This window comes from Erysipelatoclostridium sp. MSK.7.34, assembly GCF_019041935.1.
Taxonomy (GTDB): Bacteria; Bacillota_I; Bacilli_A; order Erysipelotrichales; family Coprobacillaceae; genus Thomasclavelia; species Thomasclavelia ramosa.
In genome coordinates, this window is record NZ_JAHPYJ010000018.1 from 1 (window position 1) to 57671 (window position 57671).

Annotated in this window: 56 protein-coding genes, 1 tRNA gene, 1 pseudogene and 1 other annotated feature; of the genes and pseudogenes, 7 read left to right on the forward strand and 51 right to left on the reverse strand. The window is 30.8% G+C overall.

Annotated elements, in window-relative coordinates:
* Positions 1-247, reverse strand: a pseudogene (locus KTF99_RS11805) (3-deoxy-7-phosphoheptulonate synthase); the annotation flags it as partial.
* Between the two features lie 36 nt (positions 248-283).
* Positions 284-529, reverse strand: a binding site (T-box leader).
* Positions 530-578: 49 nt separating this feature from the next.
* Positions 579-1133 carry a Sir2 family NAD-dependent protein deacetylase gene (locus tag KTF99_RS11810; RefSeq protein WP_008792789.1) on the reverse strand — a complete coding sequence of 185 codons (555 nt, stop codon included), beginning with the start codon at positions 1131-1133 and terminating at the stop codon, positions 579-581.
* A 412-nt stretch (positions 1134-1545) separates the two neighbouring features.
* On the opposite strand from KTF99_RS11810, the gene KTF99_RS11815 reads away from it, so the two are divergent.
* From KTF99_RS11815 to KTF99_RS11830, 4 genes are all read left to right on the forward strand, one after another.
* Positions 1546-2094, forward strand: a complete 549-nt coding sequence (locus KTF99_RS11815; protein WP_029482405.1) for a WHG domain-containing protein — start codon at positions 1546-1548, stop codon at positions 2092-2094.
* Complete coding sequence (locus tag KTF99_RS11820) at positions 2091-3716, forward strand: ABC transporter ATP-binding protein (protein WP_029482403.1); 1626 nt, start codon at positions 2091-2093, stop codon at positions 3714-3716. The genes KTF99_RS11815 and KTF99_RS11820 overlap by 4 nt, the downstream gene beginning before the upstream one ends.
* Before the next feature lie 114 nt (positions 3717-3830).
* The gene (locus KTF99_RS11825; RefSeq protein WP_003534581.1) at positions 3831-5189 is read left to right on the forward strand and encodes a Cof-type HAD-IIB family hydrolase; all 1359 of its coding nucleotides are present in this window, start codon (positions 3831-3833) and stop codon (positions 5187-5189) included.
* A 238-nt stretch (positions 5190-5427) separates the two neighbouring features.
* A complete protein-coding gene (locus KTF99_RS11830) occupies positions 5428-6609 on the forward strand; it encodes an MFS transporter (RefSeq protein ID WP_008792793.1) in 1182 nt (393 codons plus the stop codon).
* A 132-nt stretch (positions 6610-6741) separates the two neighbouring features.
* On the opposite strand, the gene KTF99_RS11835 is transcribed toward KTF99_RS11830, so the two are convergent.
* The gene (locus KTF99_RS11835; RefSeq protein WP_009009401.1) at positions 6742-7860 is read right to left on the reverse strand and encodes an aldo/keto reductase; all 1119 of its coding nucleotides are present in this window, start codon (positions 7858-7860) and stop codon (positions 6742-6744) included.
* Positions 7861-7992: 132 nt separating this feature from the next.
* Between KTF99_RS11835 and KTF99_RS11840 the strand changes: the two genes are divergently transcribed.
* The 3 genes from KTF99_RS11840 (at position 7993) to KTF99_RS11850 (ending at position 9372) form a co-directional block, all read left to right on the forward strand.
* Positions 7993-8760 carry a YdcF family protein gene (locus KTF99_RS11840; RefSeq protein WP_008792795.1) on the forward strand — a complete coding sequence of 256 codons (768 nt, stop codon included), beginning with the start codon at positions 7993-7995 and terminating at the stop codon, positions 8758-8760.
* A gap of 66 nt (positions 8761-8826) precedes the next feature.
* Positions 8827-9171 carry a hypothetical protein gene (locus KTF99_RS11845; protein WP_003534589.1) on the forward strand — a complete coding sequence of 115 codons (345 nt, stop codon included), beginning with the start codon at positions 8827-8829 and terminating at the stop codon, positions 9169-9171.
* A 125-nt stretch (positions 9172-9296) separates the two neighbouring features.
* A tRNA-His gene (locus KTF99_RS11850) sits at positions 9297-9372 on the forward strand.
* A 417-nt stretch (positions 9373-9789) separates the two neighbouring features.
* Here KTF99_RS11850 and KTF99_RS11855 read toward each other — a convergent pair.
* The 48 genes from KTF99_RS11855 to KTF99_RS12080 all read right to left on the reverse strand — a co-directional run bounded on the left by KTF99_RS11855 (position 9790) and on the right by KTF99_RS12080 (position 57449).
* On the reverse strand, positions 9790-9966 hold the full coding sequence (locus tag KTF99_RS11855) for a CopG family transcriptional regulator (RefSeq protein ID WP_008792796.1): 177 nt from the start codon (positions 9964-9966) through the stop codon (positions 9790-9792).
* Between the two features lie 93 nt (positions 9967-10059).
* On the reverse strand, positions 10060-10698 hold the full coding sequence (locus KTF99_RS11860) for a zinc ribbon domain-containing protein (protein ID WP_008792797.1): 639 nt from the start codon (positions 10696-10698) through the stop codon (positions 10060-10062).
* 19 nt (positions 10699-10717) lie between these two features.
* The gene (locus KTF99_RS11865; RefSeq protein WP_008792798.1) at positions 10718-11356 is read right to left on the reverse strand and encodes a recombinase family protein; all 639 of its coding nucleotides are present in this window, start codon (positions 11354-11356) and stop codon (positions 10718-10720) included.
* A gap of 258 nt (positions 11357-11614) precedes the next feature.
* Positions 11615-12217, reverse strand: a complete 603-nt coding sequence (locus KTF99_RS11870; protein WP_008792799.1) for a hypothetical protein — start codon at positions 12215-12217, stop codon at positions 11615-11617.
* 70 nt (positions 12218-12287) lie between these two features.
* Positions 12288-13244 (reverse strand): topoisomerase DNA-binding C4 zinc finger domain-containing protein, encoded by a 957-nt coding sequence (locus KTF99_RS11875; protein WP_117791994.1) that lies wholly within the window; start codon positions 13242-13244, stop codon positions 12288-12290.
* A gap of 98 nt (positions 13245-13342) precedes the next feature.
* Positions 13343-13465, reverse strand: coding sequence for a hypothetical protein (locus tag KTF99_RS17425; RefSeq protein ID WP_256443937.1), 123 nt, complete (start codon positions 13463-13465; stop codon positions 13343-13345).
* Between the two features lie 53 nt (positions 13466-13518).
* Positions 13519-13968: a HEPN domain-containing protein gene (locus KTF99_RS11880; protein ID WP_029482401.1), complete on the reverse strand. Its 450-nt coding sequence runs from the start codon at positions 13966-13968 to the stop codon at positions 13519-13521.
* Positions 13955-14287 carry a nucleotidyltransferase family protein gene (locus KTF99_RS11885; RefSeq protein ID WP_009299817.1) on the reverse strand — a complete coding sequence of 111 codons (333 nt, stop codon included), beginning with the start codon at positions 14285-14287 and terminating at the stop codon, positions 13955-13957. The genes KTF99_RS11880 and KTF99_RS11885 overlap by 14 nt, the downstream gene beginning before the upstream one ends.
* Before the next feature lie 70 nt (positions 14288-14357).
* The gene (locus KTF99_RS11890) at positions 14358-14777 is read right to left on the reverse strand and encodes a hypothetical protein (protein WP_029482399.1); all 420 of its coding nucleotides are present in this window, start codon (positions 14775-14777) and stop codon (positions 14358-14360) included.
* Between the two features lie 37 nt (positions 14778-14814).
* The gene (locus KTF99_RS11895) at positions 14815-15303 is read right to left on the reverse strand and encodes a hypothetical protein (RefSeq protein WP_226814548.1); all 489 of its coding nucleotides are present in this window, start codon (positions 15301-15303) and stop codon (positions 14815-14817) included.
* A gap of 13 nt (positions 15304-15316) precedes the next feature.
* On the reverse strand, positions 15317-15922 hold the full coding sequence (locus KTF99_RS11900; protein ID WP_117562338.1) for an HNH endonuclease: 606 nt from the start codon (positions 15920-15922) through the stop codon (positions 15317-15319).
* Positions 15882-16124 (reverse strand): hypothetical protein, encoded by a 243-nt coding sequence (locus KTF99_RS11905; protein ID WP_009299813.1) that lies wholly within the window; start codon positions 16122-16124, stop codon positions 15882-15884. Before KTF99_RS11905 ends, KTF99_RS11900 begins: the two co-directional genes overlap by 41 nt.
* Positions 16125-16186: 62 nt before the next feature.
* Positions 16187-17491: a relaxase MobL gene (gene mobL, locus KTF99_RS11910; protein ID WP_117562335.1), complete on the reverse strand. Its 1305-nt coding sequence runs from the start codon at positions 17489-17491 to the stop codon at positions 16187-16189.
* Positions 17484-19475, reverse strand: a complete 1992-nt coding sequence (locus tag KTF99_RS11915) for a VirD4-like conjugal transfer protein, CD1115 family (RefSeq protein WP_254210151.1) — start codon at positions 19473-19475, stop codon at positions 17484-17486. Before KTF99_RS11915 ends, mobL begins: the two co-directional genes overlap by 8 nt.
* A 747-nt stretch (positions 19476-20222) precedes the next feature.
* On the reverse strand, positions 20223-20711 hold the full coding sequence (locus KTF99_RS11920) for a hypothetical protein (RefSeq protein WP_008792810.1): 489 nt from the start codon (positions 20709-20711) through the stop codon (positions 20223-20225).
* Positions 20712-20721: 10 nt separating this feature from the next.
* Positions 20722-21285, reverse strand: a complete 564-nt coding sequence (locus tag KTF99_RS11925) for a helix-turn-helix domain-containing protein (protein WP_008792811.1) — start codon at positions 21283-21285, stop codon at positions 20722-20724.
* A gap of 35 nt (positions 21286-21320) precedes the next feature.
* Positions 21321-21533 carry a hypothetical protein gene (locus KTF99_RS11930; protein ID WP_008792812.1) on the reverse strand — a complete coding sequence of 71 codons (213 nt, stop codon included), beginning with the start codon at positions 21531-21533 and terminating at the stop codon, positions 21321-21323.
* Positions 21534-21546: 13 nt separating this feature from the next.
* Entirely contained in the window at positions 21547-22089 is a 543-nt protein-coding gene (locus KTF99_RS11935) for a hypothetical protein (RefSeq protein ID WP_118144078.1), read from the reverse strand.
* A gap of 18 nt (positions 22090-22107) precedes the next feature.
* On the reverse strand, positions 22108-23373 hold the full coding sequence (locus KTF99_RS11940) for a CHAP domain-containing protein (protein WP_118144077.1): 1266 nt from the start codon (positions 23371-23373) through the stop codon (positions 22108-22110).
* A gap of 16 nt (positions 23374-23389) precedes the next feature.
* A complete protein-coding gene (locus KTF99_RS17555; RefSeq protein ID WP_217215578.1) occupies positions 23390-25912 on the reverse strand; it encodes a VirB4 family type IV secretion system protein in 2523 nt (840 codons plus the stop codon).
* Complete coding sequence (locus tag KTF99_RS11950; protein WP_029482389.1) at positions 25839-26252, reverse strand: hypothetical protein; 414 nt, start codon at positions 26250-26252, stop codon at positions 25839-25841. Before KTF99_RS11950 ends, KTF99_RS17555 begins: the two co-directional genes overlap by 74 nt.
* Before the next feature lie 219 nt (positions 26253-26471).
* Positions 26472-26774, reverse strand: a complete 303-nt coding sequence (locus KTF99_RS11955; protein ID WP_029482387.1) for a hypothetical protein — start codon at positions 26772-26774, stop codon at positions 26472-26474.
* A gap of 130 nt (positions 26775-26904) precedes the next feature.
* Positions 26905-28893 carry a conjugal transfer protein TrbL family protein gene (locus KTF99_RS11960; RefSeq protein ID WP_029482385.1) on the reverse strand — a complete coding sequence of 663 codons (1989 nt, stop codon included), beginning with the start codon at positions 28891-28893 and terminating at the stop codon, positions 26905-26907.
* Entirely contained in the window at positions 28890-29672 is a 783-nt protein-coding gene (locus tag KTF99_RS11965; RefSeq protein ID WP_029482383.1) for a hypothetical protein, read from the reverse strand. The genes KTF99_RS11960 and KTF99_RS11965 overlap by 4 nt, the downstream gene beginning before the upstream one ends.
* Positions 29673-29719: 47 nt before the next feature.
* Positions 29720-30007 (reverse strand): hypothetical protein, encoded by a 288-nt coding sequence (locus KTF99_RS11970; RefSeq protein WP_029482381.1) that lies wholly within the window; start codon positions 30005-30007, stop codon positions 29720-29722.
* A 31-nt stretch (positions 30008-30038) separates the two neighbouring features.
* Positions 30039-30812: a hypothetical protein gene (locus tag KTF99_RS11975; RefSeq protein ID WP_029482380.1), complete on the reverse strand. Its 774-nt coding sequence runs from the start codon at positions 30810-30812 to the stop codon at positions 30039-30041.
* Between the two features lie 12 nt (positions 30813-30824).
* Entirely contained in the window at positions 30825-30995 is a 171-nt protein-coding gene (locus KTF99_RS11980) for a hypothetical protein (RefSeq protein ID WP_009299799.1), read from the reverse strand.
* 67 nt (positions 30996-31062) lie between these two features.
* Positions 31063-32127 carry an Ig-like domain-containing protein gene (locus KTF99_RS11985; protein WP_217215580.1) on the reverse strand — a complete coding sequence of 355 codons (1065 nt, stop codon included), beginning with the start codon at positions 32125-32127 and terminating at the stop codon, positions 31063-31065.
* 91 nt (positions 32128-32218) lie between these two features.
* The gene (locus KTF99_RS11990) at positions 32219-34870 is read right to left on the reverse strand and encodes a SpaA isopeptide-forming pilin-related protein (protein ID WP_029482378.1); all 2652 of its coding nucleotides are present in this window, start codon (positions 34868-34870) and stop codon (positions 32219-32221) included.
* Between the two features lie 70 nt (positions 34871-34940).
* Positions 34941-35543: a hypothetical protein gene (locus tag KTF99_RS11995; protein WP_217215582.1), complete on the reverse strand. Its 603-nt coding sequence runs from the start codon at positions 35541-35543 to the stop codon at positions 34941-34943.
* The gene (locus KTF99_RS12000) at positions 35536-36345 is read right to left on the reverse strand and encodes a class C sortase (protein ID WP_217215584.1); all 810 of its coding nucleotides are present in this window, start codon (positions 36343-36345) and stop codon (positions 35536-35538) included. The genes KTF99_RS11995 and KTF99_RS12000 overlap by 8 nt, the downstream gene beginning before the upstream one ends.
* On the reverse strand, positions 36314-38152 hold the full coding sequence (locus tag KTF99_RS12005; RefSeq protein WP_217215586.1) for an isopeptide-forming domain-containing fimbrial protein: 1839 nt from the start codon (positions 38150-38152) through the stop codon (positions 36314-36316). Before KTF99_RS12005 ends, KTF99_RS12000 begins: the two co-directional genes overlap by 32 nt.
* The gene (locus KTF99_RS17245; protein WP_254210155.1) at positions 38142-39719 is read right to left on the reverse strand and encodes an MSCRAMM family protein; all 1578 of its coding nucleotides are present in this window, start codon (positions 39717-39719) and stop codon (positions 38142-38144) included. The genes KTF99_RS12005 and KTF99_RS17245 overlap by 11 nt, the downstream gene beginning before the upstream one ends.
* A 63-nt stretch (positions 39720-39782) precedes the next feature.
* Entirely contained in the window at positions 39783-40742 is a 960-nt protein-coding gene (locus KTF99_RS17250) for a thioester domain-containing protein (RefSeq protein WP_254210153.1), read from the reverse strand.
* A 110-nt stretch (positions 40743-40852) separates the two neighbouring features.
* Positions 40853-42013, reverse strand: coding sequence for a hypothetical protein (locus KTF99_RS12015; RefSeq protein WP_034559984.1), 1161 nt, complete (start codon positions 42011-42013; stop codon positions 40853-40855).
* 51 nt (positions 42014-42064) lie between these two features.
* Entirely contained in the window at positions 42065-43492 is a 1428-nt protein-coding gene (locus tag KTF99_RS12020; protein ID WP_217215588.1) for a L,D-transpeptidase family protein, read from the reverse strand.
* On the reverse strand, positions 43489-43737 hold the full coding sequence (locus tag KTF99_RS12025) for a helix-turn-helix domain-containing protein (protein ID WP_008791071.1): 249 nt from the start codon (positions 43735-43737) through the stop codon (positions 43489-43491). The genes KTF99_RS12020 and KTF99_RS12025 overlap by 4 nt, the downstream gene beginning before the upstream one ends.
* Positions 43738-44878: 1141 nt before the next feature.
* Entirely contained in the window at positions 44879-45106 is a 228-nt protein-coding gene (locus tag KTF99_RS12030) for a hypothetical protein (RefSeq protein WP_029482369.1), read from the reverse strand.
* A gap of 22 nt (positions 45107-45128) precedes the next feature.
* The gene (locus tag KTF99_RS12035; protein WP_029482367.1) at positions 45129-45575 is read right to left on the reverse strand and encodes a hypothetical protein; all 447 of its coding nucleotides are present in this window, start codon (positions 45573-45575) and stop codon (positions 45129-45131) included.
* 67 nt (positions 45576-45642) lie between these two features.
* Complete coding sequence (locus KTF99_RS12040) at positions 45643-46170, reverse strand: hypothetical protein (protein WP_217215589.1); 528 nt, start codon at positions 46168-46170, stop codon at positions 45643-45645.
* 46 nt (positions 46171-46216) lie between these two features.
* Positions 46217-46768, reverse strand: coding sequence for a JAB domain-containing protein (locus KTF99_RS12045; protein ID WP_009299783.1), 552 nt, complete (start codon positions 46766-46768; stop codon positions 46217-46219).
* Complete coding sequence (locus tag KTF99_RS12050) at positions 46755-46922, reverse strand: hypothetical protein (RefSeq protein WP_199414354.1); 168 nt, start codon at positions 46920-46922, stop codon at positions 46755-46757. Before KTF99_RS12050 ends, KTF99_RS12045 begins: the two co-directional genes overlap by 14 nt.
* A 138-nt stretch (positions 46923-47060) precedes the next feature.
* Positions 47061-47849 carry a Fic family protein gene (locus KTF99_RS12055; RefSeq protein WP_054322737.1) on the reverse strand — a complete coding sequence of 263 codons (789 nt, stop codon included), beginning with the start codon at positions 47847-47849 and terminating at the stop codon, positions 47061-47063.
* Between the two features lie 98 nt (positions 47850-47947).
* Entirely contained in the window at positions 47948-49045 is a 1098-nt protein-coding gene (locus tag KTF99_RS12060) for a DUF3991 and TOPRIM domain-containing protein (RefSeq protein ID WP_118143990.1), read from the reverse strand.
* 98 nt (positions 49046-49143) lie between these two features.
* On the reverse strand, positions 49144-50133 hold the full coding sequence (locus KTF99_RS12065; protein WP_217215590.1) for a hypothetical protein: 990 nt from the start codon (positions 50131-50133) through the stop codon (positions 49144-49146).
* 263 nt (positions 50134-50396) lie between these two features.
* The gene (locus tag KTF99_RS12070; protein ID WP_118143988.1) at positions 50397-55661 is read right to left on the reverse strand and encodes an SNF2-related protein; all 5265 of its coding nucleotides are present in this window, start codon (positions 55659-55661) and stop codon (positions 50397-50399) included.
* Between the two features lie 54 nt (positions 55662-55715).
* Positions 55716-56726 (reverse strand): zincin-like metallopeptidase domain-containing protein, encoded by a 1011-nt coding sequence (locus KTF99_RS12075; RefSeq protein ID WP_009299770.1) that lies wholly within the window; start codon positions 56724-56726, stop codon positions 55716-55718.
* Between the two features lie 114 nt (positions 56727-56840).
* Positions 56841-57449, reverse strand: coding sequence for a hypothetical protein (locus tag KTF99_RS12080; RefSeq protein WP_147333314.1), 609 nt, complete (start codon positions 57447-57449; stop codon positions 56841-56843).
* Positions 57450-57671 lie beyond the last annotated feature (222 nt).

Here is a 57671-nt window from a genome sequence, read left to right on the forward strand (position 1 = left end):
CGATCGTATCATCAGGATGAAAAGCCCGGTTAGCAAGTTTATATGGCTCAGATACTTTCATGACCTTCTCAACACATGGTTCTACTTCGATTGCTTTAGGATCAATTTGAGTTGTATCTCCAACCATTCCAATAATTGTTTGGATTTCTCCTTTAGAAACATGTGGTTCAGCCCCCCTAGCTCTAATCACATCTTCAATTTTTTTAATACTTTCATCACTAGTATGTGGTTTCAAGACAATAATCATTTTAATTTCCTCCTATAAATAAAAAACTCATCCTAATCAAAGGACGAGATATCTTCGTGGTACCACCTTTATTCACTAATAGATCACTCTATCAGCCTCATCAAGTACGCTATACAACTATAGTTCATACTCTTACACATTAACGGGTGTCACCGGAGATGCCTACTTACTTCAACATTCTACTCCTTGATGTATTCAACTATTTATTTGGATATCGTCACACCAACCCGATACTCTCTTTGCCTAAACGCCTAGTTTACTCTTTCAATTCATCGTATTTATTATATGAACTTATAATACCGATAAATAATCAAAATGTCAATTAATATAATTATTTTAATAGTCCTTTTAACACTTTTCTAACATTATGAGCAGCATCTTCTTGTATTTCAATAATCTTAGCCCCTCTTGATTTCGCCACTTCTCTTAAATCACAAGCTATCGCCGTATGATACGAACAGCCAATAACAATAAATATATCATTCTTTTTTAATGCCCCTACCATCTCATAGGCCTTTTGATAATTAGGTGCCGGATCACCATATAATACTGGTTTATTAAATAATGACCAGGCTATACTCAATTCATCTTCTTCCGGCAATCCGCCATGCAATTCTAAGGCATCGCTCCCAGCCTGTTTATGTAGACCATCGATATTCATTGTAATAATAGGAATATCATATTCAGCTAATGCAATATGGGCATCGTTAGGCTCAGCCCCATTCATGTTAGCTTTTAATTGTTTGATTACTTCATTATATTCTTCATGATGGTTATTAGCATAATTTCTAAATAACTTTTCTCTAACATCTGGTCTTTCCATAAAGGTTGGAATATTACTTTGTTTACTTATCCCTGCACCAGTAAATGCTACTATTTTCATCATTATCACTCTCCAATTCTTGCACATATTATATCACAAACCATTTGTTTATAAAAATATCACCTTTTTCTCAAGTAATTTACAATCTAACATTCTATCTATATTATTAGCGTATCTATTGTAACCATATTCACCACTTATCATGCCTTTTTTTAAATATATACAACTATTATATAATATATAATTCTATTAATAAGGCTGCTTGTATTATTTTAAAACAATTAAAAAATAATTAATAAAAACACTTGACCTAAAGTAACTCAAATAAATTATAGTATGATTAGATAAAAAAGAGCAGTATATGTAAAATATGTTTATTAAATATTTATCCCTTGTATATTGACAAAGTACATGTTCTTATATAAAATAACAATTGTTATATAACATGTGTTATTTTATATGAAAGGAGTCAATTATGCCACCAAAAACAAGAATAACAAAAGAGTTAATTATTGAAAAATCATTTGAAATTACTAAATGCGAGGGGATTGAAAATCTAAATGCACGCTATCTCGCTAAACAACTAAACTGTTCAACAATGCCCATCTTTAAGGTTTTTAATGATATGAATGAATTAAAATTTGAATTAAAGAAAAAAATTGATGCATATTACAACGATTTCATCTTAGCACATCTTGATAAAAATAATTATCTTTACACGATGTCTTTTGCTTATATTGATTTTGCCATCAAAGACAAGAATCTATTTGGAGCATTGTTTGTCAATGAATTTATCAAAACTCGTTCCATTGAAGAAGTCGTCCATTCCGCTTGGAATCGTGAAACGATTGAATATTCAGCACAACAATTTGGTATTACAATTAAAGAAAGTGAGATACTTTATCGTGATATTCGTTTTTATACCCATGGAATTGCAACTCAAATATATGGTGGTAACATGGCTTTAAAAGAGGAAGAGATCCAAACTCTTTTAAAAAATGCTATAAATAAATTTCTAAAATGAAAAATCTAAGAATTATTAAAAAATATTTTCAAGTTACTAAAGCTAATAAAAAAATAACCTTTATACTGGTCTTAGCTTCTTTATTAGCAAATGGTCCTTATATGTTTACAAGTTTATTGTTTAGCTTAACGATTAATTATTTAACTAAACAAAATAGTAAAATGGTCATAATTACCATGATCTTGTATTTTGTTCTTAAAATAGCATCAAAGTTATTTAAAATTATCAGCTATAATATTGAAAAAAAGCTATATAATGATGTCTACCTAAAATTACAAAATGATATGATTAAAAAATTAGATATTATTAATATGAAATACTTTACTAATCACAGCAAAGGAGAAATTCTTAATATCGTTAATGGTGATATTAAATTACTCGCAGAGTTTGGTACTTGGCTATCTCAAGCTATCTTGCTATTTCTATCTTTTATTATTTCAATTATTATTCTTAGTCAAATTAGTATCAGCTTAATGATCTTAGGATGTATCATCAATAATATCGTTATCTATATTTTAAACATATATAATGATAAATTTGAAATTCTAACCAAAGAAGGAAAATTGAAAGCTGATGATGAAATGCAATTTTACAGTCAACTGCTTAACGGTTTACGAGATATCAAAATTTTCAGTATTCTTGATCAATTACATGCCAAATATCAATTGTTGAACAAAGCTTATCTAAACATTCACGATAAACAAATTAACAATAAAATAATCAGTAACATAATTAGTCCTAGTATCACAATGTGTACAGAAATTATTCTAATGTTCTATGCCTGCTATAATTGTCTAAATGGCAAGTTTGAAATTGACACAGTACTCATTATCCAGTCTTATTTTGGAACTTTATTCAGCTCTTTAAGTGACTTTATTTCTACCTTAGGTGAACTCAGAATAAAAAATGTATCAATTGATCGTTATGATAATTTTATTAATTCATCGTGTAATGAATATTTTCTTAATGATGATATGGTCAAACCAAATGAATTTTGTATTACATTTAAAAAAGTTACTTTTTCTTATCGTGAAAAAACAGTCTTTCAAAACTTCAATTTAAGCCTAAAGTCAAATTCATTAATTGCAATAATCGGTCCCAGTGGTTGTGGAAAAAGTACTTTATTCAATTTACTTTTGCGCTTTGAAAAACCAACTAGTGGTAAGATATTGATTGGTACACATCCAATAGACAAGTATTCTAGGATAAAATATTCACAGATTTTAACTTGTGTTGCCCAACATCCGTATTTGTTCAATATGTCAATTTATGAAAACCTTGCACTTATTGATCCTGATATCAATAATATCAAAAAAGCTTGTCAACAGGCAGAAATCGACGAATATATTATGTCACTACCAAAACAATACGATACTATTTTAAGTGACGGTGCTTTAAATTTTTCTGGAGGACAACAACAAAGGCTAGCAATTGCTCGAGCACTTCTAAAAAATTCTAAAATTTTATTATTTGATGAAATAACTAGTGCTCTTGATGAAAAGACTTCATATGAAATTTTTCAAACATTAATTAAATTAAAGAAGACACACACAATTTTAATGATTTCCCATAAACCAAGCGAATACCAACAGTGTGATCAAATTATAAATTTATCGTTCTAGTGTTATTGCATCTAAAAACATTTTATTTGAACTCACATTAATTTTTTCACGTATTAAAAATAGAATTCATCATTTACTGATTTATGTTAGACTATTTTCAAGGAGTGTGAAATTATGATTAAACTAGTTGCAGTTGATATGGATGGTACTTTTTTAGATGACCAAATGCATTATAACCGCACAATTTTTAGAAAAATTTATAATTATTTTAAAGAAAATGATATTTATTTTGTAGTTGCCAGTGGCAATCAATATTATCAATTAAAATCTTTTTTTGATGATTATCAAGATGAAATTACTTACATTAGTGAAAATGGTGCATATATCATTGAAAATAAAAAAGAAATTTTTCACTGTGAAATCAATAAACAAGATATTTATACAATAACTAAAAAATTACAAGAGGATTCTCGTATTCAAATATGTTTATGCGGAATTAAATCAGCTTATTTATTGAATGCGTCAAATGAATTTTATAATGTATATTCTAAATACTATCACCGACTTGAAATGATTGAATCGTTAGATGAAATTAATGACACGATTGTAAAATTTGCTTTATTTGTTCCAGCTGAAGATTCTAAAAATATTTTAAATAGGCTAACTGATGATATCGGAAATATCATTAAACCAGTTTCCAGTGGTCATCAAAGTATTGACTTAATTGATCCACGATATAATAAAGGTACTGCACTTGAGCTATTATGTAAGCGCTATAACCTATCATTAGAGGAATGTGCTGTATTTGGGGATAGTCCAAATGACCTAGAAATGCTAAAAAAAGCAAAATATAGTTTTGTAATGGAAAATGCCAATCAAAGTATTAAAAATATTGCCTATAAGATTATCCCTTCAAATAATCATTATGGCGTTTTAAAAACATTATTAGACCTTTTTAATGTTTCTAACATTACCGAAAGAGAAAAAGCTTTATTAGGGATGTGGTATGATGCTAATAACGATCAAAAAGTTTTAACAGATCGTCTGAATACCCATCACCTTTGTTTTAAATATAATCATACCGACCCACTAGACCAGGATATTCGACAAAAAATTTTAAATGAACTATTCCAAAATGAGAATAGCAATCTTGAAATCATCTCACCTTTCTTTTGTGATTGTGGTAATTTAATCACCTTTGGTCATAATGTATTTATTAATTCCAATGCTTATTTTATGGATGGAGCCAAGATCAATATTGGTAGTAACGTATATATCGGACCTTCTGTTGGCCTGTATACAGCTATTCATCCGCTTGATTATAAACGTCGAAACCAAGGTTTAGAAAAAGCAATGCCAATTGAAATTGGTGATAACACATGGCTTGGAGGTAATGTCGTTGTTTTACCAGGGGTAAAAATAGGGCATGGTTCAGTAATTGGCGCTGGTAGTGTCGTTACCAAAGATATACCACCAAATGTATTAGCTTTTGGTAATCCCTGTCGTGTTGTTAAAGCCATTGATCAATCATAATTCACACTATCAAAATATAAGTATTACTAATTTTATAATAAAGATATTGGTTCTTAAAAAATCAATATCTTTATTTATTTTTTCAATCTTTGAAAAACCTCTATTTTTCTTGCTCGAAGAAATAAAAATTGCTATATTAATCTTAAAATATGATGGATTTACAACTAAATAACGAATAGCTTTGAGTATCATCTCGAGAGCTATTTTGTTTTTCATGGAGAGTATGAGGACAAGAAAAATGAAAAAACTACAAATGAAATATAATTTATTGCATATTTTATATTGGATGGCAACTTGTTGCATTTACGGATATGTTGCCGTATTTCTTCAATATAAAGGAATGAGCAACACTGAAATCGGCATTGTTTCTGGAAGCGGGTGTATTTTAACGATTTTTTTATCTCCGTTTGTCACATCTTTAATTTCAAAAATAAAAGGCCTAACAATTAAGCAGCTATTATCTATTATTTATTTGATTATTGCTGGAGCTTTTTTAACTTTAGCTTTAGTTGATTTATCAGTTATTCTAATCATGCTTTTATATGTTTCAATGATGTCATTAATTGTTTCAACAGTTCCTTTTTTATCAATGATTGCAATGAACTATATTCAAGACGGAAAAGAAATAAATTTTGGCTTAGCAAGAGGAATGGGTTCTATATCTTATGCTGTTAGTGCTGTGCTCTTGGGTCAGTTCATTGAATTTTTTAACCCGACTATTTTAGCATATGTCTTCGTCATTTCTGCAATTTTAGATTTAGTAATTTTATATTCTTTGCCAAATACCAATGTTAAACAGGCAACCCATAAAAAAGAGGGGAATATTTTTACAATTATTAAAAATTATAAAGTCTTCTTTTTCATTCTCTTAGGCTTCTCCTTTATGTTTGCTGCTGCAACTTCGCTATCAACTTATTTAATCAATGTCGTTAAAAATCTTGGCGGTAATACTTCATTGTACGGTGTTGCAATCTTCTTCATGGCAGCTAGCGAAATGCCTGTTATGGCAATTACTCCAAGGTTAATTAGAAGATATGACAGTATCACTTTAATTATGGTTGCAGCTTTTTTCTATATTATTCGAAATTTTACTATTTGTCTAGCACCTAGTCTCCCTGTTTTATTCATTGGAATGATGATGCAAAGTTTATCGTATGGATTACTAACAGCAGTGATAACTTACTATGTAACATATAACCTCAAAAGTCATGATCAAATGATGGGTCAAACAATGATAGGGATTATGACTTCTGGGGTAGGATCTACTATAGGAAATCTTTTTGGCGGTATTTTACAAGATCAATATGGTTTAAATATGATGTTTATATTTGCATGTTTAATTACAATAATTGGAGTAATAATTATTTTTTCAACTGGTTACTTTCAAAAGAAACAATTGAATACACCCACTAAACAATAAAAAAGAGATTTTACTCTAATTAAGTTAAAATCTCCTTTTTTATTGTTCAACCTACAAATTAAAATAATTAACATCTAAGTAGTATTTATATTTACTTTTAGTCTAAATAATCAGGTTCACTTAATACCATAATTATTTTTTCATATATTCACATACCCGTTTTAAATCTTCTCGTATCGGCAGTTGTTGTGGACACATCTTTTCACATGCTCCACATTGTTTACAATTTTCAGCTTTAGCTTCTGAAACCATTTTTTCTAACTTTGCTTTAAATTGATCATGACTATCATATACAAAAGCATTATTCCAATATTTAAAATTATTTGGAATATCCACTCCAAATGGACACGGCATGCAATATGCACATCCTGTACAACCATTTTGAGTTCTTGCTTTTAATGTATCACGAACATCTTGAATCAAAGCAACTTCTTCAGCTTTCAAATACTCAAAATTTTTAAAAGTAGCTAAATTATCTAGTACCTGTCCATAAGTTGACATCCCGCTAAGCACTACTTTCACATTGGGCAAACTGGCAACATAGCGAAGTGCCCATGATGAAATACTTAAATCAGGATTATATGCTTTAAATTTATTTTCGATATCTTCTGGTAAATTTGCTAACGAACCACCTTTGATCGGTTCCATAACTATAATTGGTATATTATATTTTTCTGCCAATAAATAGCCCTTCATCCCTGCTTGAATATCCATATCCATATAATTTAATTGTAATTGACAAAAATCCCAATCATGATATTCAAGAATTTCTTTAAAAACCGGATATTCATCATGGAAACTAAATCCAATATTACGGATTTTCCCTTCTTCTCTAAATTCTTCACACATTCCAATCAAGTCATATTCTAATACTTTTCTCCATTTATCAGCATCTAAAGCATGTAATAAATAAAAATCAACATATTCAACATCTAATCTTTTTAATTGATCTTCAAAAACTTTTTTTGCCTCTTCTTTACTCGAAACATTCCAAATTGGTAATTTTGTCGCTAAAAAGAAATCTTCACGTTTATACTTTTTTAACACTTTACCAACAAACGGTTCGCTATCGCCATTATGATAAGGAAAAGCAGTATCAATGTATGTAACCCCTGATTCAATTGCCTTATCAATCATTTTTTCTGCTTCTTTTTCATTAATTTTCCCATCCTCATCTAATGGAAAACGCATACAGCCAAACCCCAATAATGATGGTTCAATCCCTAAATTGTCAAACTTTTTTGTTTTCATTTAAAGTCCTCCTAATATCCTACAACATACTTTCATTATACTATTTCACCATTTTTTTTACCATATTTAAATATTTTTAAGAAAAATATTTCTTCTTGTATGTTATGATATAAAAAAGGAGTTTATTTTATAATGGAAAAGAATTGTAAATTATTTGACTATATACTACTATTTCTTGCCTTGCTATCATTATTCTACTTCATTATAGTTGTCACTAATTCTCGGTTTATCAATGCCTATATACTTTATCCGATTTTTACAGCATTATTAATGTGTTATGCTGTATATGAGTTACATTTTAGAAAAAGTATTCTATCCTCATTACCTAAAATTCTTAATTATTCAATTAAAGGAATTATTATTATTAGTGTAATTGTATTTATAATTATCGAGGGTTTAATTATACATGAGGTTAATAATAAGTATAACAAACGCAGTGATTTCCTCATTGTTCTTGGTGCTCGTTTATACGGCGACAAACCTGCACCACTATTACGTTATCGATTAGATGCAGCTGTTGAATATCATCAAAAATTTCCTGATGTCCCAATTATTGTAAGCGGAGGACAAGGCCACGGCGAGAACATCACAGAAGCAAAAGCTATGAAAGACTATTTAATCAACAAAGGAATAGATGAATCATTGATTATCGAAGAAAATAAAAGTACTAATACAAATGAAAATATTATCTATAGTAAAAAAATTATTGAAACATCGACTACTGAAGACTATGAAGTAGTTATAATAACTAATGGTTTTCATTGCTACCGAAGTAAACTATTAGCAAATAAACACGGTTTAGAAGCTCATACATATGCAGCTAGAGAAAATTTAGATACTGCTCCACACTATTATTTAAGAGAATTTTTTGGATGTTTGAAAGATATGATATTATCTTAAATATTCCACATAGTTCACACATTTATTGATAATTAATTTAGTATACTATTGAATGGAGGGGTGATTATGTTTAGTAAATTATATATTACCATTAAGGCAAGTGACAAATTTGACGATTCAATTATTGATCCTATTTCTTTTATTCTAATAGATTGGGGAGTTGATGGAAATCTAATCGACTGGGATATTTATCCAAGTCGTGCTAAATTAGAAATTAATACTGAAAATGATAATTATCAGACTTATAGTATAACTTATCAAGGGATGCAAACAATCATGGAATTGTGCTATGAGTGTGAATTTGTTATGACAATTATTGATAATGATGAAAAAAGCGAGAGTTATACAACATATTTCAGTCGTGAAAATTCCAATAACTTTGAAACAGATATCTCAGAATTATTAGAATAAAAACTCAAAGAATTTAAACTTTGAGTTTTTTTATTTTTTTTACATTTTCTCTTTACATTTATCAAATTTTTATATATAATCATTATTGCGTTGAGAGTTAATAACCTCTTAACAAAGTAAATATGGCGGTCGTGGTGAAGTGGTTAACACACCAGATTGTGGCTCTGGCATTCGTGGGTTCGATTCCCATCGACCGCCCCATTTATATTTTTAGTCGAAACATTTCGCACTTTGCAAAATATAGTAAAAACGCACAACGCACTTTGACAAATAAAGTAAAACTGCACTTTGTAAACTTTTGCAAACTATAGTAAAACAAAAACCAAACGGATACCTTTCCATTTGGCTTATCTTAATATTCGACTATTGATTAAACAAATTAATATGTTATAATATTAGCAAATAAATTAAGTAATTTATTTATTAATATATATAATGTTATAAAAATAACATACTAATCTGATTTCTATTTGAAATCAACATTTAGTTTCCAATTCGACTGAAAATTATCGTATTAAGAATGCCTAGGTGGACAAATAAGGTATTCTTTTTTATTTTGTTTTGTTTTTTTCTTTGCCATTATTCTATCACAATCATAATAAGAATAATACAAATTGTTTATTTTTTTTCGTCTTTTTTTTCAGAATTTTTTACTCGTTCATATTCATCACTGATCCAGAAAGATATCAAAGAGCTTTTATTAACTCCTTTTTTTTCAGCCAGAAATTCAAGCTGTTCCAAAATATTTAGATCCAATGTAATAAATACTCTTTTTTTATTTCCTGCAACACTCATTTCCGTCACCTCTTTTTATTACAATATAATTATATCATATATGTTACACTTTTGCAACACATATATTAACAAAACACGATTTTTCGTGTTTTGTTAATTTCCTATATCTTTATACACTATATTTTTTACAGCTTTATTCACTGTATCAACTGTAATCTTTCTAATTCGACTATGAATATATGATTTCTTTTCTCTAACAGAAAGACTTAAAAAATCTATATCATTATCCATTTTTATTAACACTTTGCGTTTCAGGTTAAGACAATCCAACTCATCCTCTAAAGGTATTATTAATGAACAGAACTCACGTTCAGTAATCTTTTTATACAGGTATCTTTCTCTTAAATTTTTTATCCTTCTGTTTAATGAATATCTTTTTTTATCAATCTCTTTAATCTCAGCTTTTTGACCGTCTTTAATCATCCTATATTTTTTTGTACTGATTACTTCGTTAATTTGCTCCTGAGAAATTTTGCCATTACATTCTTTACACTGGTAATAATAATATATTTTATTTCTGCCTTTACCGCTTGTTCCTGTCATTACTTTATTACAATTTGCACAGTATATAATATTATCGTATATGTATCGATAATTCTTTCTCGAACGTCCTACCTTTAAACTGTCTATAGCTTTATTTTGTATACTTTTTGTAACTATTGGTGGCACTATGTTTGTATATTTCTTTCCTTTATACAAGAGAACACCCGAATATCGTTCATCTTTAATCATCTGTTTAACAGATTCTGTACTAAACTGTTTTTTTTTGAGACTTATTTAAATAATCTCTAACATCTGATGTTTCCCATTCTTCAATCACGTAGTTGAAAGCGTTTCTGATTATATTATATACTTTTTTATCAAGTTGAATGTTTTTATCTTCGTCCCTGTACCATCCAAATGTCATTTTACCGCCACATGGATATCTACCGCTTTCCACTATGCTGATCAACCCGTCATTTGTTCGCTCTATTGTCCTCTCTCTTTCAAACTGATTGTTTGACAGTTTTATATTTGTACTAAATCTGTCGCTTGCAGTATTTATTTTTGCATCATCATATAGACAAATAAGTTTAATACCATGATTTAATATCAACTTTAAAAATAAATTACTGTCCTGCACATCTCTGGATATTCTTGCAAGATCGTATGCTAAAATCATTTCAACATTCCCATTTTTTATTTCTTTTAATAGTTCATTCATTTTCGGCCTGCAAAGGTCACCACCTGAAAAACCATCATCGATAAAGAAACTTAACTCGTCAGTACTTTTTATAAGATTTGTTGCTAAAGCATGTTCGGCAATCATTCTTTTTTGTGTATCAATCCCAATACCGTCACGCGCTTGTTTCATAGTCGATACTCTACAGTAGGCAATTTTTAATTTCATTTCTTTCTCCCTCTTTTCTTCATTATGCCAAGAGGATAGTTAATGAAAAAATCCTTAACTATCCAGTAAATAAATTTACACTAGTTAATCAAAAAATTCTATATACCTTTTATTATTTTCTACTTAATAATAATCCAAAATAAAAGAGATTAAATAATAAAGTTTAATCTCTTTTTTCTGGGTCTAATTCTATTTTTTTACTATGATTTTCCTTATCTGTACTTCCAATTTTTCATCAGTACTTTCATTATCAAAAGTTTATTTTGGGTGTTTTCTAACTAATTCTATATACCTTTTTGCTTCATCAACATCACATCCCATGACACTGCTCATCCAAGACGATCTCTTTTCTCTTGGAGTTTTATTATCCATAAGAATGTAATAGATTTTCAAAAGTTCACTTGCAACTTTTATTTTCTCTTCCTCACTAAGTTCGTTATCTCGACACTTTACAGTTAGTGCATATAATCTGTTTTTTATACTTTTTTTCCTGGGTTTCTTTTTAGGTACTCTTTTTTTATATTTTATAGGATCTGATGCGATTATCTCATCTATTTTTTTTATTTGTCTTTTTCGCATTTCTGCAACTTTATCACATCTGGCCAAAAAATCTTTTACAGGAAATCCTGAAACAACAAACGAAAAAGGCATATACAGCTCTGTATTTTCAGGAGTATTATCATGTTCTTCAATTATTAGCCCCACTTGAAATATATTTATTTTATCAGTACCATCACATTCCAAAAGAACATAATCTCCTATACCCACATTTTTTATAGGACACATAAAATAATAAATTTTTGCAGTATCTTTAATCGGTTTATGAATTCCTTTTTTTAATCTTACCCCTACAATCTTCATTCTTTTCTCTCCAATCTAATTATAATAATCACTATAGCATATTTTGTTTTAATAAAAGGCACAATTTATTTTACATATCCTTCTTAACATACTTGCATTTTGGATAGCTGCTGCATGCAATAAACTTGCCGTATCTTCCGTTTCTCTCTATTAACTTACTGCCACATTGCGGACATAGTTCCCCAGTTCCCCTACTTTCATCTTTTTTGTCTTTCTGAATATATTTGCATTTAGGATAATTGCCACAAGCAGTAAATTTACCATATTTACCCGTTCTTTCCACTAGTTTCCCACCACACTTAGGACACTTTTTAGTTACGTCTGTAATGTTAGATTCAGATGTCTTTTTAAAAGGTATATTATTTTCTTTACTTTCATCGACCAAATTAAAAATCAGTTCACATCCAGATCTTGTAATAAACGTTGCATTCTTACATGTATTCAGAATTTCAGTTTTTGATTTTTCAATATCATTTATATTAATTTTTTTCATCCAGGACTTAATATAAAAGTTGTAAACATAGTTCTTTTCTTTTAGGTACGCATATGCTTCAAAACAGTTTTTAACTATTAGCCAGTTTTTTTCTTTTTCATAATCCAGCTGTTCCGTTACACAGTATCCTTTTTCTACTAAACGTTTTAATTTATTAGAATTACACGCATTATCCTTTAAGTTAATAAATTCATTATAGCTTACTGTTCCCATTTTAAATAACGTCATAATAAGCTCAATATGAACATTGTAAAAATCTTTACTATGATCAGATGTACCTCTGTTCATATAATCAATATGATGACTTAGTTCATGTATTAGCGTTATTATACAGGAAACGTTGTTTCTACTTTTAACATTAAATAAGTGTATAGCTTTTTTTGAAAATATGTAGTGTCCTAATGTGCTTTTTAATTCCTTATCAGTTAATTTTAAATAAAATTTATGGTATTTTGCCAACATATCTGGTTCGACTGTTCCTTTGTAGCAAAAATCGATTAAATCATCTAAAAAAGCTTTTATTATTATATACATCTGCATTCTCCTTCTAATACGCATTTATTATAATTTTGTTCTTTCTTTTATTACTAAACATTTTCTACTATCAAAATAAAAGCAGTTAATTCTAAAGACTACTCAGTTTCTCCAACAAAAAAATAAAAAGCACAGTTTATTTGCCTATCCCTCTTAATATACTTGATACTTGCATTTTGGACAGTTGCTACTGACGGCTTTTCAGCAATTACTAATTTCATAGTATTTTACTCCTCATATAAATTTAAAAATAAAAAGAGGCAAATTGCCTCTTTTAAAGTTCGTTTTCATCTTCCAAGCTTTCCTCGCTGTAACTTTTATCAAGATGAAGGTTGTATTCTTCACAAATACATGAAATAAATCTATAAGTTTCTGTTAACGCTCTTTCAACTTTTTTTTCTTCCAGACGGTAATTCAGAATATATCTAGTCCTTGATTCCCAGAGAGAAAACATTTCACTATGATCATCAATATATTCTGTCAGTGGAATATCTACTTCACTTTTATTGATTAAAGCAATCAGCTGAGTGATATCATGGGTCTTAGGATATTCTACTCCATTGATTTCTAAACAGAATTTAAGCGAAAGTTCTACAGACTGCTGTAAATGATAGCCAACATAATTTAAATATGCCTCATCATCGTATCTATACGTTTCATATAATGTATTTGCAATATTTAGATTTTGATTTGCCTTATCTAAAAGTGTTTCATTCTCTTTCATAGACAACAACTCCTTTCTTAAATATTTCTTTTTTCATATTCTCATCAACAGTGTAATTAGTCCACAAATCATAAAGAAAGTCTAAATAATCTGTAATAATTCTTTTATCTTCCTTAACTTCAACATAAAAATCAACATCACTGCCTGCATGGCACTTTGAAGTCACACTAGATCCGAAAACAATAATTTTAATCACATTGTCATTGTTTTTTAAATGATTTATCATTTTTTCAACCTTTTTTTGTTGAATCGGATAAATATACCTGCAATTTTTAAAAGGAGTTTTTAAAAAAGATTTCCATTCATTTTGTCTTTCCATGATATCGCCTCCTATTACAATTATAACAAATTATTGAGTAAATACAATTATGCTATCGATACAGTTCTTTTTAGTATCCTTTCATCATAAGGTTAAGCAGCTGCTGTGTCATAGGTATTTCACGTTTATATCTAGGTGACAGCCCCAAACTCCACCGTCCCCCATCTTCAACATACAAAATTCCAATCCCTTTTTCTTTACACGCTCCTATATATTTATCACTTATCACACTTTTACGATCAGCAGGAATAACAATCCAACTCTTGTTAACAAGTTTTGCATTTTCTTCAGCCTGTCTAATTACTTTTCTTATATCGGTCAATTTAAACTCAAATGCGTTTATCTGGAAGTTCTCCTGATATTTTTCAACTGTTACAAGATCAGCATTGCCTTCTCTAATACTGCACTCAAACTGATATATCAACGCTCGATTATTTCCATTGTATGATTTCCAAAATTTATCTTTTAATTCATTCTCAGTTAAAAACATTTTATTCCTCCATTTTATAATCCAGGTCTTTGCTAACTTATCTGTTATCTATAATAAATTCATTTAGACTTTTATAACTCCTAAAAACCACTGAATTATTTAACATTTTTCTCATTATATTTTTTTTATTTTCTAATTCATCATTTATTTTCAAAATACAATACAGAGTCTCATTGGTAATTAGCGATTCTCCAATTAATAAACATTCAAATTCATCGTATTCGCTAATTGCTTTTTTTAAAAGTGATTCATCTTGAAAGAGATCGCACAAATCACTTAAAAACATATCTACCGTATAAAAATCTTTTACATCATCATCTGTAACGAAACAATTATTTTTATAAAGTTTACTCTCCTTAAATTTTACCATGCTTTCATAGAGTAATTTTTTATCAAAAGAACAATAATCACTATAACTGCTTTTCTGTTTATAACATCCTAAAAATTTTCCATCAAATATTACATCGCATTGATAGAGATTATTATCACTTTTAAAATTCACTATTGTGACACCATTTATTTTCATGATTTTTACCCCACTACTTAATAAAACAATTAAAAGCATATATTAAATAATATCCTATAAAATATAGAAGTAATGTATAAAATAATACCCATAAGATAAAAAATCTTCCAAGATAGCCTCTCACAAGCCAAATTCCACCTTTTGATCCTTTTGACGAGTTACAACTCTTGCAGGCACATACGAGGTTTCTTTTATCATTAATATCTTCGATTCCAAATTTTTTTAGTAGTCTTATGTTAATACTGGAATACGAACTGTTTTTAACTTTATTGATAGGAAAAAAGTGATCTACTGTAACTTTATCTTTTTTTAAGATTTTTCCACAATATACACAATGATAATATCTTCCATCACCAAAAATTCCTTTATTGTTCTCAAAATATACTTCTCTGTAGTTATGAGCCCTTGTGTACGCCAGATCTGTTATATTTACTCTCAGTTTATTTTTTATACAGTACTCTTTGATTGCATTTGCTTTATCTTCATCTGCCTTGCCGACCCACTTACCAGAATATTTTCCTGTTTTTTTAAAAGATAACCCAAATGCATTTAAATCGCACCTGCAGTAATATGTTTTATTAATACCGTTGTAGACTTCTATCAGTTTCTTCATTGTCATTAGTCACTTCTTTTTTTTGGATAGTATTTTCAAGTTCATTTTGAATTGCTGTCAACTTTTCTTTAACTCTGTTTAATGGTGTTAATTCCTCTTTTGCTTCTTTCTTTATTTTCTCCATCTTATCTATTTGATTTTGTGCATCATTAATTTTTTTCTCCAACGCTGCTATTTTTTTATTTAATTCTCTAATTTGTTTGTCCATAACTTATCCATCCTTTCTTAAAATATAAAAGAGGCAAACTGCCTCTTTTATATGATTTATTTTTATAATGAGCGCTCAAATGAATTAGTCCTAATTTCTTTCTGTGCTTTTTTTACCATATCGTCTAATTCTTTTTCAATTATTCTTGAAGCATTACTGCTTTCCATTATTGCTTTTGACAATTCATCTAAAATACCTGCCTGCAACAGAGAACTTCGACAACTCATAGAATGCTTCGATGCGTTAACAGCACTAAATTTATTTATATACGAATGTTTCTTAGCACTCGTTTTGATTGTTTCCTTTTTGATTTTATTTTCCAATTTAGAATAATGTTCATTATCCAAACGATAATTTTTAATATTCTGCAATACCATATTGGCTATTCTAGTCCTCAGCTCCTTATCCTTATTCTCGAAGGAGCGATTCTGCTCCATCTTCTCCTCATCACTAAAATAACGGTTATTAAACATTTCTTTTTCTTTTTGAAGATGTTTTTTATATTGACAGTAAAATAATTTAACATTATTTGTATTTAAAATTATGTCAACAATTTTATCAATATCATCATGATATGGTCGAATGTTTTTTGAATTATATTTTAAACTCCCGTTTAGCGGTAATTTATCATTGAGATCTAAAAGAAGATTGATGATTCCGTTATTTTTCTTAAAACACTTTTTTGAATTATTTTTTGAAGACTTAAATAATTTTATTAATTCATCATTTTTAATACAATTTAATAATTCCTCTTTTAAATTATCTCGTTCGATATAAATTTCGCTATTAAGTGCCATTGTTCTAATAACATTTGACCGTACTTTATTAAATTTCTTTTTTGAGATTTTATAATAACGTTTTGTTGGTTCTTTTTCAAACATCCACACATGACAGTGCGGATTATCTGTATTGGTATGATAATATGCGCCCCATTCGACATTTTGCGGATCAAAACCTAATGCACGAATATTTTTCTCCATAGATTTAGTCATTAACTTCTGCATATTAGTCTTAGTAATTATATTACTGTTCTGGGCAAATTCCTTTTCGAAAGAAAACACAAAGCGCCATAATATTTTTGGCTGATATTTTTCCATCAGCCTGTTCGCCTCTCCTTTTTCAAGATTACCATTTCTATTAAATCCACCAGTAGACCCGATTCGATAATCATAATAATTGAAAGCATCTTGTGAATTTATCTGATATGTGTCATCATCTTCGTTTTCATCAACAGTATAATCACAAGCTTCTTTTCGCTCATAGTAATCAACCATCTCATCAGTATTAATTTGTTTTTTAATATTTTTACAGCTGTTGCCTGCATATTCTGTTTTAACAAATTCAGCATTAAAAATAATTTCAGCCATTTCTTGCTTTACCGTCCCTAATTACTCTAGCAACACTTGCTAGTTCTCTTAACTGCGGTACTGATAAATCATCTATTTTCTTCATTAACGTAGACTGCTTTTGGGATGAGTTATTATCAAATGACTGCAATGCTGTCTTTACCATTTTTACTCTATCAGCCGATTCAGTTAAATGCCTCTGTTTATCTGCTACATCTATTGGATTTATATAATCAAAAAATTCTTTTGATTTTAGATATTTCATTATTTCTTTTCTTGATTGTATTTTGTTGCAGTTGGCAATATGCTGAATAACATGCTTTTTTACACTTTCAGACAGATCATCTCTCATAGACCAGTACCAGTATAGTTCTTTTTCATTAGGCATTGAATTTTTTTGAGTCAGTATTGGTCTCCTTCTTTCACTCATACTAATTGAATTACAATCTTCATCTGTATAAACCGCTCGTCTTATTTCAGTGTCTCGCAATTCAAAACATCTCGGGACTGCCCAGTTTAGTTCCCTGTCTGCTTTACTAATTTCCGTTTCATCCGTTTTCATTTCTTCGTACCATGGATACTCTGAGCAGTCAGGTAAATATACTTTTGAAGGAGAAAAGTAAGTCCTCTTAACAATAATACCATTTCCATCACGATTGTCCGCCACCATTAATTCATTTGCATCAACAAGCTGTCTTTTAGACATTGAATAGTTCACACCACTGCCAGTAGAAGAAGCAATCGGGTTATAATTGGCACTATGACTTGGACCCCAGATTGTTTCATCACCAATACTCTCAGCAACTTCCTTGCATGTATTCAAATCTGCACTTGAGATAAAATAAGTAAGGTTACAGTTACCCCGAATAATTCTTGCAATCGATTCATCGTATCTATCATTCAGCTGATCAAATCCCTGCACATACAAGTGGTATACAATTCCTCTAGAAAGGGCTACAGTCATTTTGCTCTGCATCGCATCAATTGTAGGCATATTCCCAAATTCATCATAAATCATGTGTACCTTTTTTTTCAATCTTCTTCCCTGCATTCTATTAGCTTCAAAGACTAGAGTTTGATATGACTGGTCAAAACATATACCTGCAATTCTATCATAAGTTTTTTTCTCATCAGGATTAACAATAAACAAAGCACGCTTGCCCTCTGTAAATTCTCTGAAACTGAAATCACTCTTACTAAGTACCTTCATCAGTTTAATACTCGAAAAGAGCTGTAAAGTTGCCAATGCACTTGTCATAAAAGAACCTCTCGTCTTTTCAGGTGAATTAGTAATTGTCGTATAAGCTGTTCTTGCTATATCTGTCTCATCAAGAGAATTCATATATGCAGAAAGTTTCATCTTCTTGTCGTTAGGATTATTGTTGTATGCCTGCTCACCTCCAAGAAGAGCAAGCGTCTGATAAACAGAATAGAAATTCTTTTTATCTTCAGATACATTAGCCTGACAGTTTGCTAATATAATTCCTTTAATAAGTGCCTTTTGACCGTCTATCCAGATTTGTTCACCTTTCCCACTATCAACAACGATTGATGTTACCATATCCTGACTGTACTGATCTGCATTATCAATATCTGGATCATCTCTATCCTGCAAACAATCAATTATTGAATCTAACGGATTCCATCCATCGCTGTATTGTAAATTTCTAAAATCAAGACAGTTAACTTTATAATCTTTTTTCTTCTCCAGAAAATTTCTAAAATCAAAATACATTTCTTTTTTAGGGTCATTAAATATCATTGATTCACCTGCCATGGAAACTATCATTACAAGCTGGCGAACAATCTTTCTAGATTTTCCGCATCGTGTCGTTCCAACTACAATATCATGTACAGCTCCCTTTTCATATAGGATTATGTTTTCATTAGGTAGATAATTTATCGGTGAACCTCCCTCCTCAAGATTAAGACTTGCATCCACCACGGTTGAACCAAAAAAATTTTTCTGCTCACTAACAGTAGACCAACACTGACTTGCAAGCATATCCGTCTTTTTTGGTTTTACCGTTCTGAAAAAAGTCACTACGTAATAAAATGCCAATGCATATAAACTTACACTGATAATTAATATTTCTTTTGAATGGGATACAAAGGTATTTAAAAAATTTTCATCAACCTGTTGAAGTACATTTGTATCCAGATACCAGAATACAAACGTTATAAAAATTGGCACTAACAAAATAACACCAACAATTCCTATCACATTGAATATCACTTCATTTGAGATAGTCTTTTTTTTATCAGGATCTCTCATTTACACATCCCCTTTCTTTGAATAAATAAAAAGAGGCATAATGCCTCAATATGACAAATTCGTCCGACAAAAAGTGAATATTCTTGAAAAATGATTTAGAAATCATTTTTTGAATGAATACTGAATCAAAAATAAGTAGGAATATTCACTTTTGGAAGACAAAGACGGAAATCGTCTGAAAAATGACTCAGGAATCATTCTTTGAGGAAAATAAAGAGGAAAAAACTGAATATTATTTGAATAATATTCAGTTTGTCCGACAGTGAGGAAATCGCCTGAAGAATGATTCAGCACTAGTTGTTCGCACTGCGAACAAGCTCCAAATATGCAGTCCTGTCGGACTGCCTTATCCTGCTACCTAAAAATGATTGAAAATATTCAGGGAATATTTGGAATCTGGTATGGAAATATTTGGGAAAATATTGGAATATTTAGGTAGAACGAATTAATAAAATAAATTTCTTGCCTATTGTTAAATCAATAGGCGAGAAATTCTTTCCTTTTCTTTTTGGTTATTTTTTTAATAATCAATTCGGAGTGATCAAATAATTCACCGCCTCCAACTAACCATTTTTCAATATCATCAATGGAAAATGCGATTGATGCAAGTCCTTCATTTGCAATAATTGACATCAGCATTGAATAATATGACGGGTCATCGTTCATAAATAAAAGCAGTTTTACATTAGGATTAATCAGTTTAAATGTCCGTAGAATTTTGATAATATCTTTGTTTTTGTAAAAAGATTTTTGGATAATTACATGCGAAACGTTTCTATAGCCACCAGTGTTGTTTATAGAAAAGTTTATATATTTATTTGTCATGATATGTCTAACATCACTGTTAGCTCTATCAAAAAAATGTACTTCACGATTTAAATCTTCATCAAAATTAGAAAACTGATCATATATTTTTAAGTAAACATCCTCATCAGCATATAAAATTATCTTTATAATATCTTTCATTTTATCTCCTTTAATATCTGGCATGATTCTTTTTGTTGTCAATTTCATTAAGCAGTTGTTGTTCGTATTCACTTTCAAAACCGTATTTTTCTTCTAAGTATTTCAATAAATGTTTATATTTACTACTTTCATATCTTGCTTCTTTTAATGTTTTAGCATATGTTTGAAGAATTAATTCCTCAAAAAAATCTTTCATCTCATACTTTGTTCTCGCCAGTTCCGTATTAGTAGTATAATCACGTAAACAAAAAATAATAGCTTCGGAAAAGCTATCACACTCAAACTCATGTTGAAAAAATACTATCTTATCATGTAAATCTTGCGGAAATCTAATTGTTTTTTTTACTGCTGATGCGAAGTTTTCTTGTAACAAACTATAATCTATACCAAATTCTTCTTTGATTTTTTTTGGTGCATCATCTTCAATTTCTTTATAAAACCCAGATTCAAACCGCTGATATCTTGATAATGACCATCCAAGTTTTTTTGAAATCTGCAATTGTGTAATATGCAATTCTTTTCTATGCTTTTTAACTTTTTCAAGATATTCCTCATTAAGCTTAACCATTCCCATCGACCATTCCCCTTTCTTTTTATTAAAATAAATAATTACTTACCAATTTGATTATTAATAAATTTTTTTGTTAATTTATGATATTTATTTCTTACATCAAGGTATACGTGCAGATAATATTCTGTATCTTTTCCATTCAAATCATCAAGAATTTCCTCTTTGTCAAGTTTATCTTCTAATGAAATCTTATTATAAGAATCAATCATACATAAAATTCGTGTACGCCAAAAACTTTTTTTAAACTCCATGCTTTCACCTCACTCAGTAATTAATTTCAGGATCAATATCATCAGTTGGCGTATCTTCTATTTCTTTAAGATATTTTTGATTATCATATTCCTCTTTATCTACAATGTATAAATACGAGTATTTAATACTTTCGTCATGATAATCACGATTATCATCATCACCATTCCACACAAATTTCTTATCCCAACTATTACTTCTTTTATCAAATTGAACTGCGTACAAGGTATTCATTTCATCATCAACCAGAAAAAAATAATATACAACTTCCTTGCTTTTTTCATAAACTACTGACTGAAAAGTTATATTGTCGTAATCCTCATCAACATAATCCAACTCCACCATAAAATTTTGAATATCATTTTTTAACTTTACTATCTGATTATCATTCATATCTAAATAATAATCATCATGATAACTGCAAAAATAATAAATCGGTTTTTCATTAAAAATACCGCTTATATTAAAAAAATTAAAACCTGCATATCCAACTAAAATTGCAATTAAAATTCCTACCAGTATTAAAAATTTTATAAAATATTTATTTTCATTATTCATTTTATCCTCCGTCCCTTATTACTGGATGTATTTTAAACACTGTTCTTTTTCTCTTTTCCAACGATTATGCCATCCATTATAATATTTTTTCCCAGTCTTTCCGTACTTTGCATAATCATTATATTTTAATGAATAAAGATAATCATACACTCTTGAAACGAATTCTTTATCATTCATATTACTATTAATCCTGCTATCCATAATAATAGTTACTGCTGTTTTTGTTCCAGCCCAATTCGATAATGAACAGCACATTCCTTTTAAAGCATCACATCTTGAAGATATATCGATACCCTTTCCTGCAAGTCCGCTTTCAGCTGGAAGGTAATAATTATTGTATTCAAATGTATCCTGCATCACTGCAAAATTTTCCGAATCTGCTTCATATACCTGATGCCATGCTTTTTCTAAATTCTTATTATTTCTTAATTTCGATTTTGAAACATTCAAAAAATTAGAAAACGGCGCATATAAAGTAGGATTTGTCTCATAACAAAATCTTAAAAATTCTTGTAAGTCATAGCGACTATCAAACTGATAATACCCTAACGCATAATATCCATCACCCTTAGAAAAGCCTTTATTATAATCATTTCCCGACTCATTAGAAGCAAAAAATTTAAATGCCTCTGATAGAGCTCCTTCAAGTTTTGCCGAACCTGAAGATGGATAATTAGGAGTTGCATATCCTAAAATAGTACCAGTTTCATTTGAAATGCTGTAACTTCTCTTCTTAATAGCATTACCACTGTTACCCTCGATTGTTTTGATTATGCTGCCATCACATTCTTCAATGATGCCAACATGGGTAGAATCATTTTTATTTTTATTTGATGAAAAGAAAATCAAATCTCCACGTTGCGGTACATATGAGTTTCCTGCCTCATAATACTCTGTATAATTAAACTGATTTTTTTCTCTAAACCACTTAATGCCTGCGTCACAGTCAGCAAATTTTACTATTGCAGTATCTAAAATATTTGCTTTGTAGGCGATGTAAGAGACGAATGTTGCACACCATGGTGCACCATCCGCAGCACCTGTATACCATTTTCGATACTTGTCACCGCCTTTAACATTACCGCAAGTTTCATACTCATTATTGGCAATCTGTATGAAAAGTTCAATTGTTTGCATTCCTTCTCGTTCTGCATAGGCATCGTCTGATGACACTGAAACAGAAGTAAGAAGGATTGCCAAACATATAAAAATAATAAAAAGAGGCATACCGCCCCCCAGTAATGTAACCGCAATAGTTTTTTTAATATTGTTAATTATATTCATATAGTTCTAATCTGCTTTAATAATCTGCTTTAATTCGTTCAAACTCTTCTAAATCATCATCAGGCAAAGTAATATGAATTCTCATTGCTGTTTGTGAACCTACTTTAAAATAGCAGTCCCCCATTTCAGCAAACTGAATAAATTCCATTTCACTTTCAGGAATCAAATTGCTTTCCGTATCCTTAAAATATTTAATTCCACCTGATCCTAATCCGAAATAAAACTGATATGCAGACTGAGAAATAATTGCTTCTCCCTGATCTTTTACAGAGTCCTTTAATACATCAGAAATCTGCTGAGTTGCAGTTGTAAGGCCACCCTTACGCTTTCTAATTCGCTTAGCAATTGTCTGAAAATACATCATAATATCTAAACAGCGCGGATCCATTATTACACCAAACTCATCATTATATAGTTGCTGTCTAATATTTTCGGTGTTAGATACTATACTTGTCCATATAAAAGAAAGTACATTAAAATACTGAGTTAATAATACTTTGTTATTGGTATTATCCTGTAATCCACTGACATTAAAACAAATGAGTCGGCTATTCAAATCAATACTAGTGTGACCATTGAATATCGAAGCATCTGCTCCACATGCCATAGGCTCAACAAATGCAATACATTCTTTAATTCTGGTTATCTCTTTTATGTTAGGAGTTTTCTCACTATTTGCTATTTCCAGCAGTCTGTACAGCTCATTATAAAGATCAAGCATTATTGGAAAGTCTTTATTTCTATAATTATCTACAATTATTTGGGCACTGGTTTGATAAGTTATTCCAATTCCTCTATAAATATTTTCCAACGCTTTTTCTATCAAATTATCATGAAGAAGTCTAATATCCTCCTTGGCGTTTCCTTTATAAGCATCAAAGAATGAACGTAAAAATCTAATATGTTCTGATAATGGAAATATTTCAGTTAAAGGCGTTTTTTCATTATCCTTTTCACTTTCAGGTACATTAAGTCTAATTTGAAGTGGATTAATCAAACCTGACCTGCCATCAGAACAGTTTATATTTTCCCCGCCTAAAACATGTACCAGCCTATGCAGTTCTTTTCCTTCAATATCAATTATAAACTGCTTGTATCCTAAACCATATCGCTCTTTAATAAGCCACATCAAGAATAGAGTTTTTCCCATACCAGTCGTACCAACAATAAATTCATTAGAATTAGTTCTATCACCTTTTCTTACAAAGTTATCATAAAATACTACACCGTTTGTATTTTTAGTATTCCCTATATATACAGGAGGGTATCTATATAAAACTTCCTTACTGTCTTTATCTATTTCTTCCGTTGAATCATATAACGCCTCATACACAAAAGGATACATATATCCCATTGTATCCGCTGTAGTTTCCAACATATAATTTTCTACATAATTTTGACAAATCGGAGCAGTCAGATTAAACATTTCCAGTGGCTGGTGTATACCATCTCTAAATTTAATATTGAATTGTTTAACATCTTTATCAATTGCTTTGACGGATTCTTCTAATAAATCAGGACTACTGGCAACAACTCTAATTGAAACGCTAAAATAAATTGGAAAATTTCCATCATTTATTAATTTTTCTACCATTTCAATATTTTCATTGATTTCCTTTTGACTCTTGGCAACTTTTGATAAATCCTTTTCATTATTTGCTCTTTTTTCTAGCGCTCTAATAGATTTATCTATATCTTTCGTAATAGCATCATGAGGTGCAGGTGACCAGTGAAGTGAAAAATCAACTCCTCTGGCAGTAGCCAGATAACACAAAAGAGCCATTACAGGCTCTTTATAAAACGTTGCTAACCATTTAGTCTTACAATACAAATCATTTAATACAATTGACTGATTAAAGCCCTTATCGTAAAAACCAATATAATCTGGATATATACATTCCATTACACCAAACTGGTCTTTATAAACTGAAGGAACAAACTTTCCATTTGCAGGATTATAGTAATTATATACCACTTCTAACATTTCCTGCGGTGTCATAAGTCTGGTTCTTTGATATGAATTTAGATACGAAATCACATCTGCCAATCTTCTTTCGAGCTTGAACCAGTCTTTATCTTTTAATATAATCACAAAACATCGATCTACCAGTTCTCTAGTAACACTTGTATCTTCTAATCTTATAGAAGCATCATCCAAAATCTTATATTTTATTTGATCTATCTCGCTTCCAACAACATCCAGTTGAGATTTTAAATAATTGTAATCATTTACATAACCATCAACGTCTGCAGGAACTTCATAAGAATAAATTTGTCCTGAACCAGTATTAGAATTAAAAATCGAAGCAAATGCATTCATATATACATTTTGATCTTCTTCTTTTAATCCAAACAGGTTCGTACCATCTGTTTTTGCCATTAAAATAAAATGTTCCTCATTATCAATAAAACATTGCCTGTCTTCATTCCATGTAACAGGAATTGCATATTTTATATGACGTGTTCTACCTGTGGTTTCTTTTGTCTGCTTTTTTTGTTTTTTTACTTGCTGTGTACCTTTCTTCTTGGTAAAAATCACTATTTTCTTCCTCCTTATTAATGTTCTCTTCTTTGTTTTTATCACGATAATAGTAATACTGATTTGGTAAAGTAAAATAATACTTGCATGCCAGTTTTAAATGATGTAGAACACTGAGGTGCGAAACTGGTATTTCTATAAAAAGCGATGCTATAGACGCACTTAAAACAACTGCTATCAGCAGTGAATAAAGTTCACTCATAAACATTCCAAAAAACTTAAAACTCAAAACACCTATAAAAAGGCAAAATCCCATCTCACCAACAGTTAAAAAAAGAAAAAACTTTTCTTTAGTTTTTCCTTTATTGATAATTATTTTGTAATCATTTCGATCAACCATCTATACACCTCCTATAAATTATCATCACCTGATTTTAATATAGTAAAATACCTAGCATAAAATGCAGATATCCGTACATGATAAGAATTATTACACATGTACAGAACAAAACTGCCAGGCAGACAAGAACCATTAGTATAATTCCAAGCAGTCTGACCTTGTAATCTGAATCCCCGGTTAGTACTTTTACTTCACAATTGAATTCGATACATAATTCTTTCACTTTTTCATATGTTCTATTGTTGAACCTCTGATATAAGTGATTTTTCTATCAAAAAAAGCATAACTGATAAAATTTCTACTTCCTTCATATAAAATTATTATACATAAATATAAGGCATAACTGTTTTTTAAAGAAAGTTCAGTTAATAAATTTTTGACTATTATATCTGGATTTACAAAACATGCCAGACCTAAAAATATTAAATTCATCGCTACACATTCGGTAATAAAGATAAATATGTTTTTTATTACCTTAAATATATCAATGTTGCTAAAAATGGTATAAAATAATCTGTTCATCCTTATTCATCACCTCTTAATTCCATTTTGTCTATGAATTTCATAAATTTCTTACAGCTGAACGTATTTTTGCATGAAGTTCGTTATCCCTTAATTCACTTCACGCTACAAATGTATTTTCATGTACATTCTATTTTTTAGTTTCATTTTCACTATTTCCTTTATTCCAGTTTCTAGGACCAGTACCACGAACCCCTATAACATTTGCCATTCCATTAACAGCTTTCCTTGTTGTTTTTGTAGGATTGTTTATAAATGACTTACCTGCATTATAAGTTCTATTTGCCACTCCATCTCGTCCCAGAAGACCTCCTGAACGAGCATTAACCTTTGAATTTTTGTTAGCCGATGTTCCTGAACTTACATTCGTGCGGCTATATTTTTCATCATTTGCGTTGTCTGCGCCTAGATTAGAAAATGATCCAATATTGGCATTCATACGTGAACGGTCTTCACCGCCACTATTCACATTGTCCCCAGTATCACTGTTTAGACCCGCTCTGTAATTATATTCCTCATTACCGCTTCTGTTTCCAGATTGGGCATCTTTCTTCTGTTGTTCCTGTTTTCCAAACAAACCATCTCTCATCGCCCTTGTTCTGTTAGCTAAGCCACCGATCCGCTGTCCACCATAATGCTTATTACCCATAATTGCCCCACGCAATCCGCCAGTTAAATGACCAGTATTATCATTATGTCGACCCATGACCTTTCTTCCAGCTCCTAAAACAGCACCTCCAGTCATACCCCATGCACCACCTACTGCGCCTTTTAGCTGCTGCATACTTTCCATTATTCCTTGTCCATAACCTCCAATCATTGACTGAACATATTTAGGCAAACCAATAATTGCAGAAAAAGTACCAAAATACAGTGCAATCGAAGCAATAACATTACTATTTCCGCTTCCTGCTTTAGAAATATCTCCAGCTAGATTCATTAAAAGCTGTAACATAAAAATCTGAGTCACATTTACAAAAAATATACCTAAAATGGTATTTTTCCATACTGTAAACGCCTGCGGATTTTGATAATTTGTAAGTGATAAACAACACAACGGTCCAATTACATATAAAAATCCAATCACAATAATTCTCATTGCTACTTCAATTGTAATAATAAAAAGAAGTATCATAAATATCGCCAGTCCTATCATTGTTCCAATATAACCAAAGTCCCAGATATAATCTCCTGCATGGTCGCAAATATATTCGTATGCCTGTTTAGCCTGCGTTTCATTTGACGGGACACTTCTTGAACCATAACCGCCATCAGACTTTGATGACTCTGGAAAAGATGATGATGAATCCCAACTGCCAAGAAGATCCCAGTCATCGCTACCGTCAGTCCCATTACCGTTTACATCCCAACGATAGTAAAATGACCATCGGTTATAAATTCCCTTTGAAAAAAAATTATCTGATGATCTTACACCACTGTTTTCACTAGGCTCACCTTCATATCCTGCCAAAGCACCGTCACTGTTGGTTATATAGTCATAAAATCTTTCAGCACCTATATCCATTCCTACTCCATCTTCGTTAGTTACATAAGAAAATGTTGTATTATTTCTATCCATACCGCCAAATGCACATAAAGTAGAAACAACCAACTCTTTCGCTAAATCTTTTTGATTTGTATCATTAGATGCCGATGATGAATTATTTAAAGATGTACCGCTGTTATCATTCCAAGAATTTCCATTCGAACTGCTTCCAACGCTGTACTGTTGACCAATAAGGGCTTTAGATACATTTATAGACAGATTATTAGCCAGAGGAACTACTATACTTAAGGAAACTGCAAGCATAACTCCCATAATCGCTCCACCAAGCTTCTTATTCACATCACTAGCATTATCATCTTCTCGAACCATCGCAAAAATAAACTCATAAATTATTTTTGCAGGCAAAATAATAAACATGAGAGTAATTGCAGCTTTATATCCATCCTGAATCCATGTATTGTCTAAAATCCCAAATGATAATACGCCATTAACAAGTGCATTAATTAAATTTCTGACACAGTCTATTTCAGTTTCAATCAGTTTCCATAAGAAATCTCTAAAAAAATTAGCTACATCCTCGCTGATTCCGCTAAATAAGCCCATCATCATCATTTTACAAATACCTCCATAATTTTTATTAAAACAATCGTAATAAATATACTGATGGATGAGCATATAACTGTAAATCTGAATATATTATTTTTAGCATATTCTATAATATGGTCTTTATACTTACTTATTTTGTTATTTTTATTGGTTTCAAATGTGTTTATGTGCTGTAAAATAATTTGAAAATTTTTCTTATTTTCATGGTTTACATTTTCAATCTCATATCCTATTTCTCTTAACACTTCTTTTAATTTTTCGATCTGTTCATCATTTATATCAAATTTTGATTTTCCAATATTGTAAAATCTTTTACCAATTTCATTTAAAATATGATTATTTTCTATATTCATCTTTTTAACAGAGGAAATTTCTCCAAGCAGTTTGTTCAATAGCTCGATAATTTCATTATCTTCAGTACTACCACCAGAAATATCAAACCCATCTAAAGATTGGGCGTTTTCAAAAAAGAATGGTATATCACTAGATTCGCTTGTTGGAATATCCCTAACATAATATCCATATTCATTAGATACTTTTCTCTCTTTAAATTCTCTATACTGATCTCTTATTTTAAAAATTGGTAATAATATTTGACCACCAGTATAGTCATAAAATTCAATAAACTCTTCAATATTATTTTCAAAAATATTCCTAATTTCATTGATTGTCTTTTCATTAACCCCTGCAATAAAACCAGATCGATTTTCCTTATCTTCATCAATCCACTTATTGAGTCTTTCTTTATCAAAAAATTCATACCACTTTTCTAACATTTGTTCCAATTCTATACCTCCTTTCAAAAATATAAAAAGAGGCAAATTGCCTCTTTCTAATTAAAATATGAAGATAATACTTTGATTACTGTAGGAATTGCAAAAATAAAAACCAGTCCTACAAATACCCCTCTTGTTTTCTTATCCCACATTTGATCTTCCTGTGCATCAGCAAAAATTTGTCTTAATTTATAATATACACCCATAGCTGTAGCAAATAATACTGCCATTGTCTGAAAGAACAAAAGCGCATCTTCAGCAAAAGGGGTTACAAGTTGAATTAATGGATCAAATGACCCCATAGTAGTTATTTTGATAACTTCCATTGTAATAATTTCTTTCATAAAGTCTCCTTTCTAAAACTACACAAAACCGTTATAATCCTTGTTCCATTTCTTCACTTTCCACTTCGTGAGTAGTTTGTTCTTCGTATTCATTAGGTTTTTTAAACAACTCAAATAATTCCTTTCCTGTTACTGTTGCTTCGATAATTTTATCGCCAAATACTGGTTTCATTTGGTTTTCAATATCCTGACCAACAATTTTAGAACGCATTATGTTAAATTTAGAGTTTTTTGGGATATTAACAATTTTAATATCATCTCTTCCTTTTATGTCTTTGATACAGTTCTGACTGATAGTTGCTCTGCACCCCATCAAATCACCTGCGTATTTTGGAAGTAAAATGCTTATCCTTTTATTTCCCTGTTCAGTTTGATACGGTTTACCTAACTGTTTTACCGAAACGGTAAAACTTAACCACTTTGTATCTTCAATAATATCTGCAAGTTCATTTGGCGAAATATTTTCAATTGCAGAAAAAAGATGTTTATGTCTACCATCTTCTAATCTTTCTTCGCTCTTGCCCAAATCTAAAGTAATTTTTAAATACTTATAGTTATCAGGAAAATCAATATAACATAATTCACCTTCTATTGCCTGACTTGTATACCAGACAGGTACGATAAATGAGGCACGTATTGAATCTGGTAATTTTCCTACTTCATTTCCATTTTCATCTAATGTATTTCCAAAGTCACATCCTTTTGGCAAAATAAATTTATAGTAATCTTTTTGATTGATTGTTATACGGTTTACTGAACCATCTTCCTTTCTTACTAATAATTTTTTATTTAGTTTAATTCGCATAATTATTCCTCCTTAAATTGATAATGCCATTGCAACAGTTAAGCCAGCTGCTATAGCAATAGCCAGTCTTGTTACAATAAATACAATTACATTTTCGATATCATTTTTAATCAGTTGACATAAAAAAACGATAAGGCATCCTACTGCAACAACTACACCACAAATAATTCCAATAATATTCATTTGCTTTTTCTCCTTTCAAAATATAAAAATATATAATAAAAAATCCATTGACATGGATTTTTATTATCTAACCGAATGTTACTTGATATCCCTTGCCATCTGGCATTAATGAATAAGAATTTACGACCCCACTGTTCACTTTACCCTCGGCATAACTTAATGCTTCATTGCATGTAGCAATCGAAACCCCAGAAAAATATTTATTATACTGTGAGGGATTGGTAACCTTATTGCCACCTGTCCCGCCACTCGAACTATTATTTGCATTATTTTTATTATTATTTGAATTTTGACTGTTAGCATTGTTGTTTGTCTCTTTAGCTTTTACATTTACATTAATTTCTTTTGCGAGATTTCCACATGTGACTCTTATAATTGCAGTACCTGGAGACACTGCTGTAATCTTTCCATTATCAACTACCACAATAGTGTTGTTGTCGCTCGTCCAATTTACAGTTTGATCTTTTCCTTTAACCTTCGCAGATACAAGCAATGTCTCCCCAATATTTAATGAAATATTAGTTTTGTCAATCTCCAGTGAAGCCTTTTCATATATATTCAAAACAAAATCAACACTCGATTTATTTCCTGCTTCATCTTTAGCAACCAATTTAAGATTGTACTTACCCAATTTTTTAGAATTATAATCACCTTTTATTGAAATCCTGATATCTTTCTTCTTGGAAAGATTATCCTTTATTTTGTAATCTAAATTCTTTTTTGAAAACTTTTCTCCAACCGTTAAATCAATTTCATTATTTTGTAATAGAATCAAAGGTGCAGTTATATCTTTTACAGTTACTTCTACTTTGTATTTGTAATCACCTAAAGAATAAACAAGTACATGTTTACCTAATTCATCTGCATCAAACTCAGGACAGATAATACTGTAATTATCAACAGTGATTCTTAGCTCATCCTTTAATCTATTGCTGTCTTTAATTTTTATATCATCTATACCCGACACAAATTTTGTAGTATCAACATTCTTTTCCCCATAGTTTATTACTATATTGCTATTAAATTTTATTTTATCTTTGCTGAAGTTTGGATCACTGAATAACTCACTTTGACAGCCACTAATAAAAAACATTAATATAAGTAAAAATATTACAACATATCTTTTTTTCATATTCTCCACACACCTTTCTTTTTTTGTATATGCCATCTAAATTTTTAAATAGCATATACAAAAAAGAGGCAAATTGCCTCTTTTAGTTTAATTAACAACTTTTTTTCCTTCTATAATAAACAAGGGACATTCCTAAAACTGCAACACCTGTTAAAACAAGATAACTAAACGGATTGCTTAAATCACCAGTTTTTACCTTTTTAGCAACAGGCATAAGTTCATCATACATTGTTATTTTTTGAACTTCTCCAGTATTGCTAACTGTAAATTCTTTATTTTGTGCAATTTTATAATTTACTGGTGCAATTACTTCTATCATTGTATATGTTTGGCCAACAGTTAATCCAGTAATTTTATGTGGTGTTTTTCCAGATACCCATTCATCTACAATATTTCCGTTTTTATCTTTAATTTGCAAAGTTGCACCTTCAAGCTCTTCCTGAGAAGTTATATCCTTCTTATAAAATTCAAATTGAGTAATTTCATCTGTCATGTCAACAGTTAAATTTTGTTCTTTATTTGTTTTAAAGCTAACTGGCTCGGCTGTTGCATATCCATCAGGACTCTTAAGCTCTGTAATAACATATTCCTGATCTTCAACTGTACCTCTGATCATATGTGTTGTTTCATCACCGTTGATATCGATGTTATAATATTTAGTTTCACCATTTGCCTGCATTAAAAGTCTATAATCATCTCTATCTGCATTCTTAGAAATTCTGTAATATGTACTTGAATCATCTTCAATGTTAATAAACATATCACTAACAACTTCACCTGATGTAAGTTTAGTTTTCATATCCTCAGTAATATCGAAAATATGTTCACCGCTTGTCCATTTATCAACAATCTGTTTAGTTTTAGTACTTGTTACCTGGAATTCCCCTCCTTTTAAAAGTTTATTTCCATCGTTTCCGTTTTTCGCAAACTCAACACTGAAATTCTTCATTTCAATATCTTGGATATCTCCATCTTTGACAGTGAACTCGATAGGTTTTGCTAAAACATAACCTTCTGGAGCATTTACCTCACGCCAAATATAATCACCAGTTGGCAATCCGTCGATTTCTAGATCATTATCATCTGTGATCCAGTTATAAACTTGTTCACCAGTTTTGGCATCTACGATTTCCATTGGAACACCGTAAAGATTGTCGCCATCAGCAGTTACCTTGCTGAAAACTGTTTTTGTTAATTCATTATTTATATTTAATGAAGAAGTGTAAGTTAATGTAACAAAATCCTGCTGTGCAAACTGTACCGTTTTGACTTCTTTATCTAAAACAAAACCATCTGGGCATGCAGTTTCTTCCACACTGTATGTCCCCATTGGCAATCCAGATAAAGATAACTTACCATTTGTATCACATGAATAAATACCGTTTTCTAATTCTTTACCATTCACTAATTTTACGACATCATCATTGCTTCCTTTACCTGAGCCAACAGTAATCGCATCTCCTTTAGAATATAATTTTTCTAAAGAAACACTATCATAAATATCTTGGTTTGCAGTAATCTTGAATTGTACTTTTGTTAAATCATAATCAGCTTTATTTACTGCATTTTCATTAGAAGTTTCTAAAGACTTATTTATCTCTAACGTACCTGTAGGTCTTAATTTATTGACAACGATCTGTTCTGTTGTCTGATCTTTATTAATTGTTACCTGAAAAGTCTTTTGAAGAACCGCATGACCATCAGGTACTTTTGTTTCAGTGAGCAGATATTCTCCAACAGGCATACCGCTCATTGATAATTTGCCATCTTTGACTACAAGTTTTTTTTCAAAATCAAGTGTAGTATGTTTTAATGAGAATTCTGAACCGTTAATCAATTTTCCTGTATCATTTGTTTTTCTTAATTCAAAATCACCTACATCCATCCACTTTACTTTTAAACTCAATGTACGAGGATCAGTAGTAACCGATATTGTTCCTTCAGTTTGATAGTTTCCACCTGCAGAAATTGCTAAAGGCGCAAACATTGTAAGATTATTACCTGCCAATTCCCCGCTACTATAATCATCCATTTTTTGTAACGGTGCTGACAAATAAAAAGTATCACCACCGTTAATCGAAACTGTTCCAGTATTTACTGTTCCCTTTGTTACATTATGAAGCTCTACCCCGTTTTGTAGTGGAATACTAATAGTTACCTCTGATGATGTATTTAATGTTATATTTTCTGTTCTCTGTACTCCTTCTTCAAAATAAGCTTGAACATTATTATTTGTTAGATTAAATGTTTTTGTTGGTACAGGCATAGACTGAATCTGATCGTATCTCGCTTTTAAACCAACACCATGTGCTTCTAAGTCATCCCAATCATTGCCACCATATAAATCACCTGAATATGCATAACTAGCCATAATGTGCGTATAAAGATATTTAGTAGTATCATTTGTAACTTGGTCGTCTCTAAATACATCGCCAGGTCCGCCAAATCCATAATATAACACTTTCAATAAAGCATCATTGTTTTTTATAACATAAGGTGCATACTGCCCTTGTGGGGGAGTTTCTTTTGATGCTTCTAAACAATACGCTAAACTGCCGTTTATATAGCACATTTTTGTAGACCAGTTTCCAAGCCAGCTTGGATAACGGATTTCCTGTCCCCAGGTCAATGTAGCGTTTAAGGCATTTGCCTGAGTTAATGTCGATGCACTGATACTTAAAAACATCGCCAGTACTAACATAAGCTGTTTCCAGCATTTTTTTATTTTGTTTAATCCTTTCATTTCTCTACCTCACTTTAAGTTAAAATAAAAAAGATATCATTTTAATATCTAAATAAATATTAATTTGTATCTATATCGCCTCCCTTCGTATTATTGCAATAATAACAGCACTAACTCCTGCTAATACGGCAAATAGTTTCAAATCAACTGCATCACCTGTTTTTACTGCAATTACAGGTGAATGTTTAGGAACAATACTGATATCATAATTCATGCTGTTTTTGCTTTCATTATTAAAAGCAGGTACGGATATCAGTGTTGATACGATATTCTCATATTTATTGATATCTGTTGCCTGAAGCAGATAAACACCCTTTTCTAATTGATAAAATTTGACCGTTCCATAGTCATTGGTAGTTTTTCTAGTTCCAACTATATTTTTTGAAACAGTAATTTTTGAAATAGTGTATGCTGCATTTTTCATATCTTCTGCCGTTTCTAAAGTGTTTAAATCAATCTCAATATCCTGCAGATCATCTATAAAAAGGTACTGTCCATTAACTACATCACCAACTTTAATTAATTCTAGTTCTACGTTTTTAACACTAGTTCCCTTTTTTCCTTCTTCAAGATTTACTGTTATAGATCCGACTTCGTCTAAAGCAGAAACAGCGGTTATACTGATAAAAAATAAAAAACCCGTGAATACTGCTGTAATTAATTTTTTACACATTTTTCACCCCTCGTTTTCTAAAAAATAGTATGCCTGCCACTGAAAACAGAACAGGAATAACATAGAAAATAATTTCTCTTAATGACGGCATACTGCTTTTAATTGATTTCTTTTCCTTTTCCTCATATGGAACTCTTTTGCCAGTTATTACAAGCCTGTTAGTATTTAGCCCGTAAGGAGTACAGGTAATCAGTGTCGCTAAATCCTGATTATCTATAATTGAATAACTGACCTTATCAGGCAGTACTACCTCTATTTTATTTATTTTATATGCTAAAGTTTCATCGAGTACTTTAATAAAAAAAAGATCACCCTTTTTAAGTTCGTCTAATCGAGTAAAAAGTTTGCTTGACGGCAAGCCTCTATGGCCAGTTAAAACAGTGTGGGTATTGTTACCACCTACAGGCAAAGAACTGTCCTCTATATGGCCAGCTCCCACGTTTAATACATTACTTTCTGTACCATGATAGACAGGCATATTTACCTTTATTTTTGGAATTTCTACAGTTCCTATTACACCATTTCCAAGATCTAAAACATTTTCATATTCTAACCCTGAATCCTCTGGCAGTCCCTTTTCTTTTGAATACAGGTTATCATTCCATTCATGAGCTTCGTTCAGCATTAACTGTTTATTTGCTCTGCTCAACTCACTGACAGAATTGTTATATGTATCGATCTGATCTGCCTGTTCTATGGACTCTATATAATTAGAAATAACAGGATAGCTCACAAGAGCCAGTCCTGTTATAAAAATTAAAATATCTTTTTTAAGAAATTTGAGAATTCTCATTTTTTTCATTTTTTCTTCTTCTGACAAGTACAGTTACCATCACCGCAGTACCCGTTGCAACTAATAATAAAGTGGCCATACTACCTGTTGCAGGAAGTTTAGATCCGACTTTATTTACAACCTTGATATTAAATGTACCTGTATCTACATCAGTTGATAGTGTTTTGTCATATTGACTATATGCGCCTGTGTAAAATTCTTTAAAACTTGCTGTTGCTGCTAATTTCTGTAATGTCTTTGCTGTTGCACCATCGCCCTTAACATAATTTAATCTGTTGTCAGCTCCATAAGTTGCTTTTACATCGATTTTTATAGGGTCTTTTAATAAACGGTAACCGTCTGGCGCCTTAGTTTCTTTCAGATAATATACCTGTGAATCAAGACCAATAATATTGAAAACACCATTTGAATCAGATATCATTTCAACTGCTCCATTAGGTGCAGTATCACCTGTTACGCTGTCTCTATTGATTACAGTATAACCGTCACCACCGCTTGCTTTTTTAACATATACCTCTTTAGTACAGTCCTCATCACTGTATAATCTAAATTTAGCACCTTCCAGCTTTCTTTCTGGAGTCTGGTCATTGACCTTAATACCGTCCATTCTAAATGTAAATGCCACTACTGTATCCCAAGGTGTTAACCCTGTTTTACCAGTCCCGTTACTGTCGGGATCGTTAGAATATTCCAGTCTTACATCATTTTCAAAACCTGCTCTACCAGTATCAGCCTGAGCAGATTCATTTAAAGTAGCATTATATTCTACAACAATTTTTTGACCATACAGCTTCTCTGTTTCTGGATTTGCTCCCGCTTCAGATGCATAAAAATATTTATTAATTGTCGCTTTTAAATCTGTAATCTGGATCTGGAATGTTTCTCCAGTTAGACCAGTTGTTACAACTTTATAATCTGTATCTTTTACAAGCGTCTTGTTCCCGACTTTAACAACTACACTATCATTATTGAATGTTAACTGGCTGTCCATACGGTCATGCATTGCAAAATAATAATTTGCATACCCGTTCATATTTGGCGCATATGTCAGATAACGATATGGAACTGTCTGTCCAATCTCATAATCTCCTACATCGTTCCAACCATCCTTGTCATTTCCGATTGTTTTTTGGTTATCATCTTCTAAAATCTGTTTTTGAATTACAGGAAAATCTGATTTTATATCAATTGCAACATCTGGATTAGCAGTATTGACCATAATCATAGATGAAGCACTGTGCGTTCCATTAACACTGGTAATTTCATCAATAACATACCACCCGTATGCAACATCTAATGTATAACTGTCTGTTGCTGTAGATGGAACTGTTAAAACCTGAGTAGGGTCGGCTTTATCTTCAACTAACATATTTCTCAGACTCTCAACAAAATATCTAAAATTAGAATATGCAGTCTCGTTTTTCTGTGTCTGTGAAACATCATTGATCACCTGATTGTTATTTAACGTTTGAATATAATCTATGATTGCATATTCTGTATCTTTTCCAGTAACCTTCTTTAACGATTTTTCATATGCAGGGTTCATTGTATAGTTAATACTTTCCATTCCTGCACTGTTTTGAGCATCAAAGATACGGTAAATATTAAATTTCTTCCCTGCCAGACTTTGAGTAACTCCATTATCTCCTACATTGGCATTAATAGTTATATGTCCTGTTCCTTCAGCATTTAGTTTCGTAAAAATTCCGTTTCCAGTATTTCCACTGTTGACTAAATTTGCTACTGTTCCTGCTGTCGTTAAAGACAGTACACAAGCTAAAGCGGTTATACCTAATTTTTTAATTTTATTCATCATTGTTTTTTTCCCTTTTGATCGAAATTAATAAACATAAAATACCTGCCCCTGTTAAAACAATCGTCATAGGACTTCCAGTTGCAGGAAGAATAGATCCTCGACTGTTTATAACTGTCAAATTGCCAGTATATAAGCCATTTTCTAACGTTAAGCTGTTATTTTTGTCATCTTCCTTAATCTCTTTGTCATTAACAAAAAAAGTGAACTTCCCGTTCACATTTTTTAATGATATTTTAATTGGATCTTCCAGCAGACGATAACCTGCAGGTGCTTTTGTTTCTTTTAAATAAAAATCACCAACAGAAATCCGATCAAAATTCAATTGACCGTTCTTGTCGGTTTTTCCTTTTTCTATTTCCTTCGTACATTCCATATCAGAATATAAGCTAAATTCAGCATTCTCTAATACTTTACTGTTATCATTCTTCTTTGTAATTCGAAGATTGCATATATCTATTTCATTTTTAACAGTAATGGTCATTGTACCATGAAACGGCACATTAAAAGTACCATCTTCTACAGTACCATTCAGATCTGAAACACTGAATGCCCCCTTCTCATCAACATAAAAATAATATTTGGTATTATTTAATTTATAAGAGTCAGGCGCTTTTGTTTCCTGAAGATAATAGGTTTTCTGTCTTGATAAATAAAAAACAGCAATATTGCCATTCTTATCTGTTTTATATGTTCCTACTTTCTTTTTATCTGTAACGTTGTATAAATCAAATTCAGCATTTTCAAGTTTTTTACCCGAATCCTTATCAACTTTATAAACATTTATAAAAGTAGGATAGTTGTTTATTTCCCATGTCACATCCAATCCCATATGCAGTTTAGAATCAGTTTTATCATTAGTTATAGTAAAATCGTATGTACTGCCATCATCACGGAAACCATCTGGTACCATAGACTCCTTTAGGGTGTATTCCCCTAAATTAAGATTATCCAGTTCACCATAACCGTTTTCATCTGTTGTAAGATTTCCTACTACTTCGCCCTGCCTATATATAACAGTTCCCTGTGGTGTTCTTATATCGTTTCTGGCAATCACATCAAATGTTGCGTTTGCTAATTTTTCACCTGCATGATAATCTAATTTATCAACAGATATTTTACCCATTATCCTATTGTTTACAACATTGATCGTTGTATCACTTGGCCAAAAATTAACTGCATAAGAATAAATATTTTGCTGTACAGCAGTATTATAATAGATATGAATCACGTACTGTCCACTTTCAGGCATCTGCTTATTTGCACGCCATACCCCGTCACTTTCTTTTGCAAGGTGAACCCAATCAATATCATCTTGTCCCCCATTAATCGACCATGTAGGAAATTTAATCTCTGTTACACTATCTGGTACACCATCCACCTCATATTTTATGTAATGGTTGTCCGCAAGTGTAGACGATAATTTTACATTTACTTCTTTACCTTCAATTTCTGCTGTAAAAACACTTCTGTCGATATAGCCGTCTAATGTAAATTCCTGCTCGTATCTCGAAGAAGCTGTATATCCATTTGGTACTGTTTCCTCTACCTTAAATTTACCTTCATTCAGATCTGTTTTTTCTAAAAAATCACTCTCATATAATTTATTGGTAGAATTATATGAAAACTCTCTTCATTTTTCATATTGACTAGTTGTCTTATTCCACTGTAATAAATCAAATTTAGCGTTAGAAATGTTTTCACCAAAATTGTCAGTTTTATTAATACCTATTTGACTGCCATTTAACCAACTGACATTAAAACTTAATGTTCTTGGGTCACTAGTTACAGAAAGTGTCGCCTCTGCTTGGTATCCACCCCCTGGCATTATAGCCAAAGGAGCATACATTGTAGAATTATTACCAGCTAATTCACCGCTACTATAATCTTCCATTTTTTGTAACGGTGCTGACAAATAAAAAGTATCACCACCATTAATTGAAACTGTTCCACTGCTAACTGTCCCTTTTGTTAGATTATGAAGCTCTACCCCTTCCTGTAAAGGAATGTCTATTGTCACATTGCTTTCAGCATTAAATGTATTGTTTTCAGTTCTCTGAGTACTTGTGCCTGAATCATAATATGCACTTAAATTAGTTTTAGTTAAATTAAATGTTTTTGTCGGTACTGGCATGGACTGAATCTGTTCATATCTCCATTTCAATCCAATTCCATTAGCCAATAAATCATCCCATGACTTACCACCATAAATATCTCCTGAGTAAGCATAACTAGCCATAATATGCGTATACAGATATTTATTAGTGTCATTGGTAACTTGGTCATCTTTAAAAACATCTCCTGGTCCGCCATAACCATAGTAAAGAACTTTCAATAGTGCATCATTATTTCTAATAACATAAGGTGCATATTGTCCTTGTGGTGGCGTGTTTTTTGAAGATTCGAGACAATACGCAAGTGATCCATTAATATAACACATTTTAGTACTCCAATTGCCTAGCCAACTAGGATAATAAATTTCCTGTCCCCATGTAAATGAAATACTGCTTTGTGCCATCACTGGAAATACTGATGACAAAATACATATGATAGAAAGAAACGTAATAATAAAGCATTTAATTTTTCTTGTCATTTTATTTTCCTTCCTTCTTCATTATTTTTCTATATAACTAACAAGGATTTCTACAATAAAATTTCATTTTATTCCCTCCAAAAATAAAAAGCAATTCAACGAATTGCTTTTTATATATATTTATCCCAATATTTTACATCTGTGGCATCACTTGGAACTCTCCACGATTCTAATGGATCGCCCTCATAACAGATATATCCATCCTCAAAAGTTGAATCTCCCCACTTATAAGTCACTGTACGCCAAACTTTTCTTTTTACTGGCTGAGTATTTTCTCCCGTTGATCCAGAATTTCCTCCAGTATTTCCTGAGCTTGATCCACTCCCAGAACTTCCACCTGAATTACCACTATTTCCTCCAGAACTGTTACCACCAGATGTTCCTCCATTTGAAGGCTTGTTAGAACCACTACCAGATGATCCTGAGCTTCCTCCAGTAGAACCTGAAGGTTTGCTTCCAGAACTATTAGAGCTGCTATTTGAATTATTTCCACTAGATACTACTTTATCTCCAGATGAATCCACTTTTTTCTTAACAGTATTTTTTACTGTTTTTGTTCCGTCAGCATTAGTTACTGTCTCTTGGACTACAACTTCGTCTTCGGCAATTGCTGGTGGCGCAATTACTGTAACCTTTACATCTTTTTCAGCTTTATTTCCATTTGCATCTTCAATACTAGCTTTTACAGTATATTTAGCAGGTACATTAATATCTACTGTACTGTAATCAACTGTCAATTCATTTATTGTTGCTAAATCAGTCGCTATAATCAATGATTTAAAATCAAATGTAGTCAAATCTGTCCCTTGAAGAATTTCTATATTTTCTGGTACTGTCATTTCTGGGGCAGTTGTATCTTTCACAACTACCTTAACTGTTTTAGTTTCATCTTTATATGTTAAATTTACTTTATAATCTCCTACTTTAGCAAACCCACGATCTTTTTCTTCAGTAGTACCATCCTCGTTAGTCACTGTTTCAATATCATTTTTTATATCTGTTTTTATTTTAAGGTTTTTTTTCAAATATTCCTTATCTTCTTTATTTAATCCTTTAGTATCAACTAAAGTATCAAAATCAGCTTTGAATTCTTTTCCGTATTCAAGATTAATCGTATTTTTCTTTAGTTGTAATTTTGGTGAAGTGTCTCTTGTAGCATATACAATTCCTCCGCCACATCCCAAGACAATTAAACCTGTAAGACATCCCGCAATGAGCCTGTTCTTTTTGGTATTTAAATACTTATCAATAATATCTTTTCTGATGTCCATACTTTATCCCTCCATCTAAATTTTATAATTTATTACTCTATAATTCAAATTTTAGTATAAACTATTTGAATTTTGATATATTCCTATTAAAGTATCACCCTGCAGTGACTGTAATATACGAATCATATTCACCTGACTCACACTTATACATCCTGCTGTAGAACCGCCAGTTGAGCAGTGTAAAAAGATAGCACTACCCGCACCTGGTGTACAAGCAGTATTATAATTTACAGCAATAGCATATTTATATGCTGTTGGATAACCAATTAAATGCTCAGCACTGCTCCATTGAATTCCAGTCTGACTAGCATCAACTAATTTATTGTAATATGGACTGTTTACATCATCTACCCAATAATGATTGTTGTTGACCTGTAACCATCCTCTAGAAGTACCTGGATTTCCTGCTACACCAAACGCTTGACCAAAACTATAGATTCCCGTAGGTGTTTTCCCATCACCTTCACGTTTGTTGCTAGTTATACCATTTTTCCCCACTCTTGCTGAACAGCTTAATGTTTCTGTCCAAATACCGTTACGCTTAGTATGCAGTGTTAACGTTGCATAGCTTCCACCGTTTCCAACAACTGTTATTGCCTGTGTAGTTTGTCTCGAAATTGACATATTAGCAACAAAACTATGATTCACTCCAGAATTGGAAGATGAATTAGAACTATTGCTGCTTGATGAACCTGTAGATCCTTTTTTATTTGTACTGCTTCCTTTACTGGAATTAGAACTAATTTTAGTATTTGCTGTATCGTCTTGAGCCGTCGCTTTATCTCTTAATGTATTGCGAATAGATTTTGTTCCATCCTCATTAGTTACTGTTTCTGTTACTAATTCCTGATTTTCATTTGGAGTTTCTGTTATATTAACTGTTAATTCTTTAGTAGTTTCATTACTAGAAGTATCCTTAGCAGTAACTTTTAATACATATGTTCCTACTGTACTACTGTTAATTGCACTGCTGTCGTATCCTGCCTCTACAGGCGATAGATCTGTTGCATTAAATAAATTAAGACCGCCGAAATCATAGGTATTTAGATCAGTACCTTTAACTATATCAATATCACGAAATTCTGTATTAAGTTCTGGTGCAGTCGTATCAGCAACTTTAACCTTTTTAACAAGTGAATCATCATTAAAGATCATTGTTATCTTATACTCTCCAACTGCTGGATAATCTTTACCGTCCTCATATTTAAAATTAGATTTTATACTTAAACCATTTTTTAATATTTTTTTATCTTTATCATCCATACCTTCTGTATTCAATAATTTCATGCCGTTAACAGAATATTTATCTCCATATTCTAATTTAATAGTTTTACTATTACTTAGAACGAAATCGGGTAAATTATCTTTTGTTAAAGCATATATACCCAGTGTACTAGCTAAAATCACTGCCACTACACTAATTCCTGCGATAATCTTTTTATTTCTTGTATCTAAATAATTTAATAACATTTTTTTCATTGTGCTTTTTCTCCCTGTTTTACCTTTTCAACATCCTCACTATAGGACTTCTCTATTCCACATAAATAGTCAATCGATACTTTATATAGCAAAGCAAGCTGCATTAGCTTATCGATTGGTGGCACTCGGATTCCTAATTCATATAATGATAATGTAGATCGATTTATGCCTGTTAACTCTTCTACTTCGAACTGTGTTAACTTTCTTTTTATCCTCAACTGCTTTAAGCGTTCTCCTATTTCCATAATGAATGTTCCTCCCGTGCAAATCATATAAAATCTGTTGCTACTTTAGGTAGCATTGCTACAAAGAGAAACAAAAATAGTAGTATTAAAACTAATTCAATTCAATTGTTCTCATCTGTATTCCTCCTGATATTTCCTTTACAATTTAATGATATCAATAAAGAAAAAAGGTTAGGGCACAATTTTTTTTACGTATATAACTGCAATAAAAAAAGCAGTCATTGGTCGAAATACCAATAAATGCTCTCAATTTTTGGATACAATTTTAACTATACTAATTTTAACATATCCTTTGTTTCAAAAAGGCACAATTTTTTTTCAAAAAAGTGAATATTTTTTGAATAATATTCACACTATTTAAAAAAAACTGATTTCATCAGTTTTTTTTCTTTTGTTAAATCATTATATTAGTAATACAAATACTCATTTTCTACTAAAAATATCTACTAAAAATATTTCTTGACTATAAAAAAGAGGCAATTTGCCTCTTTTTCAAGTTATTAATAACAACTTTCCATTAAAACATTATCAATCCAAGTCTTATCGATTGTTTCATACTGCTGTATTTTTCACTTCACTTCAATAAAATAGTTAAAACTCTTTTCATTTTTATTCTTCCCCGATTCCATTATAATACAATAAAAATTAACCAAAAAGAAAGAGTGATGAGAACTCCACTCTTTCTTGTATAAAGGAAAAAAATACAGGTAATCATGCAAACATCGCTTTTCGACAGACAGTTTTCTAATCCAAAAGTATACTATTATTTAATTGTCTACATTTATTACCTGCAAACACATCTTAGCATATTTGCATATTAGAGAGGGCACAATTTTTTTTGCGTTTTATCTTACAACCATTACTTACAAAAGGCAGTGTATTACATGCATCTTGTACATTTATACATCGACATCAATACTTGGAACATATTCTTTATCCTGTATAATTAATACGATTTCTTCAATAGTTAATTTACCCTCTCTATTTAAATCTGCAAGTAAATCTACAGCCTCTTCCTTTTTGTCAGCAGTTATAGTTTTTCACAGCCATATATTATTTAACAAAATCCCCTCGAACAAGTCATTGTGATAGTTAATCCAAAAAGTTGACTGTTTCCGTTTGAGGGCTTTCTTCAATGTTGCTAAAATAACATTAACTTAAAAAAATTGTTATAATTATTATTTTTATTTAGATACATATAATAAACAGTGATGTAAAAGTATCTTACTCTCTTTGCCTTCTCTATCTGTACACAGTTTCCTTCAGGCACTGGAAGATCATTTATCATTCTTTGAATTTCTTCACACAATTTTCTATAGCACACCACTCTATCTTCTTTTTCCATCAAATTTTCCTCTTTATCATTCATTGTGCTGTTTAATATTATATTCTTATTCAACCACCTGCTCTTTAAAATCATTATTTAGATACTCATAGTTTTCCATTTCCAACAGTTTCTCAATTTTTTTATTAATGGACTCATCTGCTCTTTCTTTAACAAAATCAAAAAATGTATAATAACTGTCTTTTAGGTACGATTCACAAAAATTCTTTGCAACTATCATTCGATGAAGTTCTGAAATAGAAATTTCAAATTCATTCAAAATTTCTGTTAAATTCTCTACCCTTCTAAGCTGATGATCGCTTACATCCTTAATCTCTTGATAATTTTTTTTGAATTTAAGTAAAAACTCTTCCGCTTTTCTATCACCGTAATTATCTTTATAGTATTTTTCTATCTTTTTTGTCCCGACTTCAACTGTTAAAAGTAAACTTTGTTTGCCGAAAATTAATTCATATTCAAAATCCTCCAACAAAATGTCTATTTCATTTTTCATTTATTTCACCACCAATCTATTAACTGCTTATAGTAAATATATTCACATAAAAAATATGATTTTTTTCTCACAAAAGTTCGAGTTCATTATCATTTTCTATTTCCTTCTCTAACTTATTTATAGCATTTTTCTCTATATATTCTTTAACAATTTCTTTTGAAAGCTTGTCACCCCTGCTTACTGGAACTAAAAAGTATTTGATCATTTTATCGACTTGTACTTTAACAAATTGACTGCCATCTTCATCACTTTCTATTCCACCTAACAAATCAATAAGATCCATGTATTTATCATAAGATAGAATATTATCTGATATAAAAGTATCTTTTTTACATTCATTCAACATAAAATTGTCATCATAGTTATTATTAAAAATAAGAACTAATCTCTGCGCCTGCTGTTTATAATTATCAGGTAAAAAGATAGAGATTTCATCATCATTAAGATAATCATTAATCTCCTGGACTATTTCTTTTCTTTTTTTATATTTAGAAATATTTTTTCTGATATCTTTCATTTCATGATGAGTAATTCCTAATACACTTTTTAACACAACTGCTAATTTGAAATACTCACTATTTACGACATTTTCCATTTTTACCTCCTTCTGCAAAGTAAAAAAGAGGCAAAATGCCTCTTTTTTAAATTATCATTTCCGTCACATCTTCTTCTAACCAAATTTTTTTGTCATTATTCTCACACAGCTCTAAAGATTCATAACTGTTTTGTAAATTATCTGTATTATTTATTTCAGTGTATTTTTCTTGACGATCCCCTACAATAGAATAATATTCATTCTCACCTATCACAATATGATCAAGGACTTCTATTTCTAAAATGCGCCCTCCCTTGATTAATAAATTTGTCACGTCAATATCCTCCTGACTTGGAGTACAGTCACCAGAAGGATGGTTGTGTATAATCATTACCCTATTTGCTCCTGATAGTAGAGCTGATTTAAAGACACTTTTTGGATCAACTATTCCCATATTTGCACTTCCTATCGAGCATACATGAGCATTAATAATTTTATTTTTACTATTCATATTTAAGGTCATTAAAATTTCTCGATCTAAAAACTTTAATTCATTTGCTAAAACTTCGACAGCATCCAGCGGTGTTCTTATACTCTTTTCACATAAAAACTCTCTTTCCTTAACTAATCTGATTCCAACAACATCAATACTGTTCATTTGCTCTCTTCACCTTTTTTATTCCATTTTCATCTATAACAATCTCCTCATCGTCCTTTATATTATCTATCAGTTCCTTTAAAATACTGTAACTAATTTTTTTCATCCTGTTCTCCTTGTTATAATTCTCTCTCATTTTCATCTTCTTCAGCATAGTTTTCACGAGAGATTGATGTATTTTTCATCAAGTTCCTCGATTATATATTCATGCTTCACATTTATTAGCTCCTTCTTTATAAAATAGTACTGTATGTAAAAAAGAGGCAGTTTGCCTCTTTTTTACATAACTTAATCATAATTCCATATCTTCATCCTGTTCATTATCAACAGTGATATTAAAATCTAAATTCAAAAGCTGCTTACATAGATCAGTGTATATGTCCTGCTCATTTAAACAGGTTTCAAACAGGTACGTCCTGTCTCTGTCATATTCTTTTAATCCACGTAAATAATACGGCTTGTCCCTATCAAGAATAATAAAAGGAACAATATTATTTTTTAAACATTCCTTGAACATGATCGCACGCCCAACACGACCATTGCCATCACCAAACGGATGAATTCTCTCAAAGCGTAAATGGAAGTCAACAATATCTTCCAATGTTACTTTGCCTAGCCTGTTATACTCTTCAATGAGTACGTCTATATCTCTTTCAACTTCGTCTGGTTTTGAGGTTTTAATAACATTTACCAGTCCAATTACATTGGGATGGATTTTAAATCCTCCTACATTATATCTGGGATTTGATTCATCAGAAGTTCCCTTTTTTAGAATTTTATTCATTTCAATAATCATATCTTTATTTAACCTATCATCAATATGATCCAAGATGAAATCAAAGAGTTTAAAATGATTTACTGTTTCTGTAATATCATCTACTCTGACTACCTTCTCGTCTTTATCAGGAAAAAAAGAATTAGTTTCAAATATCATTTCAGTCTGTTCTTCTGTTAATCGACTTCCTTCTATTTTATTTGAATTATATGCAAACAATACCTGTGAAACATGATAAATGTTACCAGGAAATTTTGATTGTTTTTGTTCTATAAGTTCCTTTTTTAATTTTTCTATATCTGTCATTTCCAATCTCCTATACTTATGTTATAAGTATATCACTTTAAACATAAAATGTAACACAAATTGATTATTCCTATAAAAAAGACAAAATATATCTTTTCCTACATCTCCATGTTATCATTGCTTTCTCTATCTTCTAATTCTGACTGTTCCCTTAAAATTCTATTTTCTTCATAATAAACAGTTACACGTAAAAGGTCGTTTAAATCCTTAATTTTAAGATTTGGTTTTCCATCATAGCCGTATGTTTTTATTTCTAGTGAAACTGTATTACCATTATCGTTGAACACCCCTTCATTGTCATACCATTTCTTTATTTTATTACCCGCTATCACACCAGCATCATCTAAATCTGGCATAATTTCTATTTCTTCTAAATTTTTTAGAGCAGGATTATTCTTTAAATTATATTTAAGTGTGTTAAGCATCGTACCTACTCCGCTGCACATTAATACATGAGCAGTTAGATTGTTTCTATTTAGAGAAATATAGCTAAGTCCATCAATTACGCTTTCTGTAACTACAATTTTTTTTATTCCTTCAAAATTCTGATAAAATAGCCCGTTATTTTTAAATGACCCTTTACAGTCTATATGAAATTTTGAATTGCCCGTACCTCTGCGGATTGCAAAAACTGGTTTTTTTTCTTTTATATTATTTACATCATATCCAACAAATACCACATTGTGATATATATCTTCATATACAATGCCATCCTCTATTAGTTTGCTAACAAGTGAATCGCTTAGTTTTCTTTCATTGGTCAGATAATGAATTGTTCTCTCATTATTATCGTTTTTTTGTGTTAATACAAGTCCTTGGCTGATATGACTTTCGTCCATAGAAAAATCATACAAATACTGCTCAATTTCATTTGGATTTCTTGAATAAAAGTACTCTAAAAGTATATTAATTGCATCATATGTTGAAGTATTAGTGTATTCACTGTAAAACTCAATTACATTTAAAGGTACTGACCCGCAACGAGCATTCCAGTATACTTTGTTTTTTAAAATATCAAATACCATCGAACTATGTTCAACTGGTTTAAGATATCGTTGACTTCTACTGCTTTTATGAACAGTAAGATTAAAAACATTTGTTGCAACTTCTATACATGTAAGCTCCTTGAGCATTTCACTTACGATAGTTTTACGGTATTCTTTTTCAGAATTGCTTAATATTTTTACATTAGTCATTTTTATTCACTCCTATAAATATAAAAAGAGGCAAATTGCCTCTTTTTATATAATTCCATTTTGTTACATACTTTCTTTAATAACTTTAACTATATTTTCTATAATTCTCTTTCATCTACAAATTCATCTTCTGTATATCTAAAATGCGTTTCGAATTCATCACTTAAATATGATTTTCGAATTTCATGATTCAATGTTTGAAGGTGATTAGGATAATGTTCATATATATCCAGCAACATTTCCCTATTTTCTATGATAAGTGCCTTTTCATCTGAATTTATTCTTAGGTTATCAATAAAATCATACAAAGCGCTCCATCTATATCCATGATGGAATTTTTCAGACTCTTCTGGATGTTCAATAATAATCCGCTCTATGCCAGTTTTATTATTCTTTTCAAAAAAGCTTTCGAAACAATACTGCTCATCTAGAGTAACAAATAAGCCTAATATACATTTAAAATTATCATCATTTAACAGTTTCTTAAATTCAGTACCAATATTTTTTTCCTGCTTCAAAGACAATTTAATATTATTCTTTTTGAGATACTCCTTAAAATAATTATTTATTGCACTATCAAAATCTTCTTGAGATGCAAGCTTTGTATATTTATCTTTTCCCAATTTCACGTTTATAAATTCCATATTTGCTTTGTTTCTGTAATAATCGTTGATCCAGTCGTGACATCCTAATTGTTCCATGATTTTTACTGGTAAAACAATTTGAGAATTAATATATATTTTTATAGGGCTAAAAATTCTTGACATTAATAAATTATTAGGATTTTCAATTGCTGGCGTAACCGTAGTCGCTCCATCTGTTAAAGCCCTATAAATATGGCAGTATATATTTTTTTCTAATAATTCTTTATATGAATCATAATAACTGGTAAATTCGCATTCACCATACTCATCATAATTGGGTGATACAATAGTATGAAGCTCAATTTTAAATTTCTGATTGTCCATTGTTTCTTCAATCCAGCACTCTAAGAAAATATCATGCTTTTTAAACATACTGCTGTTATTTCTGCTGTAGAAATCGTTTGCGATTTTTTTTGCCTCCTTTTCGGTTAATATGTTTGTCATTTTTTTGAATTTGAACATTTCTTTTATTTCCTTCTTTCTTTGTTAAAATATAAAAAAGAGGCAATTTGCCTCTTTTAAGATTTGCTATAACACAATTCTCCTTTATTGCATAATTTTAACTATACTAATCTTAGCATATCCTTTGTTTCAAAAAGGCACAATTTTTTTTCAAAAAAGTGAACATTTTTTGAATAATATTCACTTTATTTTATTTACCTTTTTCTGTTCTTTAGTAAGTTTTGTCGTAACAAAACTTACTCTTTTTAAATTTCTAGTTCGATTTCCTCAGCTTCATTTTCCTCTAATACAACTCCATTGTTATTGTCAGTTAAAAGATTAGTGATCTCTTTTTGTCTTTGTCTCAAACTAAGCAGTTCTTCCTGTGATTCAAATTTTTTATTTATAATATCATCAAGTTTTGCATAATTTTCTTTCATGTTATTAATTTGTATAAAATACTTTTCATAATCTTTTTTTATTTCAAAAATTTTTCTAATCATTCTCCCAACATTAACTCTGCCTACTGCGTTTAACAATCCAGCATTGTACAGATAGTTATTCGCTCCTTTAAAACAGATATTCCAACCATTTCCAACATTATAATCAAGAATAAATTCAAAACCCATCATTTTTCCAATAGGAATTGAATTTTTTTCTTTATTCATGTCAGATAATCTGATGATAAAATCACCATACTCCTTTAAATCGGTAAAGACTTTGTCTTTATATTCAACTTTAAAATCAATATCCATTTTCTCATTAATCATTTCATATTCAAAATTGATATGCTTTTTAAATACAGAATAGTCTTTACTTATACGATCGAATTTCATTTCTAAATTTTTTATTTTTTCAGGCATATTACGCTTATCATCCTGTGCCTTTCTAATTGCTTTTCTGTGTCTTGCCAGACTGGATTCAAGAGTTTTTAAGCGTGTGTCTACTTCAAGTTTTTCTCTTATTAAAGGATTACCGCTTGCAATAGCTTTAATTTCTGCATACGAAAAAGTTGCCTTTGTATCTTCTTCAATTTCTCGTGCACATCCACTGCCTTCAAGCAGTTGATTCATATACGTTGACTTGGTTTCTATCAGTTGCCATGAGTAGGCATCGAATGATTTTTTTGTTGCATATCTAAATTCATATACTTCATTATTCATATTTCCCTGCCTAAAGACCCGTCCATTTCGTTGTGCAATATCTGAGGCTCTCCATGGTACGTCAACATGATGAATTGCAATCATTCTTTGCTGAACGTTTGTACCTGCACCAAGTTTTGCTGTTGAACCAATCAGTACTCTGACTTCTCCTCTATTTACATCTCTATAAAGTTTTTCTTTTTTTAGAGTTGTTTTATAGTCATGTATAAATGCAATTTCTTCATCATTTACACCTAATTTAATTAAATTGTTTTTGATTTCGTCATATACATTGAATTGTGATTTAGGAGTAGAAGAATCACAAAAAACGAGTTGAGTAGCTTTTTGATCCCTGTACTCATCATATATTCTATATATCTGTTCTGAAATTACAGTTAATTTATTATCTGGAGTCAAACCGTAGCTTTCGTCAATAAGACGCAGATCTATTGATGCCTTCTTGCTGTCACTGGTTACCTTTAACATATTATCTTCATATGGAGCAACTGCCGAATTATGTATTGCTTCAGTTCTTTCGACTACATTTGCAATATAATCCTCCAACTCTGGACTTGGTTCTATTGAAACTACCTTTGCCTTATCGCCCACATGTTTTGGCGGTATAGCCCTTTTTCTTTGCAGTTTAGAATTTTCAAGTGCATTATTCAGCATCGACTCTGTTTGAATTTCTGCAACCTCTCTAAATGAATTCATTAATTCAGGTATATTAAAAAATTTGTTAAACCTCTGTCTGGTTTGAAACCCGCTTCCGTCTACTGATACCTCTAGAGAAGTAATAACTTTACCAAATGTTTTTGCCCAGGCATCAAAATTATGAATATTTAATCTTTCTAATTCCTCTTCCTGTAAATATCTCTGCATTGTAAACAGCTCAGCCATAGTATTTGTAATTGGCGTACCTGTTGCAAAGCAGACATTACCACCGCTTTTTTGTATAAATTTGCATTTCATATACATATCACTGGCTTTTTGACTTCTAGCTTGAGGAACACCTGCGATATTTGACATAGCAGTATACGTATATAAATTCTTAAATTCGTGTGCCTCGTCAACAAACATATAATCTACTCCTAATTTATCGAAAGTGATCCCCTGATCTCTTTTAATATCTGTAAGCTTCTTTACATTTTTTTCTACGGCCTTTTTAGAACGTTCGAGCAACTTAACAACAGCAGTATTTTGATGGCTTCCATTTGCTTTTGCTTCTTCAATTGCAGTTACTAATTTATCTATTTCTTCATTCAAAAAATTTAACTGTATCTCATTATCCATAGGAATCAGTTTAAAAGACGAGTGACCCATTATTACTGCATCATAATTATTCACTGCCATCTTATTTACTATATCTGCTCTTTTCTTTGTGCCAAAATCATTAGTAGAAATTGCCAAAATATTTGCCTGTGGATATAGTGTCATAAATTCATTACGCCATTGTCCAATCAAATGGTTAGGTACAACATACAGCAGTTTATTTCTTTTACCCATTCTTTTCATTTCCATACCACTTGCAATCATTTCGAATGTTTTGCCAGCTCCCACCTGTTGTGATAAAAGAGTATTTTTGCCATAGATTATTCTTGCAATAGCATTTTTTTGATATTCTTCCATCTGAAAACTGTTATTCATTTCAGGAAAGCTTAAAAATTCTCCATTATAAATTCTTGGCCTTATAACATTAAACAGTCGATTATACTCATCTTCAATCTCTCTGCAGTATTTCTCATTGTCAAATACGAACTCAACAAATGTATTTTCCAACTGTGACGACAATTCTCTTGCCTGTCCAGTCCTTTCGCTGTTAATTTCACTTTTTGTTTTTACGATGCCACCTTCATTTATTTCCTCCCAATAGTTTTTCAACGTTGGGATTCTGGAATTCAAAACATCGTTCAGCAGGTCAAAGCCATTATATCTTGGCTGTCTTTTAATTACACCGTCAGTATCAATATTTTCAGATAAAGGTACTCCCCATTCATCTTCAATAAAACTATTCCCAAAGAATCTATACTCGTAATAATCCATTGCAAACTGTCCTGTTTCATTAATAAAGCTTATTGTCAGTGACTTGGAATCATACATCATATTTTCAAATCGAAAAAGGTAGCAGGCGAAATCCTCATATATGTGTGTTGGTATATATGGCGCACCCAATTGAAAAGTTATATCAGTAATAGTCAACGGTTCAGGCATAACGTTATTCAATGCATTGATATTTTTTTCATATCTGTCAATTAAATTATTTTCTCTTATAAAGTCTATTTTTTCTAGAATATTTCCAGAAAGATACTCACTTTCTAATTGCCACCTTTCTTCCTTAGGATCATAAAATACCATAGCCGATGAGTGCATTTCCTTTTCAATGCTTTCAATACTTTTATCATAAATAATGCTCATATAATTTAAATCTAACATACCTTTAAAATTTAATGATGCAGAAATTGCATCCTGTATACTTTCAACATGTTTTATTTCAACAACGGGATTGATAGTTCTGATTTTAAAAATATCTGATTTTATATATGTATTTGCCTCTACGCCTTTAGATTCCAGATTTAAAATAAGATACTGCCGTGGATCTCTTTCTAAAAGATTCTTAATAGCCCTGGAATTGATATAATTATGCTTTTTTATAAAACTGTCATATGCTATATTTAATGAATTTCTTAAAGCAAGATATGCCTTCTCATCGAATTTGTTAGATGACTGTATACTAACTGTTTCTTCAGCAAGCTCTGCAATTTTAATAAGTTCCTTTCTACGAAGATTATTTAACTCATTATCGTGTACCAGTATGCAGTAATTTTCATCTCTAATATATACATTATCATCTTTCACAAAATAAGTATTCAGTTTCAGATTAAATGATTCATTATCAATCGCAATAGTATCAGCTACAGTTTCCTGAACAGCTTCATAATATATATTTGAAGGCAGGACTGCCATTGCTCTAGCAAAATGTTCATCAAGAGAAATTCCATCATAATTGACTCTCATTACATGTTGTCCAAATCTGCCTATTTCGTCCTTTGGTGTACCAAATATCATATCAGGATTATCAATAAAATATTTATTGATTTTTAGTTCAGATGAAAAATATTCAGACTGCATCCAGTTTTCAATCTTATTATAAGGCTGTTTATTACTGTTTTTTTGCAAAATAATAACATCAGTAGTGGTTGTAGTATTAGCACCATTAATATTAAATATATTAGTCGGCAGTCTTACCGCTCCAATAAAATCTGCTCTCAAATTAATGTACTCCAGTATCCTGGATGAACCGTCCATCGTATTTGTCGATGTTATAAAACAGATAATCCCTCCTTCTCTTACTTTAGATAAAGATTTGGCAAAAAAATAGTTATGGATAGCAAATCCATAACTGTTTAAATTTATGTCGTGTACCTGATAATTTCCAAAAGGTACATTTGAAATAGCCAGATCATAAAAATTATCAGGTACATTTGCCTCCTCAAAACCCGATATTTCAACCTTTGCAGACGGATAAAGCATTTGTGCAATACCGCCCGTTATAGTATCAAGTTCAACGCCGTGAATAGAAGATTCATTAAGCATATCATAAGGCATCATTCCAATAAAATTTCCTGTACCAAGACTCGGCTCCAATATATTACCTTTCTTAAATCCCAACTGATCTAATATTTCATATATCTTTTCAACAATTACTAAAGGTGTATAAAAACTCGATAATGTTGAAGCACGTGCATTTTGATATTCTTTAATTGTTAACATCTGTTTTAAAATATTTCTTTCGGCAGCATATTTTATATCATCTTCATTGAAAACATGTGGCAATCCACCCCAGCCTGAATATTTAGAAAGAACTTCCTGCTGTTCAGGTAAAATACTTAAATTACTGCTAGACTGTAAATTTCTAAGTACTTTTATCGCATTTATATTGTTATTCAGTTTTTCCCTTAAAGATAAATGTTCATCATGTTCTACAGTTAATCTAAAATCTCTGTTTAAATGTAAGTTGGTCGATTCTTGATAAGTGGCTGATTCATCAACCATTCCATCATCTTCTTTTGAACCATGTCCTGTTTCATTTTCGACAGTGACAGCTTCTGAATGAACGAAAGTTCCAGTGGCTCTGGATACTCCACTGCCACTAATTTTTTGATCTGCTGATAAGCTATCTCTGAAGCTTTCATCAAGTCCTCGATTTCTGTGTTGATTGTCTTGTTTATTATCAATTCTAAATACATTTGCGGGTTCTTTTCTTTCAAAATATTCATCATCCTGTCCTTCGACATCCCCCATGAGGTAATCATCAAATATTGAGATTTGTTCCCATTTTCTTTCACCAATTTGTCCATTTTTTCTTCCTCCCATACTTTTTTTTGGCATCTATTCTTTCCTCCATTATATCATATTCAAAAAAAAGAGGCATATTGCCTCTTTTTAAACACACAAATCATATGTATTGGTTTCTTCATCAAATTCTGTATAAATTTCTTTTTTTGATTCTATCAGCAGTTCCTGTAATTCACCTTTTACTTCTATATATTCTGAAATTTCCTCAGCACCGTTTAGAGCGCTAAATATAATTTCAGGATTTTTCTTAATCTGCTTATACCAAAATTGTACATATGCAGTATGATTATCTATCTTTTCCTGCTTTATTTCTATTCCAATATCAGCACATAAAAAAGATGAAGCTATCTCAGCATATAATTCTTCAAATGCATATCTTTCATTATTTGTTTTTAAATTAGGGTAACTTCTTCCTAATCGGTTTTCTTTCATCGTTGAATGACAGCACTCGTGCAATACCGCTGATACAAACTCGTATTCATCATCAAAACTACCTTTAGCTGGAATTAAGATCATGTCATTTACTGGTTTATAAACAGGGCACTCACATAAAAAATTTTCAACAATACTAAGATTAGCATTTTTGCAATATCTATCAATAAATCTGCAGGCCAAATCATTTACATCAATATGAATGTCTTTTTCTTCTATCGTGTAGGGTTCTATTCCTTCAATAAGTGAAGCATTAAAAACATAAAATACTTTAACCGACCACTTAAAGCGTTCATACTTTTCCTGCCGACTGAGATTTTCTTCTCTGACAATTTTATCTACATCGCTAATATTTAAGTATTTTTTTGTCTCCATATCATATAAAGAACATTTTTCCAATGGAACACCCTTGCCCTTTGCATTATTTAATTTATAATTTGCTGCTTTAATTTGTGAAAACGTCATCCATCGTGGATCGTTATAATTATTCTTTGCAACAGCATTATAAAGAATAAGGCGATTTATTCCTCTGTATTGTGTTTTGGTAACAGGATTATAGTTTTTGACTGTAGACCACCCCTGCTTCCATGGTATGATTTCTTTTTCCAGTGATTCTATATAAGAATCAACTAACGCCTGCCTTGCCTTGCTCATCTCTCTTTTCATGATTACTCATCTCCAAAATCTAGTGGATAAAATAATTCTTCTATTACATCTTCGTCACTTACTTCTGTCTCTTCATCGCATATAAAAATTTGTACTTTTTTCATCTTCTTTCTCCTATAATTCCACTTCATTTTCATCTTGAATTTCATCATTATTCATCTCCAAAATTTCTGTCATAAATATCTCATCCCAATACTCTAAAATGTTTTCATAGCACTTATCCGAAATGTATTTAAAATCCATTTGTTTTACAAGTTCTACAAAAGTAATCATAGAACAGTCAATTGGAATCATATTACTATTCTTTGCAGTATAAGCAATTCCATCCTGACTATCAATTATTTCTGGCGCATCCACAATCAAACCATCTTTATAACCTCTAAAATATGAATACTCCAGTAACACTTCAGCTTTTCTGGAATTACCGTATTCGTCTGTATACAAATATGGTTCAAACTCCTTTATTTTTGTTTCACAGTAATTTTTAAAAATATCCATTGCTTTGCCAGTTTTATATTGATCACTCTCATAATATAATTCACTAACAATTTGCTCTACTATAGGACTATCAATAACAACATGCCAATCATCTTTAATAACTTCAATTTGATTTTCAATCGTTTTTTTTGCATGTTCATACCCATAACATTCTAAAATACATGTTTCAGTGTTCTTTGAATTTCTTAATTTAACACAAATAATCTCATGATTTTCTTTCTTCATTTCTTCTTCTCCCTTTCTATTTTCTTTATCCAGTAAAAAAGAGGCACTTTGCCTCTTTTCAAAATACAAATAATACTTTAATAATTTATAGATTGATTTCATTTTCATTGTCATCAAAAATTTTTCTTTGTTTTCAGATTTTCCAAAACCAGGAACTGAATGTACTTTTTAATAAATAAAGCCTTCGAGTATTTTCTTCTCCAAAACGATGAACCTGCCATA

Excerpts from the sequence above, each read along its gene's own strand:
- KTF99_RS11810 (WP_008792789.1), bottom strand. The coding sequence starts at position 1,133 with ATGATGAAAATAGTAGCATTTACTGGTGCAGGGATAAGTAAACAAAGT.
- KTF99_RS11815 (WP_029482405.1), top strand. The coding sequence starts at position 1,546 with ATGCCACCAAAAACAAGAATAACAAAAGAGTTAATTATTGAAAAATCA.
- KTF99_RS11820 (WP_029482403.1), top strand. The coding sequence starts at position 2,091 with ATGAAAAATCTAAGAATTATTAAAAAATATTTTCAAGTTACTAAAGCT.
- KTF99_RS11825 (WP_003534581.1), top strand. The coding sequence starts at position 3,831 with ATGATTAAACTAGTTGCAGTTGATATGGATGGTACTTTTTTAGATGAC.
- KTF99_RS11830 (WP_008792793.1), top strand. The coding sequence starts at position 5,428 with ATGAAAAAACTACAAATGAAATATAATTTATTGCATATTTTATATTGG.
- KTF99_RS11835 (WP_009009401.1), bottom strand. The coding sequence starts at position 7,860 with ATGAAAACAAAAAAGTTTGACAATTTAGGGATTGAACCATCATTATTG.
- KTF99_RS11840 (WP_008792795.1), top strand. The coding sequence starts at position 7,993 with ATGGAAAAGAATTGTAAATTATTTGACTATATACTACTATTTCTTGCC.
- KTF99_RS11845 (WP_003534589.1), top strand. The coding sequence starts at position 8,827 with ATGTTTAGTAAATTATATATTACCATTAAGGCAAGTGACAAATTTGAC.
- KTF99_RS11855 (WP_008792796.1), bottom strand. The coding sequence starts at position 9,966 with ATGAGTGTTGCAGGAAATAAAAAAAGAGTATTTATTACATTGGATCTA.
- KTF99_RS11860 (WP_008792797.1), bottom strand. The coding sequence starts at position 10,698 with ATGATTAAAGATGAACGATATTCGGGTGTTCTCTTGTATAAAGGAAAG.
- KTF99_RS11865 (WP_008792798.1), bottom strand. The coding sequence starts at position 11,356 with ATGAAATTAAAAATTGCCTACTGTAGAGTATCGACTATGAAACAAGCG.
- KTF99_RS11870 (WP_008792799.1), bottom strand. The coding sequence starts at position 12,217 with ATGAAGATTGTAGGGGTAAGATTAAAAAAAGGAATTCATAAACCGATT.
- KTF99_RS11875 (WP_117791994.1), bottom strand. The coding sequence starts at position 13,244 with ATGTATATAATAATAAAAGCTTTTTTAGATGATTTAATCGATTTTTGC.
- KTF99_RS17425 (WP_256443937.1), bottom strand. The coding sequence starts at position 13,465 with ATGAAATTAGTAATTGCTGAAAAGCCGTCAGTAGCAACTGTCCAAAAT.
- KTF99_RS11880 (WP_029482401.1), bottom strand. The coding sequence starts at position 13,968 with ATGAAAGAGAATGAAACACTTTTAGATAAGGCAAATCAAAATCTAAAT.
- KTF99_RS11885 (WP_009299817.1), bottom strand. The coding sequence starts at position 14,287 with ATGGAAAGACAAAATGAATGGAAATCTTTTTTAAAAACTCCTTTTAAA.
- KTF99_RS11890 (WP_029482399.1), bottom strand. The coding sequence starts at position 14,777 with ATGTTTTTAACTGAGAATGAATTAAAAGATAAATTTTGGAAATCATAC.
- KTF99_RS11895 (WP_226814548.1), bottom strand. The coding sequence starts at position 15,303 with ATGAAAATAAATGGTGTCACAATAGTGAATTTTAAAAGTGATAATAAT.
- KTF99_RS11900 (WP_117562338.1), bottom strand. The coding sequence starts at position 15,922 with ATGACAATGAAGAAACTGATAGAAGTCTACAACGGTATTAATAAAACA.
- KTF99_RS11905 (WP_009299813.1), bottom strand. The coding sequence starts at position 16,124 with ATGGACAAACAAATTAGAGAATTAAATAAAAAAATAGCAGCGTTGGAG.
- mobL (WP_117562335.1), bottom strand. The coding sequence starts at position 17,491 with ATGGCTGAAATTATTTTTAATGCTGAATTTGTTAAAACAGAATATGCA.
- KTF99_RS11915 (WP_254210151.1), bottom strand. The coding sequence starts at position 19,475 with ATGCTTGCAAGTCAGTGTTGGTCTACTGTTAGTGAGCAGAAAAATTTT.
- KTF99_RS11920 (WP_008792810.1), bottom strand. The coding sequence starts at position 20,711 with ATGAAAGATATTATAAAGATAATTTTATATGCTGATGAGGATGTTTAC.
- KTF99_RS11925 (WP_008792811.1), bottom strand. The coding sequence starts at position 21,285 with ATGGGAATGGTTAAGCTTAATGAGGAATATCTTGAAAAAGTTAAAAAG.
- KTF99_RS11930 (WP_008792812.1), bottom strand. The coding sequence starts at position 21,533 with ATGGAGTTTAAAAAAAGTTTTTGGCGTACACGAATTTTATGTATGATT.
- KTF99_RS11935 (WP_118144078.1), bottom strand. The coding sequence starts at position 22,089 with ATGAATAATGAAAATAAATATTTTATAAAATTTTTAATACTGGTAGGA.
- KTF99_RS11940 (WP_118144077.1), bottom strand. The coding sequence starts at position 23,373 with ATGAATATAATTAACAATATTAAAAAAACTATTGCGGTTACATTACTG.
- KTF99_RS11950 (WP_029482389.1), bottom strand. The coding sequence starts at position 26,252 with ATGGTTGATCGAAATGATTACAAAATAATTATCAATAAAGGAAAAACT.
- KTF99_RS11955 (WP_029482387.1), bottom strand. The coding sequence starts at position 26,774 with ATGAACAGATTATTTTATACCATTTTTAGCAACATTGATATATTTAAG.
- KTF99_RS11960 (WP_029482385.1), bottom strand. The coding sequence starts at position 28,893 with ATGATGATGATGGGCTTATTTAGCGGAATCAGCGAGGATGTAGCTAAT.
- KTF99_RS11970 (WP_029482381.1), bottom strand. The coding sequence starts at position 30,007 with ATGAAAGAAATTATTACAATGGAAGTTATCAAAATAACTACTATGGGG.
- KTF99_RS11975 (WP_029482380.1), bottom strand. The coding sequence starts at position 30,812 with ATGCGAATTAAACTAAATAAAAAATTATTAGTAAGAAAGGAAGATGGT.
- KTF99_RS11980 (WP_009299799.1), bottom strand. The coding sequence starts at position 30,995 with ATGAATATTATTGGAATTATTTGTGGTGTAGTTGTTGCAGTAGGATGC.
- KTF99_RS11985 (WP_217215580.1), bottom strand. The coding sequence starts at position 32,127 with ATGAAAAAAAGATATGTTGTAATATTTTTACTTATATTAATGTTTTTT.
- KTF99_RS11990 (WP_029482378.1), bottom strand. The coding sequence starts at position 34,870 with ATGAAAGGATTAAACAAAATAAAAAAATGCTGGAAACAGCTTATGTTA.
- KTF99_RS11995 (WP_217215582.1), bottom strand. The coding sequence starts at position 35,543 with ATGTGTAAAAAATTAATTACAGCAGTATTCACGGGTTTTTTATTTTTT.
- KTF99_RS12000 (WP_217215584.1), bottom strand. The coding sequence starts at position 36,345 with ATGAAAAAAATGAGAATTCTCAAATTTCTTAAAAAAGATATTTTAATT.
- KTF99_RS12005 (WP_217215586.1), bottom strand. The coding sequence starts at position 38,152 with ATGATGAATAAAATTAAAAAATTAGGTATAACCGCTTTAGCTTGTGTA.
- KTF99_RS17250 (WP_254210153.1), bottom strand. The coding sequence starts at position 40,742 with ATGACAAGAAAAATTAAATGCTTTATTATTACGTTTCTTTCTATCATA.
- KTF99_RS12015 (WP_034559984.1), bottom strand. The coding sequence starts at position 42,013 with ATGGACATCAGAAAAGATATTATTGATAAGTATTTAAATACCAAAAAG.
- KTF99_RS12020 (WP_217215588.1), bottom strand. The coding sequence starts at position 43,492 with ATGAAAAAAATGTTATTAAATTATTTAGATACAAGAAATAAAAAGATT.
- KTF99_RS12025 (WP_008791071.1), bottom strand. The coding sequence starts at position 43,737 with ATGGAAATAGGAGAACGCTTAAAGCAGTTGAGGATAAAAAGAAAGTTA.
- KTF99_RS12030 (WP_029482369.1), bottom strand. The coding sequence starts at position 45,106 with ATGAATGATAAAGAGGAAAATTTGATGGAAAAAGAAGATAGAGTGGTG.
- KTF99_RS12035 (WP_029482367.1), bottom strand. The coding sequence starts at position 45,575 with ATGAAAAATGAAATAGACATTTTGTTGGAGGATTTTGAATATGAATTA.
- KTF99_RS12040 (WP_217215589.1), bottom strand. The coding sequence starts at position 46,170 with ATGGAAAATGTCGTAAATAGTGAGTATTTCAAATTAGCAGTTGTGTTA.
- KTF99_RS12045 (WP_009299783.1), bottom strand. The coding sequence starts at position 46,768 with ATGAACAGTATTGATGTTGTTGGAATCAGATTAGTTAAGGAAAGAGAG.
- KTF99_RS12050 (WP_199414354.1), bottom strand. The coding sequence starts at position 46,922 with ATGCTGAAGAAGATGAAAATGAGAGAGAATTATAACAAGGAGAACAGG.
- KTF99_RS12055 (WP_054322737.1), bottom strand. The coding sequence starts at position 47,849 with ATGACAGATATAGAAAAATTAAAAAAGGAACTTATAGAACAAAAACAA.
- KTF99_RS12060 (WP_118143990.1), bottom strand. The coding sequence starts at position 49,045 with ATGACTAATGTAAAAATATTAAGCAATTCTGAAAAAGAATACCGTAAA.
- KTF99_RS12065 (WP_217215590.1), bottom strand. The coding sequence starts at position 50,133 with ATGACAAACATATTAACCGAAAAGGAGGCAAAAAAAATCGCAAACGAT.
- KTF99_RS12070 (WP_118143988.1), bottom strand. The coding sequence starts at position 55,661 with ATGCCAAAAAAAAGTATGGGAGGAAGAAAAAATGGACAAATTGGTGAA.
- KTF99_RS12075 (WP_009299770.1), bottom strand. The coding sequence starts at position 56,726 with ATGAAAAGAGAGATGAGCAAGGCAAGGCAGGCGTTAGTTGATTCTTAT.
- KTF99_RS12080 (WP_147333314.1), bottom strand. The coding sequence starts at position 57,449 with ATGAAGAAAGAAAATCATGAGATTATTTGTGTTAAATTAAGAAATTCA.